This is a genomic window from Pseudomonas sp. MYb541, assembly GCF_037479595.1.
Lineage (GTDB): Bacteria > Pseudomonadota > Gammaproteobacteria > Pseudomonadales > Pseudomonadaceae > Aquipseudomonas > Aquipseudomonas canadensis.
In genome coordinates this window covers 1-42,059 of sequence record NZ_JBBGYS010000058.1, presented here as the reverse complement: position 1 = coordinate 42,059, position 42,059 = coordinate 1, and the positions used below count along the sequence as shown (strand labels likewise).

The 42,059-nt window shown below is 61.4% G+C and carries 42 protein-coding genes; 13 read left to right on the top strand and 29 right to left on the bottom strand.

Going from position 1 to position 42,059, the window contains the following annotated elements; translation table 11 throughout:
• Window positions 1–151 precede the first annotated feature (151 nt).
• A complete protein-coding gene (locus WH299_RS26945; RefSeq protein ID WP_016976883.1) occupies window positions 152–349 on the top strand; it encodes a hypothetical protein in 198 nt (65 codons plus the stop codon).
• Between the two features lie 3 nt (window positions 350–352).
• Here WH299_RS26945 and pdeM read toward each other — a convergent pair whose 3' ends face one another.
• The 15 genes from pdeM to WH299_RS26870 all read right to left on the bottom strand — a co-directional run bounded on the left by pdeM (window position 353) and on the right by WH299_RS26870 (window position 17,213).
• On the bottom strand, window positions 353–1,003 hold the full coding sequence (pdeM, locus tag WH299_RS26940; protein ID WP_339551814.1) for a ligase-associated DNA damage response endonuclease PdeM: 651 nt from the start codon (window positions 1,001–1,003) through the stop codon (window positions 353–355).
• Entirely contained in the window at window positions 1,003–3,483 is a 2,481-nt protein-coding gene (locus tag WH299_RS26935; RefSeq protein ID WP_339551812.1) for a ligase-associated DNA damage response DEXH box helicase, read from the bottom strand. Before WH299_RS26935 ends, pdeM begins: the two co-directional genes overlap by 1 nt.
• Window positions 3,484–3,540: 57 nt before the next feature.
• Window positions 3,541–4,305 carry an ABC transporter ATP-binding protein gene (locus WH299_RS26930; protein WP_123476519.1) on the bottom strand — a complete coding sequence of 255 codons (765 nt, stop codon included), beginning with the start codon at window positions 4,303–4,305 and terminating at the stop codon, window positions 3,541–3,543.
• Window positions 4,306–4,318: 13 nt separating this feature from the next.
• Window positions 4,319–5,437, bottom strand: coding sequence for a succinylglutamate desuccinylase/aspartoacylase family protein (locus tag WH299_RS26925; RefSeq protein ID WP_123476517.1), 1,119 nt, complete (start codon window positions 5,435–5,437; stop codon window positions 4,319–4,321).
• Between the two features lie 9 nt (window positions 5,438–5,446).
• The gene (locus WH299_RS26920; RefSeq protein ID WP_028619222.1) at window positions 5,447–6,157 is read right to left on the bottom strand and encodes an ABC transporter permease; all 711 of its coding nucleotides are present in this window, start codon (window positions 6,155–6,157) and stop codon (window positions 5,447–5,449) included.
• Complete coding sequence (locus WH299_RS26915) at window positions 6,154–6,882, bottom strand: ABC transporter permease (RefSeq protein WP_010212412.1); 729 nt, start codon at window positions 6,880–6,882, stop codon at window positions 6,154–6,156. Before WH299_RS26915 ends, WH299_RS26920 begins: the two co-directional genes overlap by 4 nt.
• A 56-nt stretch (window positions 6,883–6,938) precedes the next feature.
• On the bottom strand, window positions 6,939–7,718 hold the full coding sequence (locus WH299_RS26910) for a transporter substrate-binding domain-containing protein (RefSeq protein ID WP_016975034.1): 780 nt from the start codon (window positions 7,716–7,718) through the stop codon (window positions 6,939–6,941).
• Window positions 7,719–7,768: 50 nt separating this feature from the next.
• Window positions 7,769–7,975 (bottom strand): hypothetical protein, encoded by a 207-nt coding sequence (locus WH299_RS26905; RefSeq protein ID WP_339551810.1) that lies wholly within the window; start codon window positions 7,973–7,975, stop codon window positions 7,769–7,771.
• Window positions 7,976–8,046: 71 nt separating this feature from the next.
• Entirely contained in the window at window positions 8,047–9,681 is a 1,635-nt protein-coding gene (locus WH299_RS26900; RefSeq protein WP_339551808.1) for an ATP-dependent DNA ligase, read from the bottom strand.
• Window positions 9,678–10,682: a ligase-associated DNA damage response exonuclease gene (locus WH299_RS26895; RefSeq protein ID WP_122724686.1), complete on the bottom strand. Its 1,005-nt coding sequence runs from the start codon at window positions 10,680–10,682 to the stop codon at window positions 9,678–9,680. Before WH299_RS26895 ends, WH299_RS26900 begins: the two co-directional genes overlap by 4 nt.
• A 135-nt stretch (window positions 10,683–10,817) precedes the next feature.
• A complete protein-coding gene (locus WH299_RS26890) occupies window positions 10,818–13,259 on the bottom strand; it encodes a penicillin acylase family protein (protein ID WP_339551806.1) in 2,442 nt (813 codons plus the stop codon).
• A gap of 227 nt (window positions 13,260–13,486) precedes the next feature.
• A complete protein-coding gene (locus tag WH299_RS26885; RefSeq protein ID WP_126569966.1) occupies window positions 13,487–14,131 on the bottom strand; it encodes a glutathione S-transferase N-terminal domain-containing protein in 645 nt (214 codons plus the stop codon).
• Window positions 14,132–14,236: 105 nt separating this feature from the next.
• Entirely contained in the window at window positions 14,237–15,022 is a 786-nt protein-coding gene (locus tag WH299_RS26880; RefSeq protein WP_339551804.1) for an ABC transporter ATP-binding protein, read from the bottom strand.
• Complete coding sequence (locus WH299_RS26875; RefSeq protein ID WP_122724695.1) at window positions 15,019–16,077, bottom strand: FecCD family ABC transporter permease; 1,059 nt, start codon at window positions 16,075–16,077, stop codon at window positions 15,019–15,021. The genes WH299_RS26880 and WH299_RS26875 overlap by 4 nt, the downstream gene beginning before the upstream one ends.
• Window positions 16,074–17,213, bottom strand: coding sequence for an ABC transporter substrate-binding protein (locus tag WH299_RS26870; protein WP_122724698.1), 1,140 nt, complete (start codon window positions 17,211–17,213; stop codon window positions 16,074–16,076). Before WH299_RS26870 ends, WH299_RS26875 begins: the two co-directional genes overlap by 4 nt.
• A gap of 201 nt (window positions 17,214–17,414) precedes the next feature.
• Here WH299_RS26870 and WH299_RS26865 point away from each other — a divergent pair, with 201 nt between their 5' ends.
• Both WH299_RS26865 and WH299_RS26860 read left to right on the top strand, forming a co-directional pair.
• Window positions 17,415–18,125: a response regulator gene (locus WH299_RS26865; protein ID WP_028619233.1), complete on the top strand. Its 711-nt coding sequence runs from the start codon at window positions 17,415–17,417 to the stop codon at window positions 18,123–18,125.
• Window positions 18,122–19,507 carry an ATP-binding protein gene (locus tag WH299_RS26860; RefSeq protein ID WP_339551802.1) on the top strand — a complete coding sequence of 462 codons (1,386 nt, stop codon included), beginning with the start codon at window positions 18,122–18,124 and terminating at the stop codon, window positions 19,505–19,507. The genes WH299_RS26865 and WH299_RS26860 overlap by 4 nt, the downstream gene beginning before the upstream one ends.
• A 77-nt stretch (window positions 19,508–19,584) precedes the next feature.
• Here the strand turns inward: WH299_RS26860 and WH299_RS26855 are convergent, their stop codons facing one another.
• The 4 genes from WH299_RS26855 to WH299_RS26840 are packed head-to-tail and all read right to left on the bottom strand — an operon-like array spanning window position 19,585 to window position 21,257.
• Window positions 19,585–19,785, bottom strand: coding sequence for an SEC-C metal-binding domain-containing protein (locus tag WH299_RS26855; protein WP_003189235.1), 201 nt, complete (start codon window positions 19,783–19,785; stop codon window positions 19,585–19,587).
• Window positions 19,782–20,264: an LEA type 2 family protein gene (locus tag WH299_RS26850; protein ID WP_028619235.1), complete on the bottom strand. Its 483-nt coding sequence runs from the start codon at window positions 20,262–20,264 to the stop codon at window positions 19,782–19,784. Before WH299_RS26850 ends, WH299_RS26855 begins: the two co-directional genes overlap by 4 nt.
• Window positions 20,265–20,284: 20 nt before the next feature.
• Entirely contained in the window at window positions 20,285–20,755 is a 471-nt protein-coding gene (locus WH299_RS26845) for a YchJ family protein (RefSeq protein ID WP_123476503.1), read from the bottom strand.
• A gap of 4 nt (window positions 20,756–20,759) precedes the next feature.
• A complete protein-coding gene (locus WH299_RS26840; RefSeq protein ID WP_010212387.1) occupies window positions 20,760–21,257 on the bottom strand; it encodes a DUF6231 family protein in 498 nt (165 codons plus the stop codon).
• Window positions 21,258–21,447: 190 nt separating this feature from the next.
• Between WH299_RS26840 and WH299_RS26835 the strand changes: the two genes are divergently transcribed.
• Both WH299_RS26835 and WH299_RS26830 read left to right on the top strand, forming a co-directional pair.
• On the top strand, window positions 21,448–22,143 hold the full coding sequence (locus tag WH299_RS26835) for an OmpA family protein (RefSeq protein WP_339551801.1): 696 nt from the start codon (window positions 21,448–21,450) through the stop codon (window positions 22,141–22,143).
• Window positions 22,144–22,303: 160 nt separating this feature from the next.
• A complete protein-coding gene (locus WH299_RS26830) occupies window positions 22,304–23,062 on the top strand; it encodes a hypothetical protein (protein WP_028619239.1) in 759 nt (252 codons plus the stop codon).
• Window positions 23,063–23,196: 134 nt separating this feature from the next.
• Here the strand turns inward: WH299_RS26830 and WH299_RS26825 are convergent, their stop codons facing one another.
• The gene (locus WH299_RS26825) at window positions 23,197–23,661 is read right to left on the bottom strand and encodes a CopD family protein (protein ID WP_339551800.1); all 465 of its coding nucleotides are present in this window, start codon (window positions 23,659–23,661) and stop codon (window positions 23,197–23,199) included.
• Window positions 23,662–23,760: 99 nt separating this feature from the next.
• On the opposite strand from WH299_RS26825, the gene dinG reads away from it, so the two are divergent.
• The 5 genes from dinG to pdxH all read left to right on the top strand — a co-directional run bounded on the left by dinG (window position 23,761) and on the right by pdxH (window position 31,490).
• Complete coding sequence (gene dinG / locus WH299_RS26820; protein WP_016975052.1) at window positions 23,761–25,905, top strand: ATP-dependent DNA helicase DinG; 2,145 nt, start codon at window positions 23,761–23,763, stop codon at window positions 25,903–25,905.
• Between the two features lie 89 nt (window positions 25,906–25,994).
• The gene (locus WH299_RS26815) at window positions 25,995–28,292 is read left to right on the top strand and encodes a beta-galactosidase (protein ID WP_339496790.1); all 2,298 of its coding nucleotides are present in this window, start codon (window positions 25,995–25,997) and stop codon (window positions 28,290–28,292) included.
• A gap of 82 nt (window positions 28,293–28,374) precedes the next feature.
• The gene (locus tag WH299_RS26810) at window positions 28,375–29,520 is read left to right on the top strand and encodes an EstA family serine hydrolase (RefSeq protein ID WP_028619243.1); all 1,146 of its coding nucleotides are present in this window, start codon (window positions 28,375–28,377) and stop codon (window positions 29,518–29,520) included.
• 143 nt (window positions 29,521–29,663) lie between these two features.
• A complete protein-coding gene (locus tag WH299_RS26805; protein WP_339551798.1) occupies window positions 29,664–30,815 on the top strand; it encodes an OmpA family protein in 1,152 nt (383 codons plus the stop codon).
• A 27-nt stretch (window positions 30,816–30,842) separates the two neighbouring features.
• Window positions 30,843–31,490 (top strand): pyridoxamine 5'-phosphate oxidase, encoded by a 648-nt coding sequence (gene pdxH / locus WH299_RS26800; protein ID WP_339551796.1) that lies wholly within the window; start codon window positions 30,843–30,845, stop codon window positions 31,488–31,490.
• Window positions 31,491–31,526: 36 nt separating this feature from the next.
• On the opposite strand, the gene WH299_RS26795 is transcribed toward pdxH, so the two are convergent.
• The gene (locus WH299_RS26795) at window positions 31,527–31,787 is read right to left on the bottom strand and encodes a hypothetical protein (protein WP_068931533.1); all 261 of its coding nucleotides are present in this window, start codon (window positions 31,785–31,787) and stop codon (window positions 31,527–31,529) included.
• Window positions 31,788–31,944: 157 nt separating this feature from the next.
• On the opposite strand from WH299_RS26795, the gene WH299_RS26790 reads away from it, so the two are divergent.
• Window positions 31,945–32,409: an outer membrane lipoprotein gene (locus WH299_RS26790; RefSeq protein WP_003189251.1), complete on the top strand. Its 465-nt coding sequence runs from the start codon at window positions 31,945–31,947 to the stop codon at window positions 32,407–32,409.
• A 404-nt stretch (window positions 32,410–32,813) separates the two neighbouring features.
• On the opposite strand, the gene nhaA is transcribed toward WH299_RS26790, so the two are convergent.
• Window positions 32,814–34,001, bottom strand: coding sequence for a Na+/H+ antiporter NhaA (nhaA, locus tag WH299_RS26785; protein ID WP_122724720.1), 1,188 nt, complete (start codon window positions 33,999–34,001; stop codon window positions 32,814–32,816).
• Between the two features lie 216 nt (window positions 34,002–34,217).
• On the opposite strand from nhaA, the gene WH299_RS26780 reads away from it, so the two are divergent.
• On the top strand, window positions 34,218–35,312 hold the full coding sequence (locus WH299_RS26780) for a PLP-dependent cysteine synthase family protein (protein WP_126569970.1): 1,095 nt from the start codon (window positions 34,218–34,220) through the stop codon (window positions 35,310–35,312).
• Between the two features lie 94 nt (window positions 35,313–35,406).
• Here the strand turns inward: WH299_RS26780 and WH299_RS26775 are convergent, their stop codons facing one another.
• The 3 genes from WH299_RS26775 to WH299_RS26765 all read right to left on the bottom strand — a co-directional run bounded on the left by WH299_RS26775 (window position 35,407) and on the right by WH299_RS26765 (window position 38,494).
• Window positions 35,407–37,020: an FAD-dependent protein gene (locus WH299_RS26775; protein ID WP_122724724.1), complete on the bottom strand. Its 1,614-nt coding sequence runs from the start codon at window positions 37,018–37,020 to the stop codon at window positions 35,407–35,409.
• A gap of 106 nt (window positions 37,021–37,126) precedes the next feature.
• Window positions 37,127–37,798, bottom strand: a complete 672-nt coding sequence (locus tag WH299_RS26770; RefSeq protein WP_122725473.1) for a COG3650 family protein — start codon at window positions 37,796–37,798, stop codon at window positions 37,127–37,129.
• 96 nt (window positions 37,799–37,894) lie between these two features.
• Window positions 37,895–38,494, bottom strand: a complete 600-nt coding sequence (locus WH299_RS26765) for a short chain dehydrogenase (RefSeq protein WP_339551794.1) — start codon at window positions 38,492–38,494, stop codon at window positions 37,895–37,897.
• Between the two features lie 104 nt (window positions 38,495–38,598).
• Between WH299_RS26765 and WH299_RS26760 the strand changes: the two genes are divergently transcribed.
• Complete coding sequence (locus WH299_RS26760) at window positions 38,599–39,507, top strand: LysR family transcriptional regulator (RefSeq protein ID WP_028619252.1); 909 nt, start codon at window positions 38,599–38,601, stop codon at window positions 39,505–39,507.
• On the opposite strand, the gene WH299_RS26755 is transcribed toward WH299_RS26760, so the two are convergent.
• From WH299_RS26755 to WH299_RS26740, 4 genes are read right to left on the bottom strand one after another with little or no spacing between them, the layout of a single operon-like run.
• The gene (locus tag WH299_RS26755; RefSeq protein WP_028619253.1) at window positions 39,504–39,989 is read right to left on the bottom strand and encodes a DoxX family protein; all 486 of its coding nucleotides are present in this window, start codon (window positions 39,987–39,989) and stop codon (window positions 39,504–39,506) included. The genes WH299_RS26760 and WH299_RS26755 overlap by 4 nt on opposite strands.
• A complete protein-coding gene (locus WH299_RS26750; protein ID WP_122724728.1) occupies window positions 39,986–40,762 on the bottom strand; it encodes an HvfC/BufC N-terminal domain-containing protein in 777 nt (258 codons plus the stop codon). Before WH299_RS26750 ends, WH299_RS26755 begins: the two co-directional genes overlap by 4 nt.
• Complete coding sequence (gene bufB, locus WH299_RS26745) at window positions 40,759–41,637, bottom strand: MNIO family bufferin maturase (RefSeq protein WP_339551791.1); 879 nt, start codon at window positions 41,635–41,637, stop codon at window positions 40,759–40,761. The genes WH299_RS26750 and bufB overlap by 4 nt, the downstream gene beginning before the upstream one ends.
• A 23-nt stretch (window positions 41,638–41,660) precedes the next feature.
• Window positions 41,661–41,957 carry a BufA1 family periplasmic bufferin-type metallophore gene (locus WH299_RS26740; RefSeq protein WP_339551789.1) on the bottom strand — a complete coding sequence of 99 codons (297 nt, stop codon included), beginning with the start codon at window positions 41,955–41,957 and terminating at the stop codon, window positions 41,661–41,663.
• Window positions 41,958–42,059 lie beyond the last annotated feature (102 nt).

Genomic DNA, 42,059 nt, shown 5'->3' with positions numbered 1-42,059 from the left:
CGGCAGCCCGCGCCGGCCCCCCCCCCCCCCCCTTCTCTAAACACCCCACCATAACTATAAACTATATACACACAAACACCCACCTAATTCCTGTTCCGCCCCCCCCGGGCCCCCAACCCCCCCCCCCCGCGCCACGCTTGAGGAGTACTTTATGAAGCTCGACCCGCGAATAAGCGCAGAACTTGCCCGGCTTGAACCCAATCAGATTGGCGTTCTGGCCTGGTCCCTGATGGCCGACCCTGCTTATGCGGGCGGCATCCCCGGTCAACCCGAGCCGGATTACCCCCAACCGACCGAGCCTGGCGAGCCGACCCTGCCGGACGAGCCGCCACCCGCGCCGGTTGCCTGATCCCTAACCCACTGGCCAGACGTCATGATCGCCAATCACATAGATTCGGCGGTCATTGTCCTGTTCCACTCTATGCCCTCCGGTAAATGCACCGAACGCCGGCAGCAGGCTCACTCGGGCACCGATCACAAAGCACGGCAGCCTTAAGCTCTGTCGTCCCTTGCCGCGTAACCGATACACCGGATGCACATGCCCCGCCAGCACGTGGTGGCTGGGGTGGGCGTCAGGTTCGTGCTGCAAGGCAAAAGGGCCTATCAGCAGCGGCTCCGTGACCACGTCTATCCTCAAGTCCTCCGGCGGGTCCCCCGCGCGTTTATCGTGATTGCCACGAATCAAGGTCATGGGCAGGTCAGGATTAAGCGCTCGCCAGCTTCTTAATGCGCCCAGCGTGCCACTGGCGTGCGATCCCGGGCCGTGCAGGAAATCGCCGAGGAAGATCACCTGAGCGCAGGGTAGCGCTGAGAGCAACCGGTCCAGGCGCTGCAAGTTCTCGGTGGTGGTGCCTTGCGGCACCGGTTGCCCCAGGCTGCGATACGCCGAGGCTTTGCCGAAATGCGCATCGGCGATCATCAGGCATTGGCGTGCAGGCCAGTAGACCGCCTTGTCCGCCAGTAACCACAGCTCTTCACCCTCCAGCCTCACCGTGCACACCATCAGCGCTTCCCGTTATCCGCGACTTTTTCCAAGTCCTTGACCATGCGTGCGATGCGTTCCGAGAGTTTTTCCGAACTCAGGCTTTCGCGCATCCGTTCAACTAGCAATGGGAAGGCCAGGGGCGTAGGTCGTTTGATCGGATGCAAGTCCAGTTTCAGCGCGCAAAGATGACGCAACGTCTCTTCCAGCCGACGAATATCCAGCTCATCGCGTAAGACTTCTTCGCCTGCCTGAGTCAGCAACAGATTCTGCGGGTCGTACTGCTTGAACACCTCAAAGAACAAACCGCTGGAGGCCTGCACTTGCCGCGTACTTTTTGGTGCACCCGGATAGCCGGCAAACACCAGCCCGGCAATGCGAGCGATCTCACGGAAGCGGCGCAGCGCCAGCTCCCCGGCATTCAGGCTGGCTGCCACGTCTTCCCGCAAATGTTCAGGGCTCAGTAGCGCATCATTCAGCAATGCCGGCCAGTCCATTGCAGTGGCACTCAATAACTCCAGCCCGTAATCATTGACTGCGATCGAAAATGTCACTGCCTGCTGTTGACTCACACGCCACGCCAGCAGGCTCGCCAAACCCAGGTGCACTTGGCGCCCGGCAAAGGGATAGAGGAACAGGTGCCAGCCTTCCCGTGACTTCAGCGCCTCTGCCAGCAGATGTTCGCGCGTCGGCAAGCCGGACCAGCGTAACTGCGTTTGCAACAAAGGTTGCACCGCTTGCATCTCCGGGCCCTCGAAGCGGCCATGGGCCGCTGCATCAAAGCGTTCCACCACCGCTTGCGCCAGCTCATTGGAAAGCGGCATGCGCCCGCCATTCCAGCGCGGCACGGCGGCTTTCTTGGCAGTGCTGCGACGTACATAAGCGGTCATATTTTCCACGCGCACCAACTCCAGCAGGCGGCCGGCAAACAGGAAGCCATCTCCCGGCTTTAGCCGCGCAATAAACCCCTCCTCGACACTGCCCAGGTTCTTGCCGCCACCGCCCTTGCTCCAGAATTTCAAGTGGATGCTCGCATCACTGACGATGGTGCCCACGCTCATTCGATGGCGCCGCGCCAGCCGGGCATCCGGGACACGCCAGATGCCGTGCTCGTCCGGTTCCACGCGGCGATAGTCCGGATAGGCCGTCAGCGACAGCCCACCATGCCGCACGAAACCCAGGGCCCAGGCCCAGTCTTCATCCGTCAGGTCGTGGTAGGCCCAGGCGCCGCGCACTTCCGACAGCAAGGCCTCGGGCGTGAAGCCACCCCCCAATGCCATGCTGACCAAGTGCTGTACGAGTACATCCAAAGGCTTGTACGGCGATTCCCGCGCTTCGATACGCCGTTGCGCGATCGCATCCTGGGCGGCGGCGGCTTCAACCAGCTCAAGGCTATGGGTCGGCACCAATGTCACCCTCGACGGCCGTCCCGGCGCATGCCCCGAACGCCCGGCGCGCTGCATCAGCCGCGCTATGCCTTTGGCCGAACCGATCTGCAACACCCGCTCCACCGGCAGGAAGTCCACCCCCAGGTCCAGGCTTGAGGTGCACACCACCGCTTTGAGCTGGCCGTCTTTCAAGGCTCGTTCCACCCAGTCACGGGTCTCTCGGGACAGCGAACCATGGTGCAGCGCAATCACCCCAGCCCAATCGGGGCGGGCGTCCAGCAATGCCTGGAACCAAATCTCCGACTGCGCCCGCGTATTGGTAAACACCAGGCAACTGCTGCTGGCGTCCACTTCCGCCACCACCTGGGGCAGCATCTTCAAACCAATATGCCCGGCCCACGGAAAGCGTTCGGTCACGGGGGGCAATAAGGTGTCGATGACTAACTGTTTAGCCGTCTGCCCCTGCACGTTGATCCCGTCGCCTTGTGGAACCAACACCTCCAGTGCGTGGGATTGGTTACCCAAGGTCGCCGAAATCCCCCAGACCATCAATTCGGGATGCCAGCGCCGCAGGCGCGCCAAGGCCAGTTGCAACTGCACGCCGCGCTTATTGCCGATCAGCTCATGCCATTCATCCACCACCACCATGCGCAGATGCGCCAGGCTCACTTCGCTGTCGGCACGCGCCAGCATCAGCGTCAGGCTTTCCGGGGTGGTGACCAATGCGGTGGGCTGGCGGCGGGTCTGGCGTGCGCGCTCGCTGTTGCTGGTGTCACCGGTGCGCAGGCCGACACTCCAGGGAATCTGCAACGCCTCAAGCGGGGCTTCAAGGGCGCGGGCGGTGTCGGCGGCCAGCGCGCGCATGGGCGTGATCCACAGCACCGTCAGCGGCTCAGCGGGCGGTTTGCGTTTAGCGGTTACAGGTGGGCGAGTGATGGCGAAGCGATTGAGGGCGGCGAACCACAGCGCATAGGTTTTACCCGCACCGGTGCTGGCATGCAGCAGCCCCGATTGGCCGCTCTTGACCGCCGCCCACACCTCTTTCTGGAAGGCAAACGGCTTCCAGCCTTTGGCGGCAAACCAGTGTTTGGCGAAATCGGTGGGTTTTGCCATGGGGCGGCTGACACTCTGGAAGGCCTATTCCACAGACCCTCCAGAGCGGCCAAAGGTTTACTTCAAATTGCCACTCAAAAACTGCTGCAAACGCTCGCTCTTCGGATTGCCCAGCACGTCTTCCGGCACACCTTGCTCTTCCACCAGGCCCTGGTGCAGGAACAACACCTGGCTCGACACCTTGCGTGCAAAGCTCATTTCGTGGGTCACCATGATCATGGTGCGGCCTTCCTCGGCCAAACCCTGAATCACCTTCAACACTTCGCCCACCAGCTCCGGGTCGAGGGCCGAGGTGGGTTCGTCGAACAGCATCACCTCCGGCTCCATGGCCAAGGCGCGGGCGATGGCGACGCGCTGTTGCTGGCCGCCGGAGAGGAACGCCGGGTACTGATCGGCCACGCGTGCAGGGAGGCCGACTTTATCCAGATAACGACGGGCACGGTCCTCGGCGTCCTTCTTGCTGCAACCCAGTACCCGGCGCGGGGCCATGGTGATGTTTTCCAGCACGCTCATGTGGCTCCACAGGTTGAAGTGCTGGAACACCATCGCCAGGCGCGTGCGCAGGCGCTGTAATTCGGCGTCATCGGCCACGCGCATGCCGTGGCGGTCACTGACCATGCGGATCGGCTGGCCGTCGAGGGTCATGGCGCCGTCGTTGGGCGTTTCCAGGAAGTTGATGCAGCGCAAAAAGGTGCTCTTGCCCGAGCCGCTGGCGCCGATCAAGCTGATCACGTCACCGGTCTTGGCCTTGAGCGAAACACCTTTGAGCACCTCATTGTCGCCATAGCTTTTATGCAGGCCTTCAACGGTCAATTTGTACATGGGGCGTGCATCCTCAAGGCGAAAGTAGATAGCCGCTGCGGTAGGCCTCGGTGCCGGCGACATGGGCGATGACCATCCCGGCAGTGGCCATGCGGCGCAGCGAACGGGCGTAAAGCAGGCCGGCATTGCGACAATGCACGGGCGTCACGCGGTCGGAAATGGGATCGATGATTTCAGCGATCAGTTGTCCGGCGTCCAGGTATTCACCGGGCAAGGCGCGGAATACCAGCAGGCCGCCCATGGGCGTCGCCACCGGCTCAACGCCTGCCAGCGGTGTGGCCGGGTAGGGCAGGTCGGGCAGTGGTGCGGCTTCCCCGGCAATGGCGCCGAAGTGGATCAGGTAATCGATGATCGCCTGGCAGTCGAGGGCGGCCAAGCCGTGATTGACGTCGCCCTGGCCACGCAGTTCGACGGTCACCGAAAAGCTGCCCATGGGGATCGGGAAGCGCTCGCCGAAGCGTTGCTGCAACTGCCACCACACCAGGGTGAAACACTCATCGAAGGATTGCCCGCCGGAGTCGGTCGCCAGCAGATTGGCCTCCGAACCGATGTAACGCGCCAACGGTTCCACCTGCGGCCAGGCCTCGGGTGTGGTGTACAGGTGCGCCACGGCTTCAAAGTCGCAATGCAGGTCCAGCACCATGTCGGCATCGCACGCCAGGCGTTGCAGCACCAGGCGCTGGGATTGCAGTTGGGTCTCAGCGCTTTGCGCAGCGAGGGCGGTAGACAGTGCGGCGCGGATCAACTCGACGTTGTGCTGGGGATCGTCCCCAAGCAGCTCCTCGACTTGATTACCCACCGCCTCACTGAGGTCGACAAACAGGCGATTGAAGTTCTGCCCGCTTTCCAGCTCGTAGCGGCCCAGCGGGATATCCATCAGCACCTGTTCCAGGCCCACCGGGTTGGCGATGGGCACCAGCACAATCTCGCTGCGCAGGCGACCGGCCGCCGCCAGTTCAGCCAGGCGTACTTTGAGGTGCCAAGCCACCAGCATGCCGGGCAGTTCATCGGCATGCAGCGACGACTGGATATAGATCTTGCCTTCGGCCTGTTCCGGGCCGAAGTGAAAACTGTGAATCTGCCGCGCCGTCCCTGGCACCGGCGCGATCAGTTCATGAACCTGATGACGCATAAAAACTCCTTAATGACTCGGCCCGAGGAAGGCCAGCCAACGACGCTCCGCCAAGCGGAACAGACCGACCAGGGCAAAGGTCACGGTCAGGTAGATCAGCGCAGCGATACCGAATGATTGAAAGGTCATGAAGGTGGCCGAGTTGGCATCCCGCGCCACTTTGAGGATGTCGGGGATCGTCGCGGTGAAGGCCACCGTGGTCGAGTGCAGCATCAGGATCACTTCATTGCTGTAGTAGGGCAGCGAACGACGCAACGCTGACGGCATGATCACATAGGCGTACAACTTCCAGCCGCTCAAGCCGTAGGCCTTGGCCGCTTCGACTTCGCCATGGGCCATGCTGCGGATCGCCCCGGCGAAAATCTCCGTGGTGTACGCGCAGGTGTTGAGGGCGAAGGCCAGGATGGTGCAGTTCATCGCGTCGCGAAAGAACGCATCCAGCAACGGTTGTTCGCGCACGGCGGCGAGGCTGTAGATGCCGGTGTAGCAGATCAGCAGCTGGATATAGAGCGGCGTGCCCCGGAACAGGTAGGTGTAGAACTGCACCGGCCAACGCACCAGGCGCTTGCGCGACACACGGGCGATGGACAACGGGATCGACACCAGAAAACCGATGACCAGCGCGGCAGTGAGCAACCACATCGTCATGGCCAGGCCGGTGATGTGCTGGCCGTCGCTATAAAGGAAGGGGCGCCAGTATTCCTGCAAGAGTTCGATCATCGCACGGCCTCCCGGGCACCCGCGGAGTAGCGACGTTCAAGGCGGCGCAGGACGAAGTTGGACGCGCTGGTGATCAACAGGTAGATCAACGCCGCGAGGACCAAAAAGTAAAACAACTGATAGGTGCTCTTGCCGGCATCCTGGGCAGCCTTGACCAGGTCGGCCAGGCCGATGATCGACACCAGGGCCGTAGCCTTGAGCATCACCATCCAGTTATTGCCGATTCCCGGCAGGGCAAAGCGCATCATCTGCGGGAAGGTCACGTAGCGAAACCGCTGGCCGCGCTTGAGGCCATAGGCCGTGGCGGCTTCCAGTTGGCCACGGGGCACCGCGAGGATCGCGCCGCGAAAGGTCTCGGTGAAGTACGCACCGTAGATAAAACCGAGGGTGATCACCCCGGCGCTGAAGGGGTCGATCTCGATGTATTCCCACTCCATGAAGTCGGTCAAGCCGGTCAGCCAGGTTTGCAGGCTGTAGAAAATCAGCAGCATCAGCACCAGGTCGGGTACACCGCGAATCAACGTGGTGTAGAGCTGGGCGGGAATGCGCAGGAAGGGCAGGCTGGAGAGTTTGGCGCTGGCGCCGAGCAGGCCCAGCAACACGCTGACGGCCAGGGACAGCACCGACAACTTGATGGTCATCCAGGTGCCTTGCAGCAACAGCGGGCCGAAACCCTTCAAGCTGAGCGCGCTCAACCCGAGGGTTTGCAATAATTCTTCGAACATAAATCAGGACCTATGGCGATAAAAAAGCGCCCCTCCGGGGAAGGGCGCTCCAGGCATTATTTGCCGCTGTACAGGTTCAGATCGCCAAAGTGTTTCTTCTGGATGGTGGCGTAGGTGCCATCATCGTGTAACGCTTTGATACCTTTATCCAAAAGCGCCTTCAGTTCAGTGTTACCTTTTTTGATACCGACGGCGGTTTTCGACGGCAGCAACGGGTCGTCGATGGCCGCGCTGACTTCATAACCGGCACCGGCCGGCGACTTCAGGAAGCCCAATTCAGCCTGCAACATGTCCTGCACGGACGCGTCGAGACGGCCGGAGGTCAGGTCGGCGTACACCTGGTCCTGGTTGGCGTAGGCCTTGGTGGTCACACCGGCTTTATCCAATACGGCCTTGGCATAGGCTTCCTGGATGGTGCCTTGCTCGTAGCCCACGGACTTGCCCTTGAGGGACTCAGGTGTCGAGTAGCCTGCGCCTTTCTTGAATACCAGCGAGGTAGGGCCGGAGAACAGTTCACTGGAGAAGTCGATGGCCTTTTCACGCACCGGGGTCACGGTCATGGACGAAATCACGCCGTCGAACTTGTTGGCTTTGAGGCCCGGAATCATGCCGTCGAAGTCACTTTCAACCCACTTGCACTTCACTTTCAGCTCGGCGCAGATCGCATTGCCCAGGTCGATATCGAAGCCCACCAGGCTGCCGTCGGCGGCCTTGGATTCGAACGGCGCGTAGGACGGATCGACACCAAAACGCAGTTCCTTGTATTCCTTGGCCAGCGCGGTACCTGCGGCCATGCACAGAGCCAGTGCAGAAAGGGTCAGCAATGCTTTTTTCATTATGTAATCCCTGGAAACCAAGATAAGCGCTTGTGGCGCGTTTAGGACTGTTACTGAACGGTGTCAGACGGATCACAAGTAGCAATTTCTGCACCATAGTTCCGAATGAGCGTTTTAAAAGGTGGGACAAGGGAGAGCTGAGTGTAGGAGATGCCCGAAAATGGGCGCGCAAAAAACAGTGCACCAATTTGGTTCTGGCGCAGATCAATAATGTGGGAGCTGGCTTGCCTGCGATGGCGGTGGATCAGCGAATTCATTTTTCACTGACACGCCGCCATCGCAGGCAAGCCAGCTCCCACAAGGATTTGTGCCATTTTTAACCAAGGAATCAGGTCAGCAGGTCCTGCAGGGTGGCAAGGTTGTCAGCGTCTTCCACGGTTTTATCCTGCCGCCACCGCAACATCCGCGGAAATCGCACCGCAATCCCGCTCTTGTGCCGCTTGGACAGAGCAATCCCCTCAAACCCCAGTTCGAACACCATGCTCGGCGTGACACTGCTCACCGGGCCGAACTTTTCCACCGTGGTCTTGCGCACAATCGCATCGACCTTGCGCATTTCTTCGTCGGTCAGGCCGGAGTAGGCCTTGGCAAAGGGCACCAGCGTGCGTTCGCTGCCGGCCGGGCCGTCCCATACGGCGAAGGTGTAGTCGCTGTACAGGCTCGCGCGCCTGCCATGACCGCGTTGGGCGTAAATCAACACCGCGTCGACGCTGAACGGGTCGACCTTCCACTTCCACCACACGCCCATGTCCTTGGTGCGGCCGACGCCGTACAGGCCGTCGCGTGCTTTAAGCATCATGCCTTCCACACCGAGGCTGCGCGAGGCTTCGCGTTGTTCGGCCAGGTCTTCCCAGGTTGCACCGGTCAACAGGGGAGACGCCAGTAATACCGGCTGGTTGCACTGGGCAATTACCTGCTTAAGTTGCGTGCGACGCTCAGCCTGGGTGTGGTTGCGCCAATCGTCGCCCTGATGTTCCAGCAGGTCGTAGGCCAGCACCGCAACCGGAGCGTCCTCCAGCACTTTTTTGCTCAGGGTCTTGCGCCCAATCCGTTGTTGGAGCAGCGCGAACGGTTGCACCGCGTCTTTCCACACCACGATTTCGCCATCGATCACCGTGCCGTCGGGCAAGCCGCTTACCAAGCTATGCAGTTCGGGGAAGCGCTCAGTCACCAATTCTTCGCCACGGGACCAGATCCACAGGCGGCCGTCACGTTTCACCAGCTGCGCGCGGATGCCATCCCACTTCCATTCCACTTGCCAGTCGGCGGGAGAGCCAAGCAAATCGTTGAATTGCTCCACTGGTTGCGCCAAACCATGGGCGAGAAAAAACGGATAAGGCTGCCCGCCGCGTTGCGCATGTTCGTCGGGCGATTCGGCGGCGATGAGCTTGAGATAACCCTCCGGCGTAGGACGGTTAGACAGATCGGTGTAGCCCACTAGGCGTTGCGCCACACGCTTGCTGTCCAGATCGGCCATTGCGGCGAGGGCGCGGGTGACCAGTAGCTTGGACACGCCCACGCGGAAGCTGCCGGTGATCAACTTGATGCAGACCATCAGGCTGGGTTGATCCAGTTGCGCCCATAACGCAGGTAGACGTTCGGCCAATTCCAATGGCGGCAAGCCACGCAGGGGCAGGAGTTTTTCCTCCAGCCACACCGCCAGGCCGTCCTCCGAGGTGTAGGTAGATTCCGGCAGCAGCAGGGAAATGGTTTCTGCCAGATCGCCCACTGATTGGTAGCTTTCTTCAAACAACCACGGCTCGATACCTGATGCTTCAGTGGCCATGTCCCGCAGCAGGCGCGTCGGTACCAGTTGCCGAGGGCGTCCGCCGGAAAGGAAATACACGGCCCAGGCCGCATCTTCCGGCGCAGCATCGCGGAAGTAGGCCTGCAGCGCGGCCAGCTTGGCGTTGCTGGAGGTGGTAGCGTCAAGGTTGGCGTACAGCTCGGCAAAGGCCTTCATGCGCTGGCCTCTTCTTCGTCGTCACCGTATTCAGTGGTGAAGCCCTGGGCATCCAGGCCTTTTTCCCGCAGATGGCGTACCAATACGCCGACAGACCCGTGGGTAACCATCACCCGCTCGGCGCCGGTTTGCTCAATGGCCCACAACAGGCCGGGCCAATCGGCGTGGTCCGATAGCACAAAACCTCGGTCCACGCCGCGCCTGCGTCGGGTGCCGCGTAGGCGCATCCAGCCGCTGGCGAAGGCGTCGCTGTAGTCGCCGAAGCGCTTGATCCAACTGCTGCCGCCGGCCGAGGGTGGGGCGATAATCAAGGCCTGGCGCAGCAGCGGGTCGGTTTTCTTGAAGTCACCGGCGTAGAGGGTTTCAGGAATATAGATACCGGCCTCGCGGTACACCCGGTTCAACGGCTCGACCGCGCCATGGCTGAGGATCGGGCCGATGCTGGCGTCGATGCCGTGCAGGATGCGCTGGGCCTTGCCGAAGGAATAACAGAACAACACGCTGGCTTTGCCGACGGCGATATTCGCCTGCCACCAATCGTTGATCCCGGCGAAGATCTGCGCCTGGGGCTGCCAGCGGTAGATCGGCAGGCCGAAGGTCGACTCGGTGATAAAGGTGTGGCAGCGCACCGGTTCGAAGGGCGCGCAGGTGCCGTCGGGCTCGACTTTGTAGTCACCGGACGCGACCCAGACTTCGCCCCGGTATTCCAGGCGCACCTGGGCCGAACCCAAGACATGCCCTGCGGGGTGAAAACTCAAGGTGACGCCGTGGTGAACCAGTGGCTCGCCGTAGGCCAGGGTCTGCAGGTTGATGTCCTGGCCCAGCCGTGAACGCAGGATGCCTTCGCCGGGGGCTGCCGCCAGGTAGTGCTGGTTGCCGGTGCGGGCGTGGTCGCCATGGGCGTGGGTGATGACCGAGCGCTCCACCGGGCGCCAGGGGTCGATGTAGAAATCTCCGGCGGGGCAGTAGAGGCCTTCGGGGCGGGCGATGACAAGGTCCATGGGCGTGCCGGGGGCGATGGGCTTATCAGGTAGGAGGCGGGCGGGCGATGAGAAGTTCGATTAACTATTGTAGTGAGCGGGCTTGTTGGGGCAAGCCCGCTCACCACAGTAAAAGCCCGCCCCACACTTGCCGGATTATTTGCCCGGTGTCAGGGTCAACCGAGCCTTCCCATACACCTTCTCGAAGTTCTGCGGCTGCATCGGGAAGCTCAGGTATTGCGCCTTGAGCGAGGGGTCGATGCCATTGGCATAGTTCGGGCTGGCCGGGTTGCCGGACTGGCCGATGCCGCCCTGGCCCATCATCGGCTCCACCTGGCCAAAGTCGACGATCATGCGCAGCGCCGGGACCTGGGTGGTGGTGAAGTCCTGGCCCCAGCTGTACGGCGCTGGGTTCAGGGTGTTGTGGTCGCCACCGGACGCCAGCGGACCGCGAATCACCTGGCCGTTGGTGTTTTTCCAGGTGGTGGTATGCAACTTGCCCCACTGCCAGGCCTTGTGATCGGCACCCAATTGACTCTCACCCGCGCTGATCGCGGCGGCCAGGCTGCGGGCGAGGATCGCCGGTTTGTCTTCTTTCTGCGGGGTGCGCACGTCATCCCAGAATGGGCTGTCTTCGCGACCCAGCAAGTGGTCGGCCTGGGCGGCGTAGGACAGGTTGGCATTGCTGACAAACGCCTTCCAGCTGGCACTGTTTTCCGGGCCGAGTTCGTCGAGGAAGATCTGTTTGGTGCTTTCCTGCAGGAACAGTTCATAGATCGCCGCGTCGGCGGAGGTGGATACCAAGCGGCCATCAAAGGCCATCAGGCGGCCCAGTGCTTCACGTGCCTTGAGCTGTTCGGCCGCCGGCAGCGCGTCAATCGCCTGTTTCAGCGGCTGGGCCATGCCCGGTGCCTGGAACAGGGTCTTGAGCTTGGCAGCGAAGGTGGTGGTCTGGTCGTACTGCATGGCAATCATGCTGCGGCTGTCATGCTTGCCGGCATTGGCCAGTTGCGCCAGGCGCTCGCTGCGCTCCGGGGCATCCCAGGAGTTGGACAGTTGCATGCCATAACCGCGCGGCGCGGTGCGCTGGTTGGCGGTGCCGATCCAGCCTTGAGCCGGGTCCTGGTCATACGGGTGCAGCATCGCCTCGGCGTAACCGTCCCAGTCAAAACGCGTGTCCCAGCCCGGCGACGGCAGCAGGCCCTCACCTTCACGGCGGTTGGGGAAGCGCCCGGTGACTTGCCAGCCAATATTGCTGGCGTCGGCGAAGATCATGTTCAGCGCAATGGCGCGTATCTCGCGGGTGGCGTCCGAGGCCTTGCCCGCGTTTTGGGCGCGGGACAGGTCGAAGAACGCGTCCAGGCTCTTGTCGTCCTTGAAGTCGGCGGTTTGCAGCGCCAAACCCAGGCCGGTGGTCAGCGCCTGGCTGCTGTTGAGCAGGGCGCCGTGACGGGTTTCGTACACCACTTCGCGAATCGAGCGTTGGCCTTTGACGAAGAAGGTTTCGTTTCGCACACCGGCGGGTAGCCATTTGCCGTTGTTCTCGTAGTACAACGCGCTGCCCTGGCGTTTGAGCTTTTCCAGGAACAGGTCCTGGGTGTCGCCCTTGACCGTGCTCATGCTCCACGCGACCTTGCCGTTAAAACCGGACAACAGCGTCGGCAAGCCAGCAATCGAGGCGCCCACGGCCTGGTATTTCGGCGCACGTATCTGCACATAGCTCCACGGCGACGGCGCTTGCGGCTGGGCGGCGAGGTCGCCTGCCAACAGGCTCTTACCGCTGCGGCTGCGTTGCGGGCCGATGGCCCAGTTGCTCGAGGTAGTGACTGCCAGTGAATTGAGACTGCTCAGTTGTTGGCTGACCGTATCCAGGCCGGCGAGACCGGTGATCTGGCCCAGGTTCACGCCCTTGAGTTTCTCGGCCTCGGCCAGCGGGATCGCTTCATCCGGTGCGCTGGGCGTGAGCCAGGCGAGTTTGTCGACGCCGACTTTCTGCGCCAGCACCAGGGAGGCAATTTCTTCCTGCAGGTTGGCCGATTCGCTGAAATTCAGCAGGCAGAACAACAGTGCCGAATCTTCCGGCTTCCAGTATTCGGGCTTGTAGCCGGTCTGGGCCAGGTCCGGCGGCAGCTTGTCGCGGTAGCGGAACAGGTAGGCATTGACGCCACGCGCATACACTTCGAAGAAGCGTTTGAGGCGCGGGCTCGACGCGTTATACAACTCGCCGGCGCTTTTTTTCAGGTTGACCGCGCGCATGAACCGGTCGACATCCAGCACCTCGGGCCCGGACATTTCCGCCAGGCGGCCCTGGGCCAGCAGGCGCAGGGTGACCATCTGCGTGATGCGGTCACTGGCGTGCACATAACCGAGGCTGAACAGCGCGTCATGGAAGGTGTTGCTTTCGATCAGCGGCATGCCTTGGGCATTGCGGCGCACGGACACATTCTGTGCCAGGCCTTTGATCGGCTGCACGCCGGCGACCGGGGGCAGGGTGTCCTGGGTGCTCTGGAGCTGGCAACCGGCCAGGCTTAACGCACTGGCCACTGCCGCGGCAACGCCGAACCGGGGAAGAAAATGTGAGAGGGCTGGCGAGGCCATGGCAAAGCTCCTGCGGGGGTAGCGTCAGTAAAGGCGCTACGTTAGTGAGCGCGGCGAAACGACGCAAGCAGGAGTTTGGGTTAACCGTTAGATCTTGAGTCTTATGCAAAACAATGTGGGAGCGGGCTTGCTCGCGAACGCGGAGTTTCAGTCACTGAATACGTCGACCGACACACCGACTTCGCGAGCAAGCCCGCTCCCACAGTTTGACCGCGTACGACTTAAACTCAGGATTTGGGCGGGTTCACTTTCTGTACCAGCTCATACGCGCGCACTGTTGCCGGCCGCTCCTTGATGCTGTTGAACCAGCGATGCAGATGTGGGAAATCTTCCAGGCGTTGGCTCTGCCACTTGTGGGAAACGATCCACGGGTAGATCGCCATGTCGGCAATGCTGTAGGCCTCACCCGCCACGAATGCACGATCTGCCAGACGACGGTCGAGCACGCCGTAAAGGCGGGCGGTTTCGTCCACATAACGCTTGATCGCGTAGGGGATTTTCTCCGGTGCGAACTGGCTGAAGTGATGATTCTGACCCGCCATTGGCCCCAGGCCGCCCATTTGCCAGAACAGCCATTGCAGCGCTTCCTGGCGACCGCGCAGGTCTTTTGGAAGGAACTGGCCGGTTTTTTCCGCGAGGTACAACAGGATGGCGCCGGATTCGAACAGCGAAATCGGCGCGCCACCGTCGGTCGGATCCTGATCGACGATGGCTGGAATGCGGTTGTTGGGAGCGATCTTCAGGAAGTCAGGCTTGAACTGTTCGCCCTGGCCGATATTGATCGGGTGCACCTTATAGGGCAGGCCGGCTTCTTCCAGGAACAGCGATACTTTGTGACCGTTGGGGGTAGTCCAGTAATACAGGTCGATCATGAAGCTCTCCAAAAGTGGTGATGCTTGAGCGAATGCCTGTAGGTATAGGTAATGTTGGGTGTGCGAAAATTCAATGAAACATTTGCGCATACCCTTAGAAGCAAATTAAAAGGCGCCGTCCACCAACACCTGCACGGTGCGCTGCGAACAGCGCTCGATGCGTGCCCGCACGCGATACACCTCGGCAAACAGCAGTGGGTTAAGCACGTCGTCCGCTGCACCGCTGGCATACAAGCGTCCCTGGCGCAGCACGGCAATATGGTCGGCGAAGCGTGCGGCGAGGTTGATGTCGTGCAGCACCACTACGGCAATCAGGTTGTGTTCGCGCACCAAATCACGCACGCAATCCATGACTTTCAGTTGGTAATTGAGGTCGAGGGCGCTGGTGGGTTCGTCCAGCAGCATCACCTGCGGGCGACGCGCGATGAGTTGGGCGAGGCTGACCAATTGGCGTTGGCCACCGGAGAGCGTGCTCAACAGTTGATCAGCCAAATGTGCGATGCCAATGCGTTGCAAGGCGTCGAAGGCTTCACGCAGGCAGGCGTCGCTGGACAGCGGGATGCCCTCGACATTCGCCACGCGCAGGGCGGCGATCACACTTTCCATCACGCTGAGGCTCAAGCCTGGCGGCAGGTTCTGCGGCATGTAGGTCACGCGCCGCGCGCGCTCGGCGACAGACATGGCCGACAGGTCAAGGTCACCCAATCGTACAACGCCTTGCATCTTTTCCAGCCCGGCCACGGCACGCAGCAGGGTGGACTTGCCCGCGCCGTTGGGGCCGATCAGAGCGGTCAGGCTGCCGTGGGGCAGGGTGGGCAGGCTAAGGTCGTGCACGATCTGCCGGCGCCCGTAACTCACCTGGGCGTTGTGTATGCTCAAACCTTCGCTCATAACTGCCTCCCCCGCTTGAACACCAGCACCACGAAAATCGGCACGCCCACCAACGCGGTGACGATGCCCACCGGCACAATCACGCCGGGCATGATCAACTTGCTGGCAATCGACGACAGCGACAGCAGCAACGCGCCAGTCAAGGCGCTGGCCGGCAACAGGAAACGTTGATCTTCGCCCACCAGGATCCGCGCGATATGCGGACCGACCAGGCCGATAAACCCGATTGTGCCCACAAAGGCCACGGCGGTGGCCGACAGCAGGCTGATGCGCAGCAGTGAGAAAAACCGCAGGCGCTTCACGTCCACGCCAAAGCTTTGCGCACGGTCCTCACCCATGCGCAACAGGGTCAGGCGCGGTGCGGCGGCAAAGGAAAACGGCAGCACTACCGCGACCACCAGCGCCAGGATGCCGAGCTTGTCCCAGTTGGCGCGGGTCACACTGCCCAACGTCCAGAACACCAGCTGTTGCAACACGTCTTCGGTGGCCACCAGTTGCAGCAGCGCCACTACCGCGTTGCAACTGAACACCAGGGCGATGCCGAACAGCACCAGGCTTTCCACCCCGGCGCCGCGCAAACGCGACATGGCTTGCAGCAAGAACACCGAAGCCGCGGCGAAGATGAAGGCTGAGAGGGAAATCGCCGTATTGGCCGACACCCACAGCGTCGTCACCGGAAACACAATCACCAGGGACGCGCCCAGCGCTGCGGCCGACGACACGCCCAGGGTGAACGGGCTGGCCAGCGGGTTGTTCAGGATCGCCTGCATCTCGGCCCCGGCCAATGACAGCGCGCAGCCCACCAGCACTGCCATGAGTGCATAGGGTAGGCGCACGTTCCAGATGATTACTTGGTCGGTGGCGCTCAGATGCGACGGGTGCAGGATACCGTCGAGCAAGGCCAGCAGGCCCATACCCGAGGGACCGCTGGCAAGGTCCACGAGGATGGCGCACACCAGCGCCGTACCGAGCAGGCCCAGCAGCCAGGCGCGCCGCGCCAACAGGCGACGGTAGCCGTGGGTGGCGCTGGCAAGGTCGAGGGCTTGGGTGGTCATTTAGAGGTGTCGATCCAATAGGCACCCTGCAACGGCATCCCCAGGAATTGCGCGTTGATCTGGTTCATGGTCGCCTGCGGATCCAGCTTGGCGAACAGTTCTGGATGCACCCATTTGGCCAACGATTCAATCGCCAGCAGGTTGTACGGTGAGTTATAGAAGTCATGCCACAGGCCGTGGGCATTGCCCTCGCGGATTGCACGAAGATTGGCGAATTCGGGACGCGCCAATACCCGGTCCAGCGCCTCGTGGGCTTCATCTGCGCCAACACCCGCGCCCAGGATCAAGCCGGGCTTGCGGTTGCCGGTGGCTATATACACATCCGGGTCGGCCTTGAGCGCGTACTCGACGCTGATATCGCCCAGCGCACCCGGCACCACGCCAGCGGCGATATTGCGCCCGCCGACCAGTGCGATCAGTTCGCCCATGCCACTCTTGCCGGTGGTATGCCCCGGCGCTTGCCAAACGCCGGCCAGCAGTTCGAGGAACACACTCGGGCGCGGCCCCGCCGGCAAGGTGGCGACCGCATCGGTGATCACCTTGATGTGCTGGTCATAGAAATCCAGGAACGCCTTGGCCTGGGCTTCACGCCCCAATGCCTGGCCCAGCGCGGTCATGCTGGTGTGAGTGCCCTGCACCGGGTTGATGCGGAAGTCGACGAACACCACCGGAATGCCCGCCTTGGCCAGCACATCGGCGACCGGACTGTGTTCGGTCGGGCCGTGACCGGAAATGCTGAACACTGCCAGGTCAGGTTTCAGCGAGAGGATTTCCTCGGCGCTGACGCTTTGTTCCGACGCTTGCCCGATCAGCGGGATGTCTTTCACTGTGGGAAATTTCGCCACGTAGGCGTTGTAGGTGTGTTGGTCGAGCAGGCGCAAATCGTTCTGCCAGCCGACGATGCGCTGGAAGGGCGCGTCCTTGTCCAGCAACGCAAACGCCGAAATCAGTCGGCCTTCACCTAGGACAACGCGCTTTACGGTGTCAGCCACTTCGACCTTGCGGCCCAGCACGTCGGTGACTTCATGGGCGGCAGCAGTTTCAGCGTGGCCAAGGACCAGCGCGGCAAACAGCACGCCGAGCGTGCGCGAGAGGATTGTGTGGAGTGTGTGGCGACGAAGGGTGGGCAATGGCATCGCGAACGACCTTAATGGCTAAATTACAATTACTCTCATTTAGGTTCGGTAGTCTAAAGAGCGATTCCGCCTGCCATACCCCGGGTTTGTATCGCTGATGCGTGATTATGGTTTCCTACAACATTCCATTACATTTGCCTGCACGGCTGGCTGAACTTTCGGCTATTTGCTGCGTTTCATTGTTTTTCGGATTGACTGCCCATGGCCAAGCAAGACCACCTGCTGATCGTTGATGACGATCCGCAAATCCGCCAGTTGCTCTGCGACTACTTGAGCGACGCTGGCTTCCAGGTCTCCACTGCGGCCGACGGCAAGGAAATGCGCCGCCGCCTAGCGCTGAATGTCATCGACCTGATCGTCCTCGACCTGATGCTGCCCGGTGAAGACGGCCTGAGCCTGTGCCGCGAACTGCGGGTGAACTCAAACACGCCGGTGGTGATGCTCACGGCAAAAGGCTCGTTGATCGATCGCATCGTCGGCCTGGAAATCGGCGCCGACGACTACCTGCCCAAACCGTTCGACCCGCGCGAACTGCTGGTGCGGATCAAGGTGGTGTTGCGTCGGGTGCAGAGCTTTCCCGACCGCGCGCGCCTGGATGAAGCGCCGAGCATCCGTTTCGCCGGCTGGCAGCTCGACACGCGGGCGCGGCAGTTACTGTCGCCGGAGGGTGTGGTGGTCAGCCTGGGCAACTCCGATTACCGCGTGTTGCGCCTGCTGTTGCAGCACCCCAATCGCCCGTTGAGCCGCGACTTCCTGCTCAATCACGTGTTTGACAAGGACAGCACGCCGTTCGACCGTTCCATCGATGTGTGTGTCAGCCGCCTGCGCTCGCAACTGCCGGCGGGGCTGATCAAGACCGTGCGCAACGAAGGCTACATGCTCACCGCCGACGACGTGGTGCTGGAATCGTGAGACTGCTGCCGCGTTCGCTGTTCGGGCGGTTGGTGCTGATTTTGGTCAGCGGCATGCTCGCGGCGCAGGCGCTGACCAGCAGCATCTGGTACGACCGGCGCCATGGGCAGGTGCTGGAAATCCCTGCGCGCTTGATCGCCACGCGCCTGGCGGACGTGGTGCGGCTGGTGCACAGCGACCCACAACAGGCGGACCTGCTGATCAAGATGCTCGACACGCCGACCTTCCACCTGATCCTCAGCGACCAGGCCAGTAATACACCCAGCACGCTTCACGACAGCGACCGGCCCACCGAACGGTTGATCAAGAAGGTATTGTCGGAAAAAACCGGTTACGCCCAGACGCTGATCTTGTTGCGCCTGTCGCTGGTGGATGGCGAAGGGCAAACCGCCGGGCTGTCGACCCTGCTGGGTTCCAAACCGGTGGTGGGGCAGTTTCTGATCGACCTGCGCCTGCCCGACGGCCGCTGGTTGCAGGTGGATGCCAGCGAAGAACAGGGCTGGACCAGCACCTCACCGCTGGACCTGTTGTTCGATTACGTCATGCGCATTTATTTGCTGCGGGTACTGGTATTGGTGCTGATCGCTCTGGTGGCGGTGCGCCTGGCGATCCGCCCGCTCAACGCGTTGGCCAAGGCGGCCGAGGCCCTGGGCCGGGATATCCAGCGTCCGCCGTTGTCGGTGGATGGCCCTACCGAAGTGCGCCGTGCCGCCCAGGCCTTCAATGCCATGCAACAGCGGCTGATCGCCAACATCGCCGAGCGCACGCGGTTTCTTGCGGCTATTTCCCACGACCTGCGTTCACCGATCACACGCCTGCGCCTGCGCACCGAGATGCTCGAGGACAACCGCACGAAGGAGCGTTTTCGCAGTGACCTGGAGGAAATGGAGCACATGGTCTCCAGCACCTTGGATTTTGTCAGCAGTGGCGAAATCAACGAGGCACGGCAAAACATCGACATCAACGCCTTGTTGCAAAGCTTGCAGGCGGATGCGGAGGATGTGGGTGAACACGTACGGATCGAGGGTCGTGCGAAACAGCCATTGCCGGGGTATGCCCGCAGCCTCAAGCGCTGTGTGCAGAACCTGCTGGAAAATGCGCTGCGTTATGGCACCGACGTGGTGGTGCGAATCGAGGATCAGGCGGACAGCTTGAAGATTGTCATCAGCGACCGTGGCCCGGGGATTCCCCAGGAGCAACTCGACCAAGTGATGGAGCCGTTTTACCGCGTGGAGGGTTCACGCAACGCCGAGACCGGCGGGTATGGCTTGGGGTTGAGCATCGCTCACACCATCGCCAAGGCGCATGACGGGCGGTTGAGTTTGCGTAATCGGGAAGGTGGGGGGCTGGAAGTGGAGTTGCAGTTCCAACGCAGATCCTGAGGTTCGCGCAGGGGTGGTGTTATGTAGTGAGCGGGACAAGCCCGCTCACCACAACAAGCCCGCCACAGGTCAGGGCATCAAGCCCCGTGGCACTTCTTGAATTTCTTCTCGCTGCCGCACGGGCAAGGATCATTGCGACCCACGTCCTTCAAGGCATTGCGCACCGGCTCCTGGTGAGCGTGGCCGCAGTTCGGGCCGTGGACATGGCCGTGGTCGTGATCATGGTGATCGTGATCGTGGTTGCAGTCAGGACCATGGACATGGGGTTGCTGAGTCATCGATGTCGCTCCGGAATAAAATCGCCGGGGATTATCTCGCCATTGTGGTTCACCTGCACGTCATAACCGATGAATAATCCGGTTTTCAGCTCGCCATCCAAGCGATACGGCACGGGCTGGTCGGGATTTTTCAGCATCTGCACCACATCACGGATCTGCGGCCAGAGGTTGGTGCGCACCGACACCCGGAAAAATTTATGACTGCGCGGCGGCACGGTGAGCCACTCATTGGACTCGCCCTCGGTCAGCACGAAGTCGCCCAGGGTGACCTTGTAGATCAAACCGCGCACAGTCAGGTCGGCGTCGTCGCGGTTATCCACGCGAAAGTACAGCTTGAATTTCTGCTCCAGCAGCTTGGCGCGCACCACTTCGACTTTCACCAGCGACACGTGGGGCGGTGGGGAGTCGTCTTCAAACCACGACGCGCAGCCGCTCAAACCGAGGGCTAACGCCAGCATCAAGCTGTACATCCGAAGCATGGCGTTAATCCTTAGAGTTGTTAGAGGTAGCTGGAACAGCACTTCTTGAATTTCTGCCCGCTGCCGCACAGGCAGGCATCGTTGCGTCCGGCCTTCACCTCCACGGTCGGGTCGATGAAGTACCAGCGCCCGTCATTCTGTACGAAAGAAGACTGCTCGCGGTGGCTATGTTCGCCGTTGCTGTCGTGCCAGCGTGCGGTGAAGGTCACGAAGGCGTGTTCCGGCTGGCCGCCGAACACCTCGGAGCTTTCTACCTCCAGGCCGAGCCAGGTGCTTTGGGCGCTCCAGGCACCCATGGCATTTCGGTCCAGACCAGCCTGTTGCGCGGGCAGGGTGGTAGCGACCAGGTAGTCCACCAGGCCGAGCACATAGGCGCTGTAGCGCGAGCGCATCAAAGCGGTGGCGCAAGGTGCCGGATGCCCGGCGTGATAATGACCGCAGCAGGCATCCAGCAGGTTGCCACTGCCGCAGGGGCAAATGGATGTACTCATCGGGTTACCACCAATACTTTCCGAAGTTTTCCGGGTTGGCCCAGAAGCGGGCGTTGAGCCAGTCCGGCACTTGTTTATAGTCAAGCAGATCGTAGGTAAACAGCGTCAGAACCTGTTCATCCCGCTGGAATCGCTCGCCGGCCTGCAGGGCCAGGGAGAAGAAGTCGGTGTCCTTCCAGTCGCAGGCGCCCAGGTCCACCAGCACCGCAATGCGGCTGGCATTCAGGTTACGGATGCCGCCGAGCAGGGTCAGGCCTTGCGGTTTTGACAGGTGCTCCAGGCAGTCCACCACCAGCGCCAGGTCAAACCGCTGTGCGGCAAGCTCTGTAGGCAACGCGCCCGGTGCCGCGACGGACACCTGGGTATCCGGGTGGGCTTTTTGAAAAGCCTCCAGCGCCGGGAACTGGCTGGCGCCCAACAGCAGCAGGCGTTTGGGCTGGTGCAGATCGAGCAAGGCGGCCAAGGCTTGCTGGGGGGTACGGGCAGAAATACCGGCGGTCATCAGAGATCCTCACATCAGGACCGTAGAGACTAGCGCGGCTGAGCGTGCGGGCCTAGAGCGGGCGGCTGTGAAAAGTCCTACGAATGCGGCGATCCTCAATGAATACAGGGGCGCGGCGTAGTGGCGCAGATGAAAAGAGCCGTCTTTACTCCACCCATCGGCCCCCGCCGATCCCCTCAGGAGAAATCAGATGAGCATCATGCGGACAGCTCTACCCTTGGTTCTGCTAACCGGAGTATTGACAGGTTGCGCAGGTTTGCAAAAAACCGACTGGCCCACCTGCGCCGCCCTTGGCGGTGTGACCGGTGCGGCGATCGGTGCCACTGAAAGCTCGGCCTATGCAGGCGCGGGTGCACTGCTGATCGGCGGCATGGCCGGCGCCTATTGCTGGGTGCACGGCGATGGCGACGAAGACGGCGATGGTGTGCCGGACAGCCGCGATAAGTGTCCAGGCACGCCAAAAGGTGTGCCGGTGGATGCCAATGGTTGCCCACCGACACCGCCAGCGGCCGTGGTTGAGGAAGTCGTCGTGGTCAAGGAAGAAACCATCGTGATCCGCGATGTGCACTTCCAGTTCGACTCGGCCAAGCTGACGGCGGCGGACAAAACCAAGCTCGATACCATCGCCACGCGCTTGAAACAGGAAGCGCCGAGCGCCCAGTTGCGGGTCAGTGGCCACACTGACAGCGTCGGCAAAGACGCCTACAACCAGAAACTCTCGGAAAAACGCGCCCATTCGGTCACGGACTATCTGATCGGTGCCGGCGTGCCGCGCAGCAATTTTGTCTCGGTAACCGGCGCAGGTGAAAGCCACCCGGTAGCCGACAACAAAACCGCTGATGGTCGCGCCTTGAACCGCCGCACGGAAATCCAGATCAACCGCTGACGGCCCTTGCCCCTGTGCGATCCACAGGGGCATTGCTGCCAATCCTCCCCCTTTATCAACTTTTTTGATCCTTCACTGGCAAAGCGCCTGTGGAAGTCGTTACTGTGAGTCCAAAGAAAAACTAGAAATATTTTTTGAAAATTTTCAGGGGAGCTCCACGATGCGTAAGGTTTTACTGCTGGCCCTGTTGGTCAGCCCCGTTGCCCTGGCTCAAAGCGTCAGTGTGGAAACCAACTCGTTGATGCGCCTGCCCAGCAGCACCAGCGTGTTGCAACTGGAGCGGTTGGAGGTGGCGGACTACGGCACCTTGCTGATCCCCGCCACCATCAGCCAGGTCACGGTGGATGAGCTGCACCTGGGCCGCGACGCCCGCATCGCCATTGTGCCCGGCAACACCGCGCTGCAATTGCAGGTGCGCCACGCGCAGTTGGACCACGGCAGCCAGATCACCTCGCGCGGCGCGCCCGGCACCCACGAAAAACCGGCCAAGGCCGGGCGTGACCTGACTTTGCGCATTAACTCATTGACCGCTGAAGAACTCTCGGTAGACGCCCGTGGCGGCGCTGGTGCACAGGGTTATTCCGGGTTGGACGGAGCCAATGGCGTGGATCCAGGCTGCACCTGGGGTTCGGCCGGTCGCGGCGCCAATGGTGATAACGGCGGTGATGGCTTGCCTGGCGCGTCCGGCGCGCAGGTGCGGGTCGAGTTGCCGCAGGACTTCCCGGCGCAGCAGATCAAGGTCTGGGTGGACGGTGGTCCCGGTGGTTTGGCCGGCACGGCGGGCAAGCCTGGCAAGGGTGGCCAGTCCAAAGGCTGCCTGGTGTACCGCGCCGATGGTGGCGAGAAGGGCCGCCCAGGGTTGGAAGGGCAGCCGGGGCCGGCTGGGCCTGCGGGCACTGTGACTATTCAGCGGCTGTGAGTCGTTTGGGCTGACGTCTTCGCGGGCAAGTCGAATCGTCGCACCGCCGCTCCCACATTCGACCGCATTCTCATGTTGGAACTCGGTCAACTGTGGGAGCGGGCTTGCCCGCGAAGAGGTCCTAAAGAACACCCTTAGAACATCGGTCGAGCCGAAGCAATCGCCACCACCACCAACCCCACGATCAAATTGATCCCCACCAACCGGCGGATCTGCCCCAGCACCGCAGCCCCCGCCGGCCAGTCCTCAGCCGCCACGGCCGTGCGCAATTCCGGGAATTTCAACGCCTGGATACGGATAAACAACGCCGTCATCACCAGATACAACCCCATCATCACCTGCACATAACGCGGCGCCGTCTCAAACCCGTTGAAGCGCAATTGCAGCAGGCCGATGCCGCTGATCGGCAAAATTGCCACCGCGATCCATACCCACACGAAAAAACGTTGAAACACATTCGCCCACAACCTGAGCCGGGCAGGGCCCTCAAGTGCCGCCACAGCGGCGGGGCGCAGGATCATCCAGGCGAAAAAAATACCGCCCACCCATACCAGGGCGGCCAATACATGCAGGGTGTAAGCGAGGCTAAACGCGGTCATTGTGGTACTCCGTTCTGCGCGGGATTCATTAGCGGGGTATGATAGCCGCCGATCCGAACCACTGAAAATTTATCCAGCGTTTTTTGCGCCCGACTATCCATGATCAGCACTGAACTCAAAACCACGATCCAGGGCGCCTACTCGCGTTTTCTCGAAGCCAAGAGCTTGAAACCGCGCTATGGCCAACGCCTGATGATCGCCGAAGTGGCCAAGGTCCTCGGGGATATCGACACCGACGACGAAGGTCGCCGCGAGGGTGAGCCCGCGGTCGTGGCCGTCGAGGCCGGCACCGGTACCGGCAAAACCGTGGCCTACAGCCTGGCCGCGATCCCCACCGCCAAGGCCGCCGGCAAGCGCCTGGTGATCGCCACCGCCACCGTCGCCCTGCAAGAGCAGATCGTCTACAAAGACCTGCCCGACCTGATGCGCAACAGCGGCTTGAACTTCACCTTCGCCCTGGCCAAGGGCCGTGGCCGCTACATGTGCCTGTCCAAGCTCGACGTGCTGTTGCAGGAAGGCCACGCGCAAACCGCGACGGCGTCGCTGTTCGAAGAAGAAGGCTTCAAGATCGAGGTGGATGAAGTCAGCCAGAAGCTGTTTACCAGCATGATCGAGAAACTGGCCGGTAATAAATGGGACGGCGACCGCGACAGCTGGCCCACCGCCTTGGAGGATTCCGACTGGGCGCGCCTGACCACCGACCACAGCCAGTGCACCAACCGTCATTGCCCGAACTTCGGCCAGTGCGCCTTCTACAAGGCCCGCGAAGGTATGGGCAAGGTCGACGTGATCGTCACCAACCACGACATGGTCCTGGCCGACCTGGCCCTGGGCGGCGGCGCCGTGCTGCCGGACCCGCGTGACACCCTCTACGTTTTCGACGAAGGCCATCACCTTCCCGACAAGGCCATCGGCCACTTTGCCCACTACACGCGCCTGCGTTCCACTGCCGACTGGCTGGAAACCACCGCGAAGAACCTCACCAAGTTGCTGGCCCAGCACCCGCTGCCCGGCGACCTGGGCAAGCTGATCGAACAGGTGCCGGAGCTGGCGCGGGAGATCAAGACCCAGCAGCAGTTCATGTTCAGCGCCTGCGAGCAGGTAGCCGACTTCAAGCCCGGCGAAGACGTCGAGGGCCGTGAGCGGCCGCGTCACCGTTTCGTCGGCGGTTTGATTCCCGAGCACATGCGCGAAATGGGCATTGAGCTGAAGAAGGGCTTTTCACGCCTGACCGACTTGTTCACCCGCCTCACCGACCTGCTTAAGGAAGGCATGGATGGCGAGGTCAACATCGGCATCGCCAGCAACCAGGCCGAGGAATGGTACCCGCTGTTTGGCAGCCTGCTGTCGCGCTCCCAGGGCAATTGGGAGTTGTGGACCGCCTTCACCGTCGAAGACCCGGAAGACAACCCGCCCATGGCGCGTTGGCTGACCCTGTCGGAAAGCGGTGCGCTGTTCGACATCGAGGTCAACGCCAGTCCGATCCTGGCGGCGGAAATGCTGCGCCGCAACCTTTGGAACGTGGCCTACGGCTGCCTGGTTACCTCGGCCACATTGACCGCCCTGGGCACCTTCGACCGCTTCCGCATGCGTGCCGGCCTGCCGAAAAAGGCCGTCACTGCGGTGGTGCCGAGCCCGTTCCATCACGCCGACGCGGGTGTGTTGCGGGTGCCGGACCTCAAGGCTGACCCACGGGATGCGGCGGCTCATACCGCCGCAATCATCCGTGACCTGCCGGAACTGGTAGAAGGTTCACGCGGTACGCTGGTGCTGTTCTCGTCGCGCAAACAGATGCAGGACGTGTTCGACGGCCTCGACCGTGACTGGCGCAAACAAGTGTTTATCCAGGGCAACCTGTCCAAGCAGGAAACCCTGAACAAGCACAAGGCGCGGGTGGATGGCGGGGATTCCAGCGTGCTGTTCGGCCTGGCGAGCTTTGCCGAAGGGGTGGACTTGCCCGGCGCCTACTGTGAACACGTGGTGATCGCCAAGATCCCGTTCTCGGTGCCGGATGATCCGGTCGAGGCGGCGTTGGCCGAATGGATCGAAGCACGGGGCGGTAACCCGTTCATGGAGATCTCGGTGCCGGACGCTTCCTTGAAGCTGGTCCAGGCTTGCGGTCGCTTGCTGCGTACCGAAGAGGACCGAGGCACCATCACCTTGCTCGACCGCCGTTTGGTCACCCAACGCTATGGCAAGGCTATCCTTAATGCCTTGCCGCCGTTCAGGCGCGAAATTTCTTAAGCCACCGTGGGCGGATTCGCCCACTTCGTGGTCTATCTCACTGTATTTCATCAGGCCATTCATCGGCCGTCTGGGAGAACCTTGCTCGTATGATTCGCACGCTGCCCGCCCTTTTTGCCCTGCTGTTCGCCGCGCCCTTGATGGCCGCGCCTGCCGGGCAACAGACCTTGTTCAACTTCGTCCGGCCCGCTGATGTGGTCAAGGTGGCGACCCAGGACGCCAGCCTGCCGCAGTACAACGCCGAGCAGACCCCCGAAGGCGAAGTGTTGCGCCGCATCACGTTCAACCCGGCTGCTGAACCCAGCCTGGTGCTTAGCCCGCAGACGGGCGCCTGGGACTGGTCTCAGTCGGGGGCCATGAGCCTGCGCATCCAGAGTGCAATGGATTGGGCGCTGACGCTCTATGTCAAGGTGCAGAGCAGCGACGGCCGTACCCTGGTCAGTCGCATCGACCTGCCGGCGGGCCCGGCGCAAACCTTGTTGGTCCCGTTGCAGGCCAACTCGCCGTTGAGCCAGGGCATGAAGGCCGGCCCGCCGATGCCGATCACCCTAGACGGCCAGCGCGTCTTGCTGGCCAGCAGCGCGGGTGAAATCGACCGTAGCCAAGTGGTTTCGGTGACGTTGTCGATGATCAAGCCCAACGCCGCCCAAAGCATCCTGCTGGAGCGCTTTGGCGTGCAGGACAGCGAGCCGGTGTTGAAGGCTGCCTACAGCGAATTGGTGGATGCCTATGGTCAATCCACCCGTGCGCGCTGGCCGGAAAAAGTCAGCAGCGACGAACAACTCAAGGCCGCCGCTGCCAAGGAGCAACAGCAGCTCCAGGGCTGGCTGGCCACGCGGGAAAAATCCTCGTTGGATAAGTACGGTGGCTGGAGCAAAGGTCCGGCGTTCGACGCCAGCGGGTTTTTCCGCACCGAGAAACGCGATGGGCGCTGGTACCTGGTGACGCCGGAGGGGCATCCGTTCTATTCGCTGGGCGTCAATACCGTGGCCCCGGACAACAACCAGACCTACGTGTCCGGCCGTGAATGGATGTTCGCGGCGCTGCCCAAGGCCGGCGAACCGTTCGACAAGTATTACGGCAGCGGCGACAACCGCACCGGCAACGGCGCGGGTGAAGGCCGCAGCTTTGGCGCCGGGCGCTGGTACGATTTCTACGGCGCCAACCTGCAACGCACTTATGGTGGTGACGGGTTTGACCAGAAGCGCTGGACCACTCACACCCTCGACCGCCTGCAAGCCTGGGGTTTCAACACTGTGGGCAACTGGAGCGACGACGATCTCGCCCGTGCCGATCGCGTGCCCTACACCTTGCCGCTGTCGATCGTCGGCGACTACACCAGCATCAGCACCGGCACCGACTGGTGGGGCGGCATGCCCGATCCGTTCGACCCGCGTTTCGCCATGGCCACCGAGCGCGCCGTGGCCATCGCTGCCCGCGATCACCGTGATGATCCGTGGTTGATCGGTTTCTTTGCCGACAACGAGTTGGCCTGGGCCGGCCCAGGTGATGATCCCAAGTCCCGCTACGCCTTGGCCTACGGCACCTTGCGCATGACCACCGATGTCCCGGCCAAGCGCGCGTTCCTCAAGCAACTGCGCGACAAGTACCGTAACGAAGAAGGGCTGTCGAAAGCCTGGGGCATCGAATTGAAGGGCTGGGAGCTGATGGAAGACCCGGGCTTTGAACCGCCGGTGCCCAACCCCGAGCACCCGGAAATCGAAGCGGACTTCAAGTATTTCCAGAAGACCTTTGCCGATGCCTACTTCAAGACCATTTCCGACTCGCTGAAGTGGCATGCACCCAACCAACTGCTGTTGGGTGGTCGTTTTGCGGTGAGCACGCCGGAAGCCGTGGCGTCCTGTGCCCAGTATTGCGATGTGCTGAGCTTCAACATGTACACCCTCAAGCCGCAGGACGGTTATGACTTCGCCGCCCTGCGTGCGCTGGATAAGCCAGTGCTGATCACCGAATTCAACTTTGGCTCGGCTGACCGTGGGCCGTTCTGGGGGGGAGTGACCCAACTGGCCAAGGAAGAGGACCGTGGTGTGGCGTACGGCAACTTCCTCAAGCAGGCCATGGCCGAGCCGTCGATTGTCGGCGTGCATTGGTTCCAGTACCTGGATCAGCCGGCAACCGGGCGTTTGCTGGACGGTGAAAACGGCCATTTTGGCCTGGTGGGTATCACCGATGTGCCGTTCCAGGGCTTTGTCGACAGCGTGCGCAAAAGCAACCTGGCGGCGGTCGATCAACTGGGCAAGGAAGCAGAAAAGGCCAAGGCGGCGGGCGCCGTGCGTGAAAGCGAAGGCGGCAGGGCCGGGCACGAAGGCAAAGGCCCGGGGCAGGGCGCCGGGCATGCGGGCGGGCACTCAGGGAATGGGCATTGATTGAGGGCTGACGGGTTCACAAAACCCACCAGTACTGGAACAATGTCGGCCACTTTTTGCTGTGTTGTCCGAGGGTGTTCAGGTGCAGATCCAGGGTCATTACGAACTCCAGTTCGAAGCGGTACGTGAAGCCTTTGCCGCGTTGTTCGATGACCCGCAGGAGCGCGGTGCCGGGCTGTGTATCCAGATAGGCGGCGAAACCGTCGTCGACCTGTGGGCCGGCACCGCCGACAAGGACGGTGCCGAGGCTTGGCACAGTGACACCATCGTCAACCTGTTCTCCTGTACCAAGACCTTTACCGCCGTCACGGCCTTGCAGTTGGTGGCCGAAGGCAAGTTGCAACTGGACGTACCCGTTGCCAACTACTGGCCGGAATTTGCGGCGGCGGGGAAAGAGTCCATCACCCTGCGCCAGTTGCTCTGCCACCAGGCCGGGTTGCCGGCGATCCGCGAGATGCTGCCGACCGAGGCGCTGTACGACTGGCAACTGATGGTCGACACCCTGGCGGCCGAAGCCCCGTGGTGGACGCCCGGCCAAGGTCATGGCTACGAGGCGATCACCTACGGCTGGCTGGTGGGTGAATTGCTGCGTCGCGCCGATGGGCGTGGGCCGGGAGAATCCATCGTGGCGCGGGTTGCGCGGCCATTGGGGCTGGACTTCCATGTGGGCCTGGCAGATGAAGAGTTTTATCGCGTGGCACATATAGCGCGTAGCAAAGGCAACATGGGCGATGAAGCGGCACAGCGTTTACTGCAAGTAATGATGCGTGAACCTGCGGCCATGACGACGCGTGCTTTTGCTAATCCACCGTCTATTCTGACCAGCACTAACAAACCTGAATGGCGCCGTATGCAGCAGCCAGCGGCAAATGGTCACGGTAATGCACGCAGCCTGGCGGGCTTTTATAGCGGCTTATTGGACGGTAGTTTGCTCGAAGCCGACATGCTTGAACAATTGACCCGCGAACACAGTATCGGGCCGGATAAAACATTATTGACACAAACCCGTTTTGGCCTGGGTTGCATGTTGGACCAACCGCAGCTGCCCAATGCCACCTTCGGCCTTGGCCCGCGTGCATTCGGGCATCCCGGCGCAGGCGGCTCGGTAGGCTTTGCCGACCCAGAGCATGATGTAGCGTTTGGTTTCGTCACTAATACATTGGGCCCTTATGTACTTATGGACCCACGGGCACAGAAGTTGGTCGGAATATTGGCCGGTTGTCTGTAAACCCCTTGCTGTTTCACGTTTTTTTGTTACAAAGGCAACTATAAGAAGGCGCTGAACGAAATGATGTAACTTTAATGTTCTGTAAGCGTCTGTTTAACGGGTCATCCAGACCCCCGTTTCTTTTCTCATTTTGTGGATATCTCATGTTATCGAACAAGTCCTTGGCACTGGCGCTATGCCTCACTATTACCGGCTGCGCACAAACTCCACAAAATGATGCCGAGGGCGGGCATTGGTGGTCATTTGGATCTGATAAGGCCGCGACCAAGGACGCAGTGACCCAAACCGATGCCAAGCCGGAGGCTAAACCGGACGCCAAGCCCGCTGCCGGCGCCAAGCCTGCCGCCCCGGTAGCCTCCGCTGCCGCACCAGCCGCCAAGGCTGACACCGGCTCCAGCTGGTGGCCGTTCTCTTCCAAGACTGCCGACGAAAAGGCCGCCGATGCCAAGGCCGACCTGAAAGCCGACCTCAAGGCCGCCGAGCCCGCACCTGCCACCACTCCAGCCGTCGCCAAGAACGACACCGAAACCAAATGGTGGTGGCCGTTCGAAAGCAAACCCAAGCCATTGGCCAAGGTCGACGTGACCAACGTGCCGATGCCCGACCCGAAAATCACTCAGGCCTGGCTGGATGACTATGAGCCACGCCTGCGCGCCGCCATCAAGGACAGCAACCTGCAACTGGAGCGTCGTGACAACGTGCTCGTCGTGATCGCGCCGGTAGACGGTTCCTACAACCCGAAACGCCCAGCCATGTTGCTGCCGGTCACCCTGGGTCCATTCACTCGCGTCGCCAAGGCCGTTGAAGCCGATCCGAAGACCGCCGTACTGGTACTGGGCCACGTCGACGCAACGGGCACCGCCCCAGCCAGCCAGGCGCTGACCAAGGAACGTGCACAATCCATCGCGTCGATCTTCAGCCTCAGCGGCCTGAAGCAGGACCGTCTGATGCTGCGTGGCATGGGCGACCTGATGCCACGTGCCGCCAACGACAGCAACCAGGGCCGTGCCCTGAACCGTCGTATGGAAATCATGTTCACTCAGCGCACCACCATGCTGGCGCTGTTGAGCAAATATCAGTCGGGCAAAACCCCGCCTGTCGCCGAGATGGTTGCAGTGCAGGACGTTCCGGCACCGGCCCCAGCGGCCAAAGCCGCCGCTAAAAAGGCGCCAGCCGCCAAGAAAGCCGCTGCCAAGCCAGCCGCCAAAAAAGCCCCGGCCAAGCCTGCTGCCAAAAAGCCAGCGCCGGCCAAAGCCAAGGCTGCAGCACCGGCCAACGACCAGGCGAAAAACTGATTCGCTGAACCAGAAGGATAAAGCCGCATGACCCAGGCACTGGCCGATATGCGCCGTGACTACACACGGGATGGTTTGAGCGAGGCCCAGGCCCCGAGCGAGCCGTTTGCCTTGTTCCATCAGTGGTTTGCTGACGCGGTGAAAACCGAGCAGCCACCGGTGGAAGCCAATGCCATGACCTTGGCCACCGTCGACCAGGAGGGTCGTCCGCACTGCCGCATCCTGTTGCTCAAGGGGTTGGATGCGCAGGGCTTTACCTTCTTCACCAACTATCAGAGTGCCAAGGGCCAGCAGCTCGCGGCGCGGCCGTTTGCGGCCATGACCTTCTTCTGGCCGACCTTGGAGCGCCAAGTGCGTATCGAAGGGCGGGTGGTGAAGGTCACGGCTGAAGAGTCGGACGCTTATTATCAGGTCCGCCCGCTGGGCAGCCGCCTGGGCGCCTGGGCGTCTCCGCAGAGCCAGGTCATCGGCGACCGCGAAGAGCTGCAGGACCTGCTCAAGGCCACCGAACAGCGTTTCAGCGACACCCAGCCCGACTGCCCCGAGCATTGGGGTGGCTATCGCTTGCTGCCGGAGCGCATCGAGTTCTGGCAAGGTCGTGCCAGCCGCTTGCACGACCGCCTGAACTATCGCCTGCAAGGGGCCGATTGGGTGCGCGAGCGCTTGGCACCCTGAGCTGCACCTTTCGTCACTTCACCTGAATGTTGCCCGTCACCCTGAAGTCTCTATACCAGAGGCTTCGGGCGTGTACTGCTGCGCGGCATTCTTCAGCCAATGCGGTAGGTCGGACCGTTTGATTTTCAAGTTGCGGGCCTTTTCCAGCTGCCTGAGCATGAAGGCACGCTTGTGCGCATCATTGCCCGCCAGGGAAAGCGCCAGATCGCGATCTACCCAGCGCCTGATGCGCAGGTACAGCCAGCCATGGAAATACAGGCCGGCAAGGGTTGTGACTACAATGATGAAGTAATCCATGAAGATCCTGGTTGGACGTTAAGTGCTACCGTTCGTCGATTTTTCTGGTGCGGGCAGTCTGTACTGAGGCTGAATGAAAGCAATTTTCTGCGGTGCTTGCCGTGACAGGCGTCAAGCTGCAGCGTTTAATGACCACCTGTCCTTTGGAGTTGATGCTATGCGTAAGTCCGTTTTACTGGTTGCCTGCTTTACCACCCTGTCGTTGCTGCTGGGTGGCTGCGCCTCGAGTCTGACCGGCGACTCGTACTCCCGTGACGAAGCGCGTCGTGTACAGACCGTGCGCATGGGGACCATCGAATCCCTGCGTCCGGTGAAAATCGAAGGCACCAAGACCCCAATTGGTGGCGCTGCTGGCGCAGTCATTGGCGGCGTTGGCGGCAGTGCCATCGGCGGCGGCCGTGGCAGCATCGTGACCGCCGTGATCGGTGCTGTTGCTGGCGGTCTGTTGGGCTCGGCCACCGAAGAAGGCCTGACCCGCACCCAGGGTGTGGAAATCACCGTTCGCGAAGACGACGGCAGCATGCGCGCCTACGTGCAGGCCGTGCAGGAGAATGAAATCTTCCGCATTGGTGACCGCGTGCGCATCATGACCGTTGATGGTACCAGTCGCGTTACTCGCTAAGCGCGGGTTGTAGAAACACAAAACCCCAACCGGGTGACTGGTTGGGGTTTTTCGTTTTATGGGCGGCGGCCAAGTTAAAAGCAAAAAACGCAGGCAATAAAAAACCGCCTTAGTAGGGCGGTTTTTTATTGCATACCCAGCTATCCGCTGGGGATGCGACTCAAAGATGCATTGACCTGCATCCAAAGGCCACGTGTTCCGGTAAGTGTGCTGGAGGTAGGCCCAATGTAATGGGGCCGAGTATGTCGAAGTTTGCACGACCTATGTGGAACCTCGTAGTGAACTGCCTGCGTGCTTATCACGTATGGAAGTTCCTGCGAGACCGCTTCGATGACCTGTAAGGTCTGAGGAGTGGAGCCGCCTCGGTCAATCCGAGGCGGCTTTTTGGTTTTCGGTCTGTCAGTTCAACCCTGAAGCGTGGCCTTCTTACGACTCGCCATCGCCGTCACCGCATAACCGATGAGCGCCGCCAGAATCGATCCCGTCAAAATCCCCATCCGGTCCTCACCTGCAAACTCACTGGCACCCGGCACAAATGCCAGCGAACCGACAAACAGGCTCATGGTAAAGCCGATGCCACACAGGATCGCGACACCAAACACCTGGCCCCAGTTCGCGCCGCTGGGCAGGGCGGCAAGGCCGGTCTTGATCGCCAACCAGGTGAGGCCAAACACACCCACGGTCTTGCCGATCAGCAGGCCAGCGGCGATGCCCATGGGCACGTGATGGGTGAAGCTTTCCAGGCTGACGCCAGTCAAGGATACGCCGGCGTTGGCGAAGGCAAACAGCGGCAAGATGCCGTAGGCCACCCACGGGTGCAGCGCATGTTCCAGTGTGAGCAGTGGCGAGGGTTCGGCGTTTTTGGTGCGCATCGGGATGCAGAAGGCCAACGTCACACCGGCCAGCGTCGCGTGAACACCACTCTTGAGTACGCACACCCACAGGATCAGTCCAATGATCAGGTACGGCCCGAGCTTGATTACGCCCAGGCGGTTCATGGCAATCAAGGCAATCAAGCAGGCACCCGCGCCCGCCAGGGCAGCGCCGGACAGGTCGGCGGAGTAGAACACCGCGATGACGATGATCGCGCCTAGGTCGTCAATGATTGCCAGGGTCATCAGGAACAGTTTCAACGACACCGGCACACGCTTGCCCAGCAAGGCCAGCACGCCCAATGCGAAGGCGATGTCGGTGGCCATGGGGATCGCCCAGCCGGAGAGTGCGGCGGGGTAATCCTTGTTGATCGCCCAGTAGATCAGCGCCGGCACGACCATGCCGCCGATAGCCGCCGCGCCTGGCAGCACCACTTGCGAGGGCTTGGACAGGTGGCCGTCGAGCAATTCACGCTTGACCTCCAGGCCGATCAGCAGGAAGAACAGGGCCATCAGGCCATCGTTGATCCACAGCAAGGCCGGCTTGGCGATTTTCAGCGCGCCGATCTGCGCCACCACCGGTACGTCGAGAAACGCAGCGTACAAGTGCGACAAAGGTGAATTGTTGATGATCAACGCCAAGGCGGCAGCCGCGATCAACAACAGACCGCTGGCGGCTTCCAGCTGGAAGAAACGGGTAAAAGTGCTACGCAGAGGCAAGGGATGCTCTCCAATCCAGATTCAATAGGTGGGTACCCTAACCCGTACGGTTAGTTGTTAAAACAAAAGTTATATTCTTATTTGTTATAAGCAGCTGTTTGGCATGACGTTGCGCCTTAGCCTAGCAATTGTGTGTCCGATTGAGTCGGTACTGTATCTGTGTGAGGCGTAGGAAACCCCCTAAAATCAGGGCTTACACCTTTAGAGAAACTCTCCATGAGCGATCAACGACCCTGGGCACGCGAAGCCATTCGTATCATTGAAGCAGACTTCCAGCGCAGCGCCGACACGCACCTGATTCCCTTGCCCCTACCGGGGTTGCCGGGTATCGAGTTGTACTTCAAGGACGAGTCCAGCCACCCCACCGGTAGCCTGAAACATCGGCTGGCGCGTTCGCTGTTTTTGTACGCGTTGTGCAATGGCTGGCTCAAGCCGGGCGCGCCGGTGATCGAGGCCTCCAGTGGTTCGACAGCGATTTCCGAAGCCTACTTCGCGCGCTTGCTCGGTTTGCCGTTTATCGCGGTGATGCCGGCCACCACCTCCCAGGAAAAGATCGCGCAGATTGCCTTCTACGGCGGCAAGAGCCATCTGGTACAAGATCCCACGCAGATCTACGCCGAATCCGAACGTCTGGCGCGGGAAAGTGGCGGTCACTTCATGGACCAGTTCACCTATGCCGAGCGCGCCACCGACTGGCGGGCAAACAACAACATCGCTGAGTCGATCTTCCAGCAGATGCGCTTCGAGCAGCATCCGGAACCGAGCTGGTTGATCTCCAGCCCCGGCACTGGCGGCACGACCGCGACCCTTGGTCGTTATGTGCGCTATCGCCAGCACTGCACCCGCGTGTTGTGTGCCGATGCCGAGCGTTCAGTGTTCTTTGATTTTTATCAGAGCGGCGACGCCAGCTTGCGCCTGGACTGCGGTTCACGCATCGAAGGTATTGGCCGACCACGGGTTGAGGCATCGTTTCTGCCCAAGGTGATCGATGCGATGGTCAAGGTGCCGGATGCGCTCTCGCTGGCGGCCATGCACTACCTGGCCGAGCGCTTGGGCCGGCGAGTCGGTGGTTCCAGCGGGACCAACCTGGTTGGCGCTTTGGTGGCAGCGCAGCAGATGAAAGCGGCGGGGGAATCGGGTTCGATCGTGGCGATCTTGTGTGATGGCGGTGAACGCTATGCCACGACTTACTACGATCAGGCCTGGCTGGCAGGGCAGGGGTATGCGCTGGAGGACTTGATTGCGGCCGTTGCGGCCAGTGTCGAGCGGGGCGAGCCGTTGCCGGACAGCATCCTGCGCGCGAATATCTGACACCCGGCAAAAACCAGTGTGGGAGCTGGCTTGCCTGCGATAGCGTCCTCAAGATCGCCATCGCCGGCAAGCCGGGTTCCTACAAGGGAAGGTGTCAGGCCTCGATGCCCAACATATCCCGTGCCAACGCCTCGGCAATCCGAATCCCATCCACGCCTGCCGACAGAATCCCTCCGGCATAACCGGCACCTTCACCGGCCGGGAACAGGCCTTTCACGTTCAGGCTCTGCATCGATTCGTTACGGGTAATTCGTAGCGGCGACGAGGTGCGCGTCTCAATGCCGGTCAACACGGCGTCGTGCAGCGAGTAGCCCTTGATCTGCTTCTCGAATGCCGGCAAGGCTTCACGGATTGCTTCGATGGCGAAGTCCGGCAGCGCCAGCGCCAGATCACCCAGGGCTACACCTGGCTTGTAGGACGGTTCCACACTGCCGATCGCCGTGGACGGCTTGCCGGCGATGAAGTCACCCACCAGTTGCGCCGGCGCCTCGTAGTTGCTGCCGCCGAGGACATAGGCGTGGGATTCCAGGCGTTCCTGCAGCTCGATACCCGCCAACGGACCACCCGGGTAATCCACCTCAGGCGTGATACCGACCACGATGCCGGAGTTGGCATTGCGCTCGTTACGCGAGTACTGGCTCATGCCGTTGGTGACGACACGGCCCGGCTCGGAAGTCGCCGCGACCACGGTGCCGCCTGGGCACATGCAGAAGCTGTAGACCGAGCGGCCGTTCTTGGCGTGGTGCACCAGCTTGTAGTCGGCGGCGCCAAGTTTTGGGTGGCCGGCGTATTTGCCCAGTCGCGCCGCATCGATCAAGGATTGTGGGTGCTCGATACGGAAACCCACCGAAAACGGCTTGGCTTCCATGTATACACCACGGCCGTGGAGCATACGGAAGGTGTCGCGGGCGCTGTGGCCCAGGGCCAGGATCACATGCTTGGACAGGATCTGCTCGCCGCCATCGACGACAACGCCGTTCAACTGGCCGTCTTCGATCAGCACGTCGGTTACGCGCTGCTCGAAGCGAACTTCACCGCCGAGGGCGATGATTTGCTCGCGCATGTTCTCTACCACGCCGGTCAGGCGGAACGTACCGATGTGCGGCTTGCTGACGTAGAGGATTTCTTCCGGCGCACCGGCCTTGACGAATTCGTGCAGGACTTTGCGGCCGTGGAATTTCGGGTCCTTGATCTGGCTGTACAGCTTGCCGTCGGAAAAGGTCCCGGCGCCCCCTTCACCGAACTGCACGTTGGACTCGGGGTTGAGCACGCTTTTGCGCCACAGGCCCCAGGTGTCCTTGGTGCGCTGGCGCACTTCCTTGCCGCGTTCGAGAATGATCGGCTTGAAGCCCATCTGCGCCAACAACAAGCCGGCGAAGATTCCGCACGGGCCGAAACCCACTACGATTGGACGCTGCGTCAGGCCTTCCGGCGCCTGGCCCACGACTTTGTAGCTGACATCCGGCGCCGGGTTGACGTTGCGGTCATCGGCAAACTTGAGCAGCAGGGCGGCTTCACCCTTCACGTTCAAGTCGATGGTGTAGATGAAGCACAGCTCCGAGGATTTCTTGCGGGCGTCGTAGCTACGCTTGAACAGGGTGAAATCGAGCAAGTCATCACTGGCGATGCCCAAGCGCTGCACGATGGCGGGCCGCAGGTCTTCTTCGGGATGGTCGATGGGCAGCTTGAGTTCGGTGATTCGTAACATGACAGGATCCGGTAGGCGGCGGGCTCGGAGGCCGGCTGTTTTGCAAACCGGCGATTATAAGCCCCAATGGTGGTTTCCCGTCATGTTAAAACAGCACGGCGTGGCGTCAGTCGTCGCGCGAGCCGCCGAACGACGCACAACCGCGCTGCACCTGGCCGTTGACGCGCAGCTCGGCCGTCATGTGTTGCAGGCTGCCGCTGACCGGGTCAACGCAACGCTGCGGGGCGACCCACAATTCCACGTGTTGATTATTGGCCTCGGTCATCAAGTTGAAGCGGCCATCGCCGATTTGCTCTTCCACATAGGGCACCGCCAATGGCGGCTGGCCTTCGCGTTCCAGCACCAGGCCCTTGGCGGTGACGTTCATCACCCAGGTCGGTTTGTGGCCGTTGGCGCGCAGGATCATGCGTTTGAAGTCCGGGTCGTTGCAGGCCGAAGTCGAGCGCTCGACGCGGTAAAGTTGTTGCAGGTCGACGCTGCCCTGGGTGCCGCTGGCAACCCCGGAGAACTGGCCACGCAGGTCGGCAAACAACGCGCCTTGCTCGCCGGCCAGCGAAGCCGCTTCCTGCAGGATGCTGGTGCCGCCGGTGTCTTTGACTACATAGTTGCGTTTGTCGCCACACGGTTGGAACAGCAGTTTGCCGCCGACCGCCGTGAGTTCGCCCTGCATGCGGGTCAGCCCGGCAGTAGAAGGCTTGGCCGGATCGTTATCGAACATCTGGCAGGCGCCAAACAGGGGAAACAAGGCAAGTAGAGCAAGGGTATGGGCGGCACGCATCATCGAGTCTCCAGACAAGTGCCGCCACGTTACGCAGGCCTGCGCCGCACCACAACCCCGCCCGCGAGGTTCAGGCAATTCTGACAGGCAGCCTGATCACCCCACGATAAAGGTCTGACCGGTTTGCAGGCCCTCCACGCTTTTTGCGTAGGCCAACGCCACGTCGGCGCCTGGCGCCGGTTTGTAGCCACGGAAGTACGGCGCGTAGCTGTCCATGGCTTCCAACAGGACCGTCGGGCTCACCGAGTTGATACGCAGGCCACGTGGCAACTCGATTGCCGCCGCTTTGACGAAGGCATCCAGCGCGCCATTGACCAGTGCCGCCGAGGCGCCGGTGCGGATCGGGTCGCGGTTCAGAATGCCACTGGTGAAGGTGAACGAGGCGCCATCGTTGGCGTATTCGCGGCCGATCAGCAGCAGGTTGACCTGGCCCATCAGCTTGTCACGCAGGCCCAGTTCGAAGTTGCTTTCGCTCATGTCGCCCAACGGTACGAAGTTCACGCTACCTGCTGCGCAGACCAGGGCATCGAACTTGCCTGTCTGCTCGAACAGTGTGCGGATCGACGCGCTGTCGCTGATATCCACCTGGAAGTCACCGCTGTTGCGGCCGATGCTGATCACGTCGTGACGCTGAGCCAGTTCTGCCTTGACCGCCGAGCCGACTGTGCCGCTGGCGCCAATCAATAGGATTTTCATGGTGCTGTTCCTCCAGGGGGTAAGTGAGGGTTCAGTCTAGAGTGGCTTTTCCTGCAGATAAACGCGCTAATAGGCAACCTTTGGTTTTCAAATGGAAACAATCCATGAGTGAGATGGATGACCTGGCGGCGTTTGCCGTGCTGATCGAGGCCGGCAGTTTCACCGTGGCTGCTGAGCAACTGGGCTGCAGCAAAGGGCAGTTGTCCAAGCGGATCAGCCAGTTGGAAGCGCGGTTTTCCGTGGTGTTGCTGCACCGCACCACGCGCAAACTCAGCCTGACTGCCGCGGGTGCGGCGTTGCTGCCCCAGGCCCAGGCATTGGTGGTACAGGTGGATCGCGCCCGACAAGCATTGGCGCGGCTCAAGGACGACCTGGCCGGGCCGGTGCGCATGACGGTGCCGGTGTCGTTGGGCGAGACCTTCTTCGACGGGTTGTTGCTGGAGTTTTCCAAGCAGTACCCGCAGGTGCAGATCGAGTTGGAGCTCAACAACAGTTATCGCGATCTGGCGCGGGATGGTTTTGATTTGGGGGTACGCTCAGGCGCGATTGAAAACGAGCGCCTGGTGGCCAAGCCGCTGCTGGCCTGGCATGAGATGACATGCGCCAGCCCGGCGTACCTTGAACAACATGGCGAGCCACAGACCCCGGCCGACCTGGCCACGCACACTTGCCTGCTCAACAGCCATTACAGCGGGCGTGAAGAGTGGCTGTACCACCAGCAGCACGAGTTGCTGCGGGTGAGGGTCAGCGGCACGTTTGCCTCAAACCACTACAACCTGTTGAAAAAGGCCGCGCTGGTGGGCGCCGGTATCGCGCGGCTGCCGTCCTATGTGCTTCCTGCAGAATTGGCTGACGGCCGCTTGCGCTGGCTCCTGCGCGATTATCAGACACGGAGCATGCCGATGTACCTGGTGCATCCCTATCAGGGTGGTTTGCCGCGCCGCACCCAGGTGTTGGCCGATTACTTGGTGGATTGGTTCAAGCGCAGCGGCGAGGCGCTGGATCGGCTTTAAGCGCAGCGACGGGCGATCAGGTGATCGATGGACAGACGTCCCGGCCCTTTGGCCACGAGCAGCAATAGCAACGCGATCCAGGTGCCGTGAGTCGGGTAGGCGTCCGGGTAGACGAACAACTGGATCACCAGGGTCATACCGATCAGGGCCAAGGCTGAGAAGCGTGTAGCGAAGCCCACCAAAATCAACACCGGGAAAAAATGCTCGGCAAATGCCGCCATATGCGCCGCGATTTCCGGTGACAGCAACGGCACGTGGTATTCGCTGCGAAACAACGGCAATGTCGAGGCCGCCAATTTGGGTTCGCCGAATTGGAAGGTGCCGCTGATCAAATCAATCGCGAAGCCTTCGACTTTGGTTTGCCCGGATTTCCAGAACACCGCGGCGATGGAAAAGCGCGCGAGAAAAGCGATCAGGCTGTAAGGGATCTGTTCGAAAAGCGCGATGACCCGGTTGATCAGGCACGACGGACGAGTATTCATGGCGACACCTTTTGTTCTGGATGCAAATGAGTGATGGCGCTGTGGTTGATCAGCAGCGTCAGGCATTGGTGCAGGTCAAACTCGGCGGACGTTTCAAGCGCCTGCTCCACGGCTTTTTCCAAAGGCGTGCCCTGGGCCAGGCCGTCGATAAACGTGACTGAGCCGTGGTCGATCGCTAAGACCTGAACCTCCAGGCCCCGACGCATGACCAGCGCACCCTGGGCGTGCCAGGGATTCAGAGTGGCCAAGCCGCCCTCGGCCTGGTGCGCGGCCCAGATGGATACCACCGCATAGGCTGAAGTCAAAGTGGCGAGGGAGGGATGCAGTTGCAGGCGCAATGTCCCCAGGTCTGTCTGGCCTTGCAGCGTTTGGAGAACCGTCTGCTGGTCCAGCGGCGAGGTATCCGCTGCGTGATAGGCCCGTACGCGCAAGCGTTCCAGGCGCGCGACATCGGCCAGGTAGGGCACGCTGGCGGCAGGCTCGAAATCCTGGATAAACGCCGCGAACGCACTGCCGTACTCGCTGATCAACGGGTTGGTGGGTGGGCAAACCTGTACAAACAGGCCGGCCATCGCTCGGAAGAACGCTTCGCCCACCAGTTGCAATGTCACCGGATAAGCCGTTGCCAGCGCGTTGATCAACGAGCTGTGCACATTGTTGCGATACACCACGAAGCGGCTGGCGGGGTCGGCACCATTGCTGCTGAACAGGCCATCGGGACAGGCCAGGTCCGGCGCCAATAATGCCTCGGCGAAATCGTCATGCAGGCTCATGGGTTCACCTGCGACAGATGCCAGTCAGCCTGTTGAGCCTCGGCCAGCAGTACGCCAAACGCCGGCACCTGGTTATCCCGCTCGATCAGGGTTGCTACTGAGCCGACCTGCGCCAGTACTTTTTCGTACAACTGCCACACGGCGTTATCGATAGGTGCGCCGTGATCATCGATCAGCAAGCGATCACCGAGGCTGTCAGTGTCTTCGGCAAAACCGGCCAGATGAATCTCGCCCACCGCGTGCAATGGCAACGCGTCGATGTAGGCAAGTGGATCGCGTTGGTGGTTGATGCACGACACGTAAACGTTGTTTACATCCAGCAGCAAACCACAGCCAGTGCGGCGAATGATTTCGCTGATGAAGTCAGTCTCGTCCTGGGTTGAGCGCTGGAATTGCAGATAAGTCGACGGATTCTCCAGCAGCATGGGGCGCTTGAGGGTGCTCTGCACCTGGTCAACGTGTTCGCATACCCGTTGCAGGGTCGCGCTGTCGTAGGCCAGGGGCAGCAGGTCATTGAGGAACACCGGGCCGTGGCTTGACCAGGCCAGGTGTTCGGAAAAAGAGTGGGGTTGATAGCGGTCGATCAGCGCGGCCAGCCGTGCCAGGTGCGCACGGTCCAGCGGGCCATCGCCGCCGATGGACAGGCCCACGCCGTGCAAGGACAGCGGGTACTGCTCTCGGATCAACCTCAGGTAATGATGAAACGGGCCGCCGGCCACCATGTAGTTTTCGGCGTGCACTTCAAAAAAACCGATGTCGGGCGAGGTCTCCAGCACGTCCATGAAATGCTCATGCTTGAGCCCCAGCCCGGCCCGACGGGGGAGGCCGGGCGCCTGAGCCTGGGAGACGGCTTGCAGGGATGAAAGGGTCATCATCAGTACTCAGGTTTTGCGAGGTTTCAGGACTTGGCGGTGAAGGCTGCTTCCTGGCCGAAACCGGTCGGCGAGGTGGAGCTTGGGGTTTTGAGGCAGGTGCCGGCCGGGACCAGTTTCCAGGCGTTGGCTTGATCCTTGGTTTTTGAGGTGCCGGCGCAGGAAGTGCCTGCACCCGCGGCGCAATCGTTCTTGCCGGCCTCAGCGACGCCGAAACATTTCTGCATTTCGTCGGCAGCGTGGGCGGTGGTGGCCAGGGTGGACAGGCTCAGGGCGGAACCGAGCGCCAGGACGAGGGTGGCGGCGGACAGTTTGGTAGTCATGGTGTATCTCCAGCAGTGGGTTGAGTTGGCGGGCTTGAATGCCTGCTTGTACCACTAGAGAGGGCGGGGGGGAATTTGTTACACGTCAGCCGGAAAATGAGT

Excerpts from the sequence above, each read along its gene's own strand:
- WH299_RS26945 (WP_016976883.1), top strand. The coding sequence starts at position 152 with ATGAAGCTCGACCCGCGAATAAGCGCAGAACTTGCCCGGCTTGAACCC.
- pdeM (WP_339551814.1), bottom strand. The coding sequence starts at position 1,003 with ATGGTGTGCACGGTGAGGCTGGAGGGTGAAGAGCTGTGGTTACTGGCG.
- WH299_RS26935 (WP_339551812.1), bottom strand. The coding sequence starts at position 3,483 with ATGGCAAAACCCACCGATTTCGCCAAACACTGGTTTGCCGCCAAAGGC.
- WH299_RS26930 (WP_123476519.1), bottom strand. The coding sequence starts at position 4,305 with ATGTACAAATTGACCGTTGAAGGCCTGCATAAAAGCTATGGCGACAAT.
- WH299_RS26925 (WP_123476517.1), bottom strand. The coding sequence starts at position 5,437 with ATGCGTCATCAGGTTCATGAACTGATCGCGCCGGTGCCAGGGACGGCG.
- WH299_RS26920 (WP_028619222.1), bottom strand. The coding sequence starts at position 6,157 with ATGATCGAACTCTTGCAGGAATACTGGCGCCCCTTCCTTTATAGCGAC.
- WH299_RS26915 (WP_010212412.1), bottom strand. The coding sequence starts at position 6,882 with ATGTTCGAAGAATTATTGCAAACCCTCGGGTTGAGCGCGCTCAGCTTG.
- WH299_RS26910 (WP_016975034.1), bottom strand. The coding sequence starts at position 7,718 with ATGAAAAAAGCATTGCTGACCCTTTCTGCACTGGCTCTGTGCATGGCC.
- WH299_RS26905 (WP_339551810.1), bottom strand. The coding sequence starts at position 7,975 with ATGAATTCGCTGATCCACCGCCATCGCAGGCAAGCCAGCTCCCACATT.
- WH299_RS26900 (WP_339551808.1), bottom strand. The coding sequence starts at position 9,681 with ATGAAGGCCTTTGCCGAGCTGTACGCCAACCTTGACGCTACCACCTCC.
- WH299_RS26895 (WP_122724686.1), bottom strand. The coding sequence starts at position 10,682 with ATGGACCTTGTCATCGCCCGCCCCGAAGGCCTCTACTGCCCCGCCGGA.
- WH299_RS26890 (WP_339551806.1), bottom strand. The coding sequence starts at position 13,259 with ATGGCCTCGCCAGCCCTCTCACATTTTCTTCCCCGGTTCGGCGTTGCC.
- WH299_RS26885 (WP_126569966.1), bottom strand. The coding sequence starts at position 14,131 with ATGATCGACCTGTATTACTGGACTACCCCCAACGGTCACAAAGTATCG.
- WH299_RS26880 (WP_339551804.1), bottom strand. The coding sequence starts at position 15,022 with ATGAGCGAAGGTTTGAGCATACACAACGCCCAGGTGAGTTACGGGCGC.
- WH299_RS26875 (WP_122724695.1), bottom strand. The coding sequence starts at position 16,077 with ATGACCACCCAAGCCCTCGACCTTGCCAGCGCCACCCACGGCTACCGT.
- WH299_RS26870 (WP_122724698.1), bottom strand. The coding sequence starts at position 17,213 with ATGCCATTGCCCACCCTTCGTCGCCACACACTCCACACAATCCTCTCG.
- WH299_RS26865 (WP_028619233.1), top strand. The coding sequence starts at position 17,415 with ATGGCCAAGCAAGACCACCTGCTGATCGTTGATGACGATCCGCAAATC.
- WH299_RS26855 (WP_003189235.1), bottom strand. The coding sequence starts at position 19,785 with ATGACTCAGCAACCCCATGTCCATGGTCCTGACTGCAACCACGATCAC.
- WH299_RS26850 (WP_028619235.1), bottom strand. The coding sequence starts at position 20,264 with ATGCTTCGGATGTACAGCTTGATGCTGGCGTTAGCCCTCGGTTTGAGC.
- WH299_RS26845 (WP_123476503.1), bottom strand. The coding sequence starts at position 20,755 with ATGAGTACATCCATTTGCCCCTGCGGCAGTGGCAACCTGCTGGATGCC.
- WH299_RS26840 (WP_010212387.1), bottom strand. The coding sequence starts at position 21,257 with ATGACCGCCGGTATTTCTGCCCGTACCCCCCAGCAAGCCTTGGCCGCC.
- WH299_RS26835 (WP_339551801.1), top strand. The coding sequence starts at position 21,448 with ATGAGCATCATGCGGACAGCTCTACCCTTGGTTCTGCTAACCGGAGTA.
- WH299_RS26830 (WP_028619239.1), top strand. The coding sequence starts at position 22,304 with ATGCGTAAGGTTTTACTGCTGGCCCTGTTGGTCAGCCCCGTTGCCCTG.
- WH299_RS26825 (WP_339551800.1), bottom strand. The coding sequence starts at position 23,661 with ATGACCGCGTTTAGCCTCGCTTACACCCTGCATGTATTGGCCGCCCTG.
- dinG (WP_016975052.1), top strand. The coding sequence starts at position 23,761 with ATGATCAGCACTGAACTCAAAACCACGATCCAGGGCGCCTACTCGCGT.
- WH299_RS26815 (WP_339496790.1), top strand. The coding sequence starts at position 25,995 with ATGATTCGCACGCTGCCCGCCCTTTTTGCCCTGCTGTTCGCCGCGCCC.
- WH299_RS26805 (WP_339551798.1), top strand. The coding sequence starts at position 29,664 with ATGTTATCGAACAAGTCCTTGGCACTGGCGCTATGCCTCACTATTACC.
- pdxH (WP_339551796.1), top strand. The coding sequence starts at position 30,843 with ATGACCCAGGCACTGGCCGATATGCGCCGTGACTACACACGGGATGGT.
- WH299_RS26795 (WP_068931533.1), bottom strand. The coding sequence starts at position 31,787 with ATGGATTACTTCATCATTGTAGTCACAACCCTTGCCGGCCTGTATTTC.
- WH299_RS26790 (WP_003189251.1), top strand. The coding sequence starts at position 31,945 with ATGCGTAAGTCCGTTTTACTGGTTGCCTGCTTTACCACCCTGTCGTTG.
- WH299_RS26780 (WP_126569970.1), top strand. The coding sequence starts at position 34,218 with ATGAGCGATCAACGACCCTGGGCACGCGAAGCCATTCGTATCATTGAA.
- WH299_RS26775 (WP_122724724.1), bottom strand. The coding sequence starts at position 37,020 with ATGTTACGAATCACCGAACTCAAGCTGCCCATCGACCATCCCGAAGAA.
- WH299_RS26770 (WP_122725473.1), bottom strand. The coding sequence starts at position 37,798 with ATGCGTGCCGCCCATACCCTTGCTCTACTTGCCTTGTTTCCCCTGTTT.
- WH299_RS26765 (WP_339551794.1), bottom strand. The coding sequence starts at position 38,494 with ATGAAAATCCTATTGATTGGCGCCAGCGGCACAGTCGGCTCGGCGGTC.
- WH299_RS26760 (WP_028619252.1), top strand. The coding sequence starts at position 38,599 with ATGAGTGAGATGGATGACCTGGCGGCGTTTGCCGTGCTGATCGAGGCC.
- WH299_RS26755 (WP_028619253.1), bottom strand. The coding sequence starts at position 39,989 with ATGAATACTCGTCCGTCGTGCCTGATCAACCGGGTCATCGCGCTTTTC.
- WH299_RS26750 (WP_122724728.1), bottom strand. The coding sequence starts at position 40,762 with ATGAGCCTGCATGACGATTTCGCCGAGGCATTATTGGCGCCGGACCTG.
- bufB (WP_339551791.1), bottom strand. The coding sequence starts at position 41,637 with ATGATGACCCTTTCATCCCTGCAAGCCGTCTCCCAGGCTCAGGCGCCC.
- WH299_RS26740 (WP_339551789.1), bottom strand. The coding sequence starts at position 41,957 with ATGACTACCAAACTGTCCGCCGCCACCCTCGTCCTGGCGCTCGGTTCC.